At 59.0% G+C, this 57,671-nt stretch carries 50 protein-coding genes and 1 pseudogene; 17 read left to right on the top strand and 34 right to left on the bottom strand.

Translation table 11 applies throughout. The features are described from left to right. Nucleotides 1-112 precede the first annotated feature (112 nt). Both BI364_RS13685 and BI364_RS13695 read right to left on the bottom strand, forming a co-directional pair. On the bottom strand, nucleotides 113-301 hold the full coding sequence (locus tag BI364_RS13685; RefSeq protein WP_156782768.1) for a hypothetical protein: 189 nt from the start codon (nucleotides 299-301) through the stop codon (nucleotides 113-115). A gap of 1,511 nt (nucleotides 302-1,812) precedes the next feature. Next, nucleotides 1,813-2,424, bottom strand: coding sequence for a type II toxin-antitoxin system HicB family antitoxin (locus BI364_RS13695; protein ID WP_070079226.1), 612 nt, complete (start codon nucleotides 2,422-2,424; stop codon nucleotides 1,813-1,815). 39 nt (nucleotides 2,425-2,463) lie between these two features. Here BI364_RS13695 and BI364_RS13700 point away from each other — a divergent pair, with 39 nt between their 5' ends. Both BI364_RS13700 and BI364_RS13705 read left to right on the top strand, forming a co-directional pair. After that, the gene (locus BI364_RS13700; RefSeq protein WP_070079227.1) at nucleotides 2,464-6,342 is read left to right on the top strand and encodes a conjugal transfer protein TraG N-terminal domain-containing protein; all 3,879 of its coding nucleotides are present in this window, start codon (nucleotides 2,464-2,466) and stop codon (nucleotides 6,340-6,342) included. Nucleotides 6,343-6,478: 136 nt separating this feature from the next. Further along, nucleotides 6,479-7,591, top strand: a complete 1,113-nt coding sequence (locus BI364_RS13705; protein WP_070079228.1) for a hypothetical protein — start codon at nucleotides 6,479-6,481, stop codon at nucleotides 7,589-7,591. On the opposite strand, the gene BI364_RS13710 is transcribed toward BI364_RS13705, so the two are convergent. Next, on the bottom strand, nucleotides 7,588-7,866 hold the full coding sequence (locus BI364_RS13710) for a hypothetical protein (RefSeq protein WP_156782769.1): 279 nt from the start codon (nucleotides 7,864-7,866) through the stop codon (nucleotides 7,588-7,590). The genes BI364_RS13705 and BI364_RS13710 overlap by 4 nt on opposite strands. A gap of 405 nt (nucleotides 7,867-8,271) precedes the next feature. On the opposite strand from BI364_RS13710, the gene BI364_RS13715 reads away from it, so the two are divergent. The 3 genes from BI364_RS13715 (at nucleotide 8,272) to mutS (ending at nucleotide 12,072) form a co-directional block, all read left to right on the top strand. Continuing rightward, nucleotides 8,272-8,466, top strand: coding sequence for a DUF4224 domain-containing protein (locus tag BI364_RS13715; RefSeq protein ID WP_070079230.1), 195 nt, complete (start codon nucleotides 8,272-8,274; stop codon nucleotides 8,464-8,466). Continuing rightward, the gene (locus BI364_RS13720; protein WP_233279520.1) at nucleotides 8,463-9,440 is read left to right on the top strand and encodes a tyrosine-type recombinase/integrase; all 978 of its coding nucleotides are present in this window, start codon (nucleotides 8,463-8,465) and stop codon (nucleotides 9,438-9,440) included. Before BI364_RS13715 ends, BI364_RS13720 begins: the two co-directional genes overlap by 4 nt. A gap of 79 nt (nucleotides 9,441-9,519) precedes the next feature. Then, a complete protein-coding gene (mutS, locus tag BI364_RS13725; RefSeq protein ID WP_156782770.1) occupies nucleotides 9,520-12,072 on the top strand; it encodes a DNA mismatch repair protein MutS in 2,553 nt (850 codons plus the stop codon). Nucleotides 12,073-12,121: 49 nt separating this feature from the next. On the opposite strand, the gene BI364_RS13730 is transcribed toward mutS, so the two are convergent. The 4 genes from BI364_RS13730 to BI364_RS13745 are packed head-to-tail and all read right to left on the bottom strand — an operon-like array spanning nucleotide 12,122 to nucleotide 15,373. Further along, nucleotides 12,122-12,466 (bottom strand): STAS domain-containing protein, encoded by a 345-nt coding sequence (locus BI364_RS13730; protein WP_070079232.1) that lies wholly within the window; start codon nucleotides 12,464-12,466, stop codon nucleotides 12,122-12,124. Nucleotides 12,467-12,494: 28 nt separating this feature from the next. Next, on the bottom strand, nucleotides 12,495-13,373 hold the full coding sequence (locus BI364_RS13735) for an STAS domain-containing protein (protein WP_070079233.1): 879 nt from the start codon (nucleotides 13,371-13,373) through the stop codon (nucleotides 12,495-12,497). Between the two features lie 2 nt (nucleotides 13,374-13,375). Then, nucleotides 13,376-14,416: an ATP-binding protein gene (locus BI364_RS13740; RefSeq protein ID WP_070079234.1), complete on the bottom strand. Its 1,041-nt coding sequence runs from the start codon at nucleotides 14,414-14,416 to the stop codon at nucleotides 13,376-13,378. Between the two features lie 12 nt (nucleotides 14,417-14,428). Further along, a complete protein-coding gene (locus BI364_RS13745; RefSeq protein WP_070079235.1) occupies nucleotides 14,429-15,373 on the bottom strand; it encodes a GGDEF domain-containing protein in 945 nt (314 codons plus the stop codon). A gap of 204 nt (nucleotides 15,374-15,577) precedes the next feature. On the opposite strand from BI364_RS13745, the gene fdxA reads away from it, so the two are divergent. After that, on the top strand, nucleotides 15,578-15,901 hold the full coding sequence (gene fdxA, locus BI364_RS13750) for a ferredoxin FdxA (RefSeq protein ID WP_070079236.1): 324 nt from the start codon (nucleotides 15,578-15,580) through the stop codon (nucleotides 15,899-15,901). Nucleotides 15,902-16,018: 117 nt separating this feature from the next. Here fdxA and BI364_RS13755 read toward each other — a convergent pair whose 3' ends face one another. The 14 genes from BI364_RS13755 to BI364_RS13820 all read right to left on the bottom strand — a co-directional run bounded on the left by BI364_RS13755 (nucleotide 16,019) and on the right by BI364_RS13820 (nucleotide 28,376). After that, nucleotides 16,019-17,170, bottom strand: a complete 1,152-nt coding sequence (locus tag BI364_RS13755) for a radical SAM protein (protein WP_070079237.1) — start codon at nucleotides 17,168-17,170, stop codon at nucleotides 16,019-16,021. Nucleotides 17,171-17,269: 99 nt separating this feature from the next. Next, a complete protein-coding gene (locus tag BI364_RS13760) occupies nucleotides 17,270-18,343 on the bottom strand; it encodes a geranylgeranyl reductase family protein (RefSeq protein WP_070079238.1) in 1,074 nt (357 codons plus the stop codon). Then, nucleotides 18,340-19,467 carry a lipoate--protein ligase family protein gene (locus BI364_RS13765; protein WP_233279521.1) on the bottom strand — a complete coding sequence of 376 codons (1,128 nt, stop codon included), beginning with the start codon at nucleotides 19,465-19,467 and terminating at the stop codon, nucleotides 18,340-18,342. Before BI364_RS13765 ends, BI364_RS13760 begins: the two co-directional genes overlap by 4 nt. Further along, nucleotides 19,452-20,639 (bottom strand): radical SAM protein, encoded by a 1,188-nt coding sequence (locus BI364_RS13770; protein ID WP_070079239.1) that lies wholly within the window; start codon nucleotides 20,637-20,639, stop codon nucleotides 19,452-19,454. The genes BI364_RS13765 and BI364_RS13770 overlap by 16 nt, the downstream gene beginning before the upstream one ends. Before the next feature lie 163 nt (nucleotides 20,640-20,802). Beyond that, a complete protein-coding gene (locus BI364_RS13775; RefSeq protein ID WP_083251419.1) occupies nucleotides 20,803-21,240 on the bottom strand; it encodes a glycine cleavage system protein H in 438 nt (145 codons plus the stop codon). Between the two features lie 64 nt (nucleotides 21,241-21,304). Next, nucleotides 21,305-21,709: a DsrE family protein gene (locus tag BI364_RS13780; protein ID WP_070079240.1), complete on the bottom strand. Its 405-nt coding sequence runs from the start codon at nucleotides 21,707-21,709 to the stop codon at nucleotides 21,305-21,307. A 2-nt stretch (nucleotides 21,710-21,711) separates the two neighbouring features. Next, a complete protein-coding gene (locus tag BI364_RS13785) occupies nucleotides 21,712-22,158 on the bottom strand; it encodes a glycine cleavage system protein H (RefSeq protein ID WP_070079241.1) in 447 nt (148 codons plus the stop codon). A 98-nt stretch (nucleotides 22,159-22,256) separates the two neighbouring features. After that, nucleotides 22,257-23,168 carry a CoB--CoM heterodisulfide reductase iron-sulfur subunit B family protein gene (locus BI364_RS13790; protein ID WP_070079242.1) on the bottom strand — a complete coding sequence of 304 codons (912 nt, stop codon included), beginning with the start codon at nucleotides 23,166-23,168 and terminating at the stop codon, nucleotides 22,257-22,259. After that, entirely contained in the window at nucleotides 23,161-23,877 is a 717-nt protein-coding gene (locus BI364_RS13795) for a 4Fe-4S dicluster domain-containing protein (protein ID WP_070080084.1), read from the bottom strand. Before BI364_RS13795 ends, BI364_RS13790 begins: the two co-directional genes overlap by 8 nt. A 33-nt stretch (nucleotides 23,878-23,910) precedes the next feature. Beyond that, nucleotides 23,911-24,768: a hypothetical protein gene (locus BI364_RS13800; protein ID WP_070079243.1), complete on the bottom strand. Its 858-nt coding sequence runs from the start codon at nucleotides 24,766-24,768 to the stop codon at nucleotides 23,911-23,913. Next, on the bottom strand, nucleotides 24,743-25,771 hold the full coding sequence (locus BI364_RS13805) for an FAD-dependent oxidoreductase (RefSeq protein WP_070080085.1): 1,029 nt from the start codon (nucleotides 25,769-25,771) through the stop codon (nucleotides 24,743-24,745). The genes BI364_RS13800 and BI364_RS13805 overlap by 26 nt, the downstream gene beginning before the upstream one ends. A gap of 20 nt (nucleotides 25,772-25,791) precedes the next feature. Continuing rightward, a complete protein-coding gene (locus BI364_RS13810) occupies nucleotides 25,792-27,141 on the bottom strand; it encodes a heterodisulfide reductase-related iron-sulfur binding cluster (RefSeq protein WP_070079244.1) in 1,350 nt (449 codons plus the stop codon). A gap of 68 nt (nucleotides 27,142-27,209) precedes the next feature. After that, complete coding sequence (locus BI364_RS13815; RefSeq protein ID WP_070080086.1) at nucleotides 27,210-27,878, bottom strand: 4Fe-4S dicluster domain-containing protein; 669 nt, start codon at nucleotides 27,876-27,878, stop codon at nucleotides 27,210-27,212. A gap of 153 nt (nucleotides 27,879-28,031) precedes the next feature. Continuing rightward, entirely contained in the window at nucleotides 28,032-28,376 is a 345-nt protein-coding gene (locus BI364_RS13820; protein WP_070079245.1) for a rhodanese-like domain-containing protein, read from the bottom strand. A 202-nt stretch (nucleotides 28,377-28,578) separates the two neighbouring features. On the opposite strand from BI364_RS13820, the gene BI364_RS13825 reads away from it, so the two are divergent. From BI364_RS13825 to soxZ, 5 genes are all read left to right on the top strand, one after another. Beyond that, the gene (locus BI364_RS13825) at nucleotides 28,579-28,884 is read left to right on the top strand and encodes a hypothetical protein (RefSeq protein WP_070080087.1); all 306 of its coding nucleotides are present in this window, start codon (nucleotides 28,579-28,581) and stop codon (nucleotides 28,882-28,884) included. A gap of 57 nt (nucleotides 28,885-28,941) precedes the next feature. Continuing rightward, nucleotides 28,942-30,411, top strand: a complete 1,470-nt coding sequence (locus BI364_RS13830) for a M48 family metalloprotease (protein ID WP_197495725.1) — start codon at nucleotides 28,942-28,944, stop codon at nucleotides 30,409-30,411. 229 nt (nucleotides 30,412-30,640) lie between these two features. Then, nucleotides 30,641-31,021: a sulfur oxidation c-type cytochrome SoxX gene (gene soxX / locus BI364_RS13835; RefSeq protein ID WP_197495726.1), complete on the top strand. Its 381-nt coding sequence runs from the start codon at nucleotides 30,641-30,643 to the stop codon at nucleotides 31,019-31,021. A gap of 21 nt (nucleotides 31,022-31,042) precedes the next feature. After that, complete coding sequence (soxY, locus tag BI364_RS13840) at nucleotides 31,043-31,513, top strand: thiosulfate oxidation carrier protein SoxY (RefSeq protein ID WP_070079247.1); 471 nt, start codon at nucleotides 31,043-31,045, stop codon at nucleotides 31,511-31,513. A gap of 35 nt (nucleotides 31,514-31,548) precedes the next feature. Then, complete coding sequence (gene soxZ, locus BI364_RS13845) at nucleotides 31,549-31,866, top strand: thiosulfate oxidation carrier complex protein SoxZ (protein ID WP_070079248.1); 318 nt, start codon at nucleotides 31,549-31,551, stop codon at nucleotides 31,864-31,866. A 165-nt stretch (nucleotides 31,867-32,031) separates the two neighbouring features. On the opposite strand, the gene BI364_RS13850 is transcribed toward soxZ, so the two are convergent. The 12 genes from BI364_RS13850 to BI364_RS13905 form a co-directional block, all read right to left on the bottom strand. Further along, complete coding sequence (locus BI364_RS13850) at nucleotides 32,032-33,351, bottom strand: tetratricopeptide repeat protein (RefSeq protein ID WP_083251422.1); 1,320 nt, start codon at nucleotides 33,349-33,351, stop codon at nucleotides 32,032-32,034. A 101-nt stretch (nucleotides 33,352-33,452) separates the two neighbouring features. Next, a complete protein-coding gene (locus BI364_RS13855; protein ID WP_070079250.1) occupies nucleotides 33,453-33,887 on the bottom strand; it encodes a hypothetical protein in 435 nt (144 codons plus the stop codon). A gap of 32 nt (nucleotides 33,888-33,919) precedes the next feature. Then, complete coding sequence (locus BI364_RS13860) at nucleotides 33,920-34,561, bottom strand: anti-sigma factor family protein (protein ID WP_070079251.1); 642 nt, start codon at nucleotides 34,559-34,561, stop codon at nucleotides 33,920-33,922. Beyond that, complete coding sequence (locus BI364_RS13865) at nucleotides 34,539-35,180, bottom strand: RNA polymerase sigma factor (RefSeq protein WP_070079252.1); 642 nt, start codon at nucleotides 35,178-35,180, stop codon at nucleotides 34,539-34,541. The genes BI364_RS13860 and BI364_RS13865 overlap by 23 nt, the downstream gene beginning before the upstream one ends. Before the next feature lie 124 nt (nucleotides 35,181-35,304). Next, nucleotides 35,305-36,543, bottom strand: a complete 1,239-nt coding sequence (locus tag BI364_RS13870; RefSeq protein ID WP_070079253.1) for a molybdopterin-dependent oxidoreductase — start codon at nucleotides 36,541-36,543, stop codon at nucleotides 35,305-35,307. An 84-nt stretch (nucleotides 36,544-36,627) separates the two neighbouring features. Beyond that, nucleotides 36,628-38,031, bottom strand: a complete 1,404-nt coding sequence (locus BI364_RS13875) for a DUF697 domain-containing protein (protein ID WP_233279522.1) — start codon at nucleotides 38,029-38,031, stop codon at nucleotides 36,628-36,630. After that, complete coding sequence (locus BI364_RS13880) at nucleotides 37,958-39,445, bottom strand: GTPase (RefSeq protein WP_070079254.1); 1,488 nt, start codon at nucleotides 39,443-39,445, stop codon at nucleotides 37,958-37,960. The genes BI364_RS13875 and BI364_RS13880 overlap by 74 nt, the downstream gene beginning before the upstream one ends. Before the next feature lie 31 nt (nucleotides 39,446-39,476). Then, nucleotides 39,477-40,913: a sensor histidine kinase gene (locus tag BI364_RS13885; protein ID WP_083251424.1), complete on the bottom strand. Its 1,437-nt coding sequence runs from the start codon at nucleotides 40,911-40,913 to the stop codon at nucleotides 39,477-39,479. After that, nucleotides 40,913-42,733: a glucan biosynthesis protein gene (locus BI364_RS13890; protein WP_070079256.1), complete on the bottom strand. Its 1,821-nt coding sequence runs from the start codon at nucleotides 42,731-42,733 to the stop codon at nucleotides 40,913-40,915. The genes BI364_RS13885 and BI364_RS13890 overlap by 1 nt, the downstream gene beginning before the upstream one ends. Continuing rightward, the gene (gene mdoH / locus BI364_RS13895) at nucleotides 42,730-44,823 is read right to left on the bottom strand and encodes a glucans biosynthesis glucosyltransferase MdoH (protein WP_070079257.1); all 2,094 of its coding nucleotides are present in this window, start codon (nucleotides 44,821-44,823) and stop codon (nucleotides 42,730-42,732) included. Before mdoH ends, BI364_RS13890 begins: the two co-directional genes overlap by 4 nt. Nucleotides 44,824-44,827: 4 nt before the next feature. Then, nucleotides 44,828-45,253, bottom strand: coding sequence for a hypothetical protein (locus BI364_RS13900; protein ID WP_070079258.1), 426 nt, complete (start codon nucleotides 45,251-45,253; stop codon nucleotides 44,828-44,830). Between the two features lie 24 nt (nucleotides 45,254-45,277). Next, nucleotides 45,278-45,958, bottom strand: coding sequence for a response regulator transcription factor (locus BI364_RS13905; protein ID WP_070079259.1), 681 nt, complete (start codon nucleotides 45,956-45,958; stop codon nucleotides 45,278-45,280). A gap of 177 nt (nucleotides 45,959-46,135) precedes the next feature. Between BI364_RS13905 and BI364_RS13910 the strand changes: the two genes are divergently transcribed. The 6 genes and pseudogenes from BI364_RS13910 to BI364_RS13935 all read left to right on the top strand — a co-directional run bounded on the left by BI364_RS13910 (nucleotide 46,136) and on the right by BI364_RS13935 (nucleotide 53,497). Next, the gene (locus tag BI364_RS13910) at nucleotides 46,136-46,714 is read left to right on the top strand and encodes a cytochrome b/b6 domain-containing protein (protein ID WP_083251425.1); all 579 of its coding nucleotides are present in this window, start codon (nucleotides 46,136-46,138) and stop codon (nucleotides 46,712-46,714) included. After that, the gene (locus BI364_RS13915; RefSeq protein ID WP_070079261.1) at nucleotides 46,714-48,054 is read left to right on the top strand and encodes a TolC family protein; all 1,341 of its coding nucleotides are present in this window, start codon (nucleotides 46,714-46,716) and stop codon (nucleotides 48,052-48,054) included. Before BI364_RS13910 ends, BI364_RS13915 begins: the two co-directional genes overlap by 1 nt. A 29-nt stretch (nucleotides 48,055-48,083) precedes the next feature. After that, nucleotides 48,084-49,133: an efflux RND transporter periplasmic adaptor subunit gene (locus tag BI364_RS13920; RefSeq protein WP_070079262.1), complete on the top strand. Its 1,050-nt coding sequence runs from the start codon at nucleotides 48,084-48,086 to the stop codon at nucleotides 49,131-49,133. A 104-nt stretch (nucleotides 49,134-49,237) separates the two neighbouring features. Continuing rightward, nucleotides 49,238-52,191: pseudogene (locus tag BI364_RS18785) on the top strand (efflux RND transporter permease subunit). 108 nt (nucleotides 52,192-52,299) lie between these two features. Continuing rightward, the gene (locus BI364_RS13930; RefSeq protein ID WP_070079263.1) at nucleotides 52,300-52,863 is read left to right on the top strand and encodes a class I SAM-dependent methyltransferase; all 564 of its coding nucleotides are present in this window, start codon (nucleotides 52,300-52,302) and stop codon (nucleotides 52,861-52,863) included. A gap of 37 nt (nucleotides 52,864-52,900) precedes the next feature. Next, nucleotides 52,901-53,497 carry a glutathione S-transferase family protein gene (locus BI364_RS13935; RefSeq protein WP_070080090.1) on the top strand — a complete coding sequence of 199 codons (597 nt, stop codon included), beginning with the start codon at nucleotides 52,901-52,903 and terminating at the stop codon, nucleotides 53,495-53,497. A 96-nt stretch (nucleotides 53,498-53,593) separates the two neighbouring features. On the opposite strand, the gene BI364_RS18790 is transcribed toward BI364_RS13935, so the two are convergent. Continuing rightward, nucleotides 53,594-56,740: a beta strand repeat-containing protein gene (locus BI364_RS18790; protein WP_070079264.1), complete on the bottom strand. Its 3,147-nt coding sequence runs from the start codon at nucleotides 56,738-56,740 to the stop codon at nucleotides 53,594-53,596. Between the last annotated feature and the right edge of the window lie 931 nt (nucleotides 56,741-57,671).

Here is a 57,671-nt window from a genome sequence, read left to right on the forward strand (position 1 = left end):
GAAAGCCGTCTCGGTGATCCCGTTCAGCCCGATGCTGAAAATCTCGACTTCGCTTCGCCGAAACTCGGCCGCATCAGCCAAGCCGGCATCGACAGGTGCTGCAGCGAGATGATCAGGCAGCCTTGAGCAAATACAGGGCGTAGCCCTCCAAGATCAAAAACGCCAAACCGGACCACACGATCGTGGGCCAATCTGAATGCGTCATACCCTGGTAGACGAAGTAACAGCCTCCGAGCAGGGCGATCACGCTGACGGTGTTCGCTAGATGCTGGCTTTGTTCCTTGTTCAATCGCACGCTCATCTCCTCCATCCACCGCGAAAATGCGGGGCTCACCGAGGACTAGGTGTCAGGCTAAATTAGAGCGCCCTCCTTTTCGTTCGCCAGAGGCCCTCTTGGCGAATAAAAACCGTGGATCGTCATCGCAGGCAGGCTCAATCGGAGAATTCGCGCTACTGCGTCACAAGCGTCGCCGGACTGGCCGGAGGCCGTACGCAGGCCAACACCAGGGCGCACTCACACGGACCGCGCGGGCGTAGCGGCCAGGAGTACCGATGTCATGCCAGGCTTGCCGGTGGCCTCTGTGCAGGGCAACTTCGCCCGCCAGCATGGGCGGAGGGCGGCTTGGCTATGGATGATGTACAGCGCCGCTGTACAGACTGCATCCGCGGGTCGGTGAGTCTCTTCGTCACCCGGCGATGATGCTGCCACGCCGCGGCCTCACCCACAGGCACAGGCCGCAAGGAAGAGGCTCCCACTCGGCCAGCAGAACAGGTCGCGCAAGCGAGCCCTGGTGGCGTTCAAGCGTAGTAGGCGTATTGAAGCGGGATCCGGCTCAAACGCCGAAATACGCCCCACTATTACCGGCATAAACAGCAAGTTACAAACCATCACTGCAGTAAGGCGTTTAAGCGTTCAATGGATTAAGTCTTTATTTCTTAGATGTTGTGTAATCCTCAATCGCCTCCGGACCAGCTGTCTGCGCGCGTGGTAGGCCTGGCGAAAGGTTGCCTGGGATCAACGCTCAAACGCACAGCGCTCTGATCGTCCATAAGCCATTGGTTAGCATTGTTTTTTTGTCTGCGTTTGATGCTTCGTGCTGGTGCTACGCGAATCAAAAGCGTCAACGCGCCGCCTCGTCTGTCCTGGTCCGGCTCGAATGGCGCGAGCGCTTGCGAAATCATCACGTGGGCCGTCCATCCGGCGCCGGGGCTAAACGCGAGCACGTCAGCTGACCTGTCGGTATCGCATTGCGCCGCCAGCCCCTGGTCGCCACAATGGAAAAGTTGACCACCGGGTATGCAATTTCAGACTACCCGACAATCGCACCCTTCATTAAGCGCAGGTTGCTTCCTCTAATTTTCAGTTCCCCCTAGTACGCATGAGGTCAATCCTCAAGCGCCTACAGCATGAGCGCGTATCCATGCTGAACGAAGAGGAATATGAAGATGGAGTTACACGAAGTGCGAAGCCTGTTGTCCGACCCTGTCATTTTGCGTGCCCACTACCCCCTAGTCTCGTTCAGACGCAAAGCGGAGCCGATTCAGATTTCGCCGACCTGGCCCGTCGAAAGCCTAAATCTCGTGGTCATGGGAGAGGTGCTCGAGGCGTACGTAAAAGATAGTGGAGAACTGATTATCCGTACGATACACGGCTATCTGCGCTTCCATTGGCCCAGAAAAAGCGCTTGTCATTAACACCTTCGCGGCCTGGGACTTAACCCCCAGGCTGTTTTTATTGAACAAACTTATTCGAGGGATGAACCTCGGATTGCGGGCCGAATTGGCCACTTATTTCAAAGTCGACGGCCAAGCCTAGCGCGCTTTCGATTTGGCCCTTGTGGGGGGCTTCTTGACGGGCGGGTCACTCTTGCGTTTCGCCTGTGCCAAATCGGACCCCGCGACGGATTTTTGCGCCTTGGCGGTCTTTGAACGCTTTAGCGCCTTCCCAGCGAGACTTGCGTCTTTCTTGCTTGTGGTCATTGAGGCGCCCTCATTACGAGATCGGCTGTTCGGCGAGGGCGTCAACTCCTTCGCCGCTGCGAACGCCAGGAATGCGGAGCGGCTCAAGTGCCGCGCCTTCGCGGTTGCATCGATGCTGTGCAGTAGCGTCTCGGGCAGACTGATGTTCAGTCGCACGGACCTTGCCGGACGAAGGTGGCTTGGATCGATCTCTACCAGCATCCAATAGCCATCCCGATATCGGTCGTCTTGACCCATATCCTCCGGATCGGAGGGTGGCGGAATCAGAATGTCCTCACCCTCGAAATACAACTCGACTGCCTCCTGCGCCAGACGCGGCAGGTCATTCAGCTCGTCGGCCGCAGTAAAACAGCCAGGAAAGTCAGGGAACGATGCGCTGTATGCGCTTTCGGCATCTTTGTGAACGTACAACGGAAACAGCATTACTTGAACCTCCAGGGCCATCCCGCCCTGCTCTAATTCTCGTTAACACCTAGTCCTATTATGAAACCACATCGCAGCCAATCCTCGATCCTCACGCGTTTGACCTATCTATGCGCCCTGCTCGCCCTGGTGTCGCCGCTCTCGGCCTTCGCCGGAACCGCGAACCCGGCCGGCGCCACGGCCTGGACCGTCTACGCCTTTGCCAACGGCAACACGATCTACAACATCCTGCAGGCGGCCACTGGCCTGGTGAGTTCCAGCGCTTACTGGGCACTCCTCGGCTTCCTGGTGACTGTCGGTATCATTGGACTCTCCATCGCGGCGGCGCACCGCTCCGCGAGCGCTGGCAAGATTGTGGGCACCTTCATCGCCATCGTGGCGCTGACCAACATCGGGCTCAAGACCACGGCCACCGTCTATATCACCGACACCGTGACGGGCTACAGCAATACGCTGAGCAACGTGCCGCTGCTGATCGCGTTGCCGGAGGCCATCGCCTCGACCGCGGGCTACTCGATCACCAAGACACTGGAGCAGTTCTTCACCATCCCGGGCGACTTGACGGTCTCTGGCGGCGGCTTCAACCTCGCCAATTCTCTCGTCCAGGCCTCCACCGAGGTGCAGGTGACCGACCCGAACGTGCGCGCAACGCTTGCGGCCTTTACGCAGAACTGCATCGTGCCCTCGATCGTCTCCGGCCGGATCTCGCCTTACGCGATGATCAAATCATCGGATCTGTGGGGCACGTCGGGTCCGCTGTCTCTGGTCGACGGCTCCCCCTTGACCCCGGTCTACACCGATACGCAGCCCGCCGGCGCGATGGTCCCTTGCGGACCCAGCGGTGTGGGCGGCAACACCCCGACCGCAACCAACACCACGCCTGCGGTCAGCGGGCAGGACGCCTTTGATTACCTGCGCAGCTTCTTCGCTGCCGCCGCTCCGGGCTGGCTGGCCGACTCCGCCTCGACCTACGGCAACACCAGCGCCTACTCGTGGCTCTCTGGATCCATGGCGAGTGCACAGAGCTTCTTGTTTGGCGGCGCACTGACCAGCGGCTCCGGCCAATCGATCGAGCAGGCGGCCGCGATCAACGCCTTGCGGCCGGCCCTGAACGCGGCCGAGATCGCGTCCGGCAACTCCGCCGCCGTGACCGCCATGGCGATTAGCCAGGCCAAGCAGTCGCAGGTCTCCTCCTGGGGCACCGCCGCCGTTATCTTCCGTGACATGTCCGGCTATCTCTATTCCGTGCTGCAGGCCTTCCTGATCGCGATGACACCGCTGATCATCGCCGCTGCCTTCATCCCTGGCGCCGGCAAGCGCCTGCTGATCAGTTACACGCAGGTCATCATCTGGCTGGCGCTGTGGGAGCCGACCCTGGCGCTGGTCAACTTCATCATTGACTCCTACAGCCAGGGGCAGATGGGCGGCGTACTGGGCAGCTCCGGCGGCTACTCCATGGCCAACATGGGCGCCGTCACGCAAATGACCAGCCACCTGGTCCTCGCCGGCGGGTTCCTCGCCAGCATGGTGCCGCTGATCACCTGGGGCCTGGTCAAGGGCGGCATCGCCTTCACCGAGTTCCTTGCGGGCGGCATGGGCGCAGCCCTGGCCTCTCAGGCGGGATCCGCAGCCGCCACCGGCAATCTCTCGCTGGGCAACAAGAGCTTCAACAACACCTCCATCGACCAGGAAATGGAGCTGTACAAGCTCTCAGCGGGTAGTGGCGGCGCGATGGTGGGTCTGCCCGGCCCGGGCTCGAGCGAGACCTATACTGCCTCGGGCATTCAGGCGAACGTGGATGGCTCTGCGATTTCGCAACAGCTCGCGGCCAGCCGGAGCGCGATTGAGGCTCAGACCGCCGCGGTCACGCAGAGCTCAGTCGTAACCGCAAAGAGCGCGGCGAGCGCCGCCGAGTCAGCGCAAACCAGCGCCAGTGAGTCGGCAGCCAACGCGCTTGGCGAAGCGGGTCAGGGCGGACACACGATTACTGCCGGTGAGGCGGCAAGTTATCAGACGCAAGCCAACCACGCCGTGTCCACGCTGGCCTCGAATCTGATCAAGGCGGGGGCGTCCGCAGATCAGGTCAAGAAAAACATAGCGGAGGCAGGCGTTAGCATGACCGGTGCCGGCGTCGCGAAGATGTTGCAGGGGTTGGTTGAGAAGGGTCAGATCACCGAAGATGCGGCGGACGCCGGCGCGATAGACCTGGCGAAACGGGGAGGGAAAGAGGGGGTCAAGGCTGCCGAAGCCGGCGGCGCCGAGGCGATGAGCTTTATCGAAAAGAGCGGGAAATTCGTCAAGGTCAGCGGTAAGGTCGTCGGCGGCGTCCTGGGGGCGGCGCTGAGCGCCATGGACACAAAGACCGGAGGTACACTGCAATCGTCGACGGATGCCAAAGCCAGCACGAGCACGGACCATACGCAGAGTAATAAGGTAGAAAACGGCGAGACTGAGGCTGAGTCCCTTGGGCACAACGCCAAGGTCGAGGCCGCGATGTCGCAGTTCAATTCGTCAATGGCATCGGCCACGAAGGGGTTGGGTCACAACATCTCCGAGACCTACCAGAAGGCAGCGGACCTCTCGAAACTCGCCTCACGTGGCTATAGCGTGGCGCACAGCGCGCAGCTGACCAGTAATGCAACGGCAAGCCTCACGGTGCCGGTGGGCTTTGACAGCAGTGGCGCGGCACTCCGAACCGTAGATGGCGCGCTGACCATGCAAGAGAACAAGACGAAGCATCTCTCATCGATGCTGGGGTCTCTCCAGGAGCAAGTGCAGCATACGATCGCGGGGGATGGCAGCAAGATCGCTGCGCCCACCGCCCCAGGCCTGACGCAAGCCCAGATGCAGAGCGCGCAGCAGGAAAGCCAGCATGCGCGCACGGTGCTCGCGAGCCCGAAGTATCAGCAAGCGCTCAGCAAGGCAGAAGCAGAGTTCTCCGGCAAGCCTGGCTCCACGGAGTTCGATCAGGAGCGCGCGGCCTTCAAGAGTCAGTATCTGGCCAAGACCAAGACCGCGACGGATGCCGCTGGCACGATATCGGCGACAGCGCAGACTAAACTCAATGCCGAAAAGGGCAAGGTGACCACCGAGACGGCGAGCCAGAATAAAGCCATTGCCAAGCAGGAGGCACAGACGGGCGCCGCGCTCAATTCGGCGAACCCCTTCTCCCCGATGACGGTCGGGGAGCAATACGGCAGCACCGCCGCAAAGGAGGCTCATAACCTGATCGCCACGATCGGCGAAGGGGGCGTGGCCTCCCTCGCTACCGTGGCTTCGAACTGGGCGGGAGGCGACCTTAAAGACCTTGCAAAAATCAAGGTGCCCGGCGCTGAGGGCATGACCATTGGCGCGATTGCGGCAAAGATGGGGACCAGTGTCAATGGCTTGCTCAAAACTACGGCGCAAACGGTGGCTAACGCTTCGCGCAATCTCGCCGAGGACACTCGGTCCGGTGTGGCGGAGTTGCTGGATGCGGGCGGCGGCGCTGACCTGCTAGCGGATGGCGGGATGGCCGCCCTGGGGCTCGCCACGGCAGCGCTCGCGGAGGTGGGTGGAGCAGGCTATGTCGGCTATCAGGCGGGCACAGTGCTTGACCGGTGGACAGGGGCTTCCAGCAAGGTCGCGGACTGGGCGGAGGATCTTGCCGGGTCAGGCGCTGCGGATCCTCAAGCCACCGCGCCTACATCACGGGCAGCACCCTCGACCGGGATGGTGAATCGAGGGGTAGCCGCTGATCAGGCAGCCTACGGAGAGCCAGGCGGAACTGACCACGCGCCACTATCGATGCCCACGCTAACCGGTAGCCCTTCCGTGCCCGCGCCGCCGACTCCCTCGATTGGGCCAGCCCCCAATCCTGAAACGGGCGGGCCGACACCTGGGGAACTTGGCGCCGAAGGCACAGACGGTCCAGACATCCCGCGAGACTCCAGCTCGTAGGGGGTGCGCCATAAGCAAAAATCTTGCCCACCACCCTCAACGGCGGTAGGCTCAACTTAGGGAGGCCGTGCGTCGCGCGGTAGAGATGAGGTACGAGAGCACCAACGTAGAGACTTGCATAGCGAGATGCATAGCCATGGCAACACACAAGAACAGCATACCAACCGAACCTGACGTCACGGTTCGTCCGATCTGGCCCACCCCCGCCGTCAAGGCAAAGGCCGCGCCCCTGCGCCTCAAGGCGATGGAAGCCCGCGATCGACTCAACGCCGAATTGTACCGCCGCGCGCCAGGCAGATCTCCGCACGCACACGGTTTTCGTGTACGCCAGGAGCGTCGTCTACGCGATCTGCTGGTGGCGAAGCTGGGCGTCGAGCGAGCCGCGAACCGCGAGGACTACAAGCCCGAGGGCTGGTCGTACTCGCCCTTCCTCCCGCTCGATGTCGGTCCCGAGTTCTCTACGCGCACGCTGGTGGCAATGGCGCGCCCAGCCCTGATTGCGCACGCCGAGCAGATCAGCGATCCACACGATCCGCTGGGCGGCACGATGGTTGAGGATCTCGATTTTCTGGTGGTCTACGGCGAAGACCCCTCCCCGCCACTCGACCGCCTGCCGGAGGCGCTGTCGCGCCTGCGACGCGTGATGTGCGGGCTGCGCAGGGCGCCAGGCGGCGCCAATGCCAAGTCGCTCGATGCCGTGATGCGTGGCAGCAAAACCTGGATCGCGACCGAGACACTGCGGCCGCCGACCCGAAAGCGGGCGATTAGGCGTCCGTTTCTAGTCCTGGCGTGGCTGTTTTTCGTGGCGCCCGAGGCGGGCATTGCCACCATGCTCGTGCGCCGCATGCTGGAGGGCACCCTGCCGGTCAATGCACACGACGTCCTCGGAGCTTTGGCGTGGGGGCTGGGCGCTTCCGCTATTCCGCTGTGGACGCTACTGGCGTCGAGGCAAGCGCGGAAGCGCCGTGCGGCGCTCATCAAGGAGGCGCGAGACCAGCACTTTCAGGTTCACGCGCAGGACGAGCCCATGCGCGCGGATTACGTGCGCATGGCGCCCGTGGTTCAGGCGATCAGGCCTTGGCGCGATCTGGCTCGGGCGGAATACCGCAGCTATCACGCAAGGCTGCAGCGGTACCAAGGGCATCAGGCGAAAGCCCGGGCCGAAGAAAGTCGGCTAGAGGCTGAAAAGGATGCGGCGCGGCATTACAGTCCTGCCGACCTGCTTTGCACGATTAATACCGGCGACTAAGCCGCCTCATCCGCCTCATCCGCCTCATCCGCCTCATCCGCCTCATCCGCCTCATCCGCCTCATCCGCCTCATCCGCCTCATCCGCCTCATCCGCCCCACCCGCCCCACCCGCGCCTACCGCCCTCAACGGCGGCAGGCGCAAATCAGCGCGAACAAAGCCGTGCTTTGCAAGGTAGAGATGAGGTACGAGAGCACCAACGTAAAGACTTGCATAGCGAGAGGCATAGCTATGGGCAACACACAAGGACAACAACCAAGCCGCACCTGACACCACGGCTCGACCCATAATGGAATTTGGCGTGAGGATGGGCCTCCATGAGAAATTGGCTCTGCGCAGCTTTAGTGCCCGCGCTGCTGGTTGTTGGCGCTGCTTTCAGCGCCCTCCGCGGCACTCGCTGAATGCGCTGACATCGCGCGCCTGGAAAAGCAGGCCGGGAGCAGGGGCCCTGTAGCTGAAACGCTCTAGCCAAAGCTTAGGACTTTGCCAGTGCCGTGCGCGTAGATCGCGCAAAGGCTGACTATTGGTACCTCAAGGCGGCCGAGCAGATTAGCAGTACGAGATTGCGGAAAAAACCGGTGCTCAGGACCCTTCGCCGTACTTGCGGAACAGCTGTGCGCAGCGCTTGAAATTTCCGCGACACCTAGTCGATATATCAAGTGCTATCGATAAAGGACAACGATGTTTCTGACGCCCGACGAACTGCTCGAACTCACAGATTTTAAAACGAGCCGCAAACAGCTCGAGTGGCTGCGCGCGAACGGCTACCCCTTCGCGATCGGCGGCCACGGGCGCCCGAAAGTTTTGCGCGACGTTATGCTCGCCCGGTGCGGCTCGCAAGCGGCTACCCAACGCCCGAGAGTAAGGCTACCATGAGCCTCATGCGCCCCCGTAAAACAGACCGCCACCTTCCCGCATGCATGTATCTCAAGCATGGCGCGTACTGGCTCGTTAAACGCGGCAAGTGGACGGCTCTTGGAAAGGCTTATGGATCCGCGCTAACTGAGTACGCCCGACTCACGAAGCCCTCCACGGGCGGCATGCCGAACCTGATTGAGCGCGCCCTCCCGTTCATTCTCAAGGACAAGAGCGCGAGCACGCGCAAGCAATACGAACAGGCTGCTCGGGTGCTGGCCGACGCGTTACAGGAGTTCAACGCCGATCAAGTCACGCAGGCCGACATTGCAGACATCAAGAGAGCATACGCAGACCGACCGAACATGGGAAATCGCATCCTGTCGGTGCTGCGCCTGATCTTTCATCACGCCGTCGAGTGGGGCGAGATTCCCAACAATCCTGCAATCGGCATGAGGCGATACGTCGAGGCGAAGCGCGATCGGTATCTGTCGGACCAAGAATATGCAGCCATCTGGGCTGCGGGAAGCGATTCACTGCGCGCCATCATGGATGTGGCCTACCTGACCGGTCAACGGATTATGGACGTGCTCAGGCTTCGCTTGTCGGATATCACCGATGGGGGCATCGAAATCAGGCAGGGTAAGCCCGGGCAACGCATGCTTGTCGAGATGACGCCGGGGCTGCGCGATGCGATCGAAGCAGCGAAGACGCTCATCCGGCCGGCGCGGGCCATGACGCTATTCTGCACGATGCGCGGGGCACGGCCCTACGCCTACCGGACGGTGCGGGATATGTATGCGTCGGCCTCCGAGAAGGCTGGCGTGGCGAACACGACACTCCATGATTTGAGGGCCAAGGCGCTGACCGACATCGATCGCGAAGGTGGCGATGCACAGGCTCTGGGCGGACATTCTTCGGCTGCAATGACGAAGCGCTACCTTCGGGTTTTGAAGACGGTCAAAGCCACACCGCCGACGGCAATCAAGCGCTAAGTATTAGACAGTCTAATAGACAGCACATAGACGAATGAGCATTTTAGAAGATAAAACAGCAACTTACACTCACACTCCGATGATGCAGCAGTACCTGCGCATCAAGGCAGGGCAGCCTGAACGACTGCTGTTCTACCGCATGGGCGATTTTTACGAGCTGTTTTTCGATGATGCGCGCAAGGCAGCGCGGCTGCTCAATCTGACGCTAACCGCACGCGGGCAGTCTGCAGGCGAACCTATTCCCATGGCCGGCATACCCGTCCACGCCGCTGAGCAATACCTCGCACGCTTGGTACGCCTGGGCGAATCCATTGCCATCTGTGAGCAAGTCGGCAATCCGGCAACCAGCAAGGGACCGGTCGACCGCGAGGTCGTGCGCATCGTCACACCCGGCACCGTGACCGATGACGCCTTGCTCAACGCTCACCAGGACAATCTGCTCGCCGCCGTCACCCGAGGCAAGAGCGGATATGGCCTTGCAGCACTCGACCTCAGCAGCGGGCGTTTCAGTATCTGCACGCCGGAAAACGAAGAGGCCCTACTCGGCGAGCTTGAACGCCTGCATCCCGCCGAGCTACTCGTGCCGGACGGGCTCGCCCCGCCCGGCGGTGAGCGCCAAGGCGTCACTCGCTACCCACCCTGGCACTTCGAACCAGAGACGGCCTTCGAACTACTCACGCGCCAGTTCGGCACTCACGACCTTAGTGGTTTTGGCTGTGACGACCTGCCTGACGCCATCGGCGCCGCAGGGGCCTTGCTCCACTACGCGGGCGAGACGCAACGTACCGCACTCCCGCATATCACCGGCCTCGTACTCGAACGCCGCGATGAGGCTGTCATCCTAGATGCCGCCACCCGTCAAAATCTCGAACTCGAACGCAACCTGTCCGGCGGCCAGGAGCACACGTTGGCAAGTGTGCTCGACCACACCGCAACCCCCATGGGTAGCCGCTGCATGCGTCGCTGGATCAATCGGCCACTGCGCGACACCACGGTATTGCAGGAACGCTATCAAGCCATCGGGATGCTGATTGAAACCGCCACCTACACTGGCCTACGCGAACAACTGCGCGGCATCGGCGACATCGAAAGAATTATCGCGCGCATCGCCCTCAAATCAGCCCGTCCACGTGACCTCACCACATTACGCCGTGCGCTGGACACCCTCCCCACACTGCGCGGCGCGCTCTCACCGCTGGATACGCCGCTACTCGACCGATTGAGCACGAAGCTAGATGGGCAACCCGAAGTAACCGAACTGCTGCACCGCGCGCTTATCGACGAGCCGCCGCTGCTGATCCGCGACGGCGGGGTGATCGCCTCGGCCTATGATAGTGAACTCGATGAGTTACGGGCCTTGTCGGAAAACGCGGACCAATTCCTCGTCGACCTTGAAGCCCGCGAACGCGAACGCAGTGGCATCGCCAATCTCAAGGTCGCCTACAACCGCGTCCATGGCTATTACATCGAAATATCCAGGGGACAGGCCGACAAGGCCCCCATCGACTACACGCGACGTCAAACCCTCAAGGGCGCCGAGCGCTACATCACGCCAGAACTCAAAAACTTCGAGGATAAAGTTTTGTCGGCGCGCGAGCGCTCGCTCGCACGCGAAAAATTGCTTTACGATGATCTGCTCGAACGCCTCGAACCCACATTGGACATCTTGCGTAGCACTGCATCTGCACTCGCCGAACTGGACGTACTATGCGCCCTCGCCGAACGCGCATACAGCCTGGACTACGCCGCACCAGAACTGATCGAATCCCCCGTCCTGTGCATCGAAGGCGGGCGGCACCCCGTAGTCGAGCAAGTACTGAGCGAGCCCTTCGTGCCCAACGACCTCGACCTTACCGACGCGCGGCGCATGCTGGTCATTACGGGCCCCAACATGGGCGGAAAGTCCACCTACATGCGGCAAACTGCATTGATCGTACTGCTCGCCCACATTGGCAGCTACGTGCCCGCTAGCCGCGCGCTCATCGGTCCCATCGATCGCATTTTTACCCGTATAGGCGCAGCCGACGACCTGGCCTCTGGCCGCTCCACGTTCATGGTTGAAATGACGGAAGCCGCGAACATCCTCAACAACGCCACACCGAACAGTCTCGTCCTCATGGATGAAATCGGCCGCGGCACCAGTACCTTTGATGGCCTCTCACTGGCCTGGGCCTGCGCGCAACATCTGGCCGAAACCAATCGCTCGTTCACACTCTTCGCCACACACTATTTCGAACTCACCACCCTACCTGAAGAATGCCTCGGTGTAGCTAATGCGCACACCGAGGCCGTGGAACATGGGGACAACGTCGTTTTTCTTCACCAACTCAGGCCTGGCCCCGCCAGTCAGAGCTACGGCTTGCAGGTCGCACGCCTTGCTGGCGTACCACCAGCCGTGATCCGCCGAGCGAAGCACCGCCTAGCCAAGCTTGAGGAGCAGGCAGTCGCAGCCGCGGATACGCGGCAGCAATACAGCCTATTCCCGCCGAGCGCACCAGAAATCGATCCAACCGGAGAGGCCCTTGTTCAGGCATTGAACAATACCGATCCAGACACCCTCACCCCACGCCAAGCCTTGGACACCTTGTATCGTTTGCGCGCCTTGATGGTGGAAACTCAAAAAGAGACCTAGCCTAGATACTCGCGCCGGCACCGGAAGACGGCGATACCACGGCAACATTTCAACGTCGCTCCACCTCGAGCGCACAACGAAAGGGTGGGGGGACTTCGAGTATCCGTGACAAGGCGTAAGCTGCTGCCGGACGCATATGCACCGCCACCATTTCAATATTGGCGATATTGCAAAGGTCATGTACCGCGACCAACCATTGATAGTAAATCGCGTCGATGAACGGCACGTTCTTGAGATCGTAAATCAGACGTTTAGCCGCACGCTTTTGAATGTGCGCAAGCAACGGTTCCAGATAGGCGTCCGGGTCAGCGGGATCAAGCCCCTCTCCCGGCTCCAACAAAATGTTGCCCTGCCCGATTCGCGTCAGATGCATACCCGACAGAACCGGCACCATGGCCGTCCTCATTGATGCCGCTGGATCATCAGGCCCCACCATTAGAGACCTCTATACCCATCTGGCGGAAGGCCAGTTTCAAACCTTCGGACAACGTCGAGCGCGTTGTGACTGCACCCAGATCGATGTTCAAACTAGTAATTGCACGGGCGATGTCTGGACGAATTCCGGTTAAAATCGCCGTTGCACCCATCAGACCGATCGCCCGGATCATCTGAATCAGGTGATGCGAAACCTGAGAATCAATCGCGATGACACCCGTGACATCGATAACCACCACTTGAGCACGTTCTGTCTCAATACGTGATAATAATTTATCCATAACCATCATCGTGCGCGAAGAATCCAAACTACCAATCACCGGCAGCGTCAACACACCATCCCATATTTCGGTGATCGGCGTCGCGGTTTGTCGAAGCTCTTCCTGCTGAGCCTGTATCGTTTTTTCTTTTTCTTGTAGATAGACGTGAAATACATCCAGCATGATGTCATTGAATACGCTGGCCAACAAAAGTGGGATTTCACGCATCAACTGAACATCAATCCCTTTATCAGTTTCCAAGTTATCCAGGAACACGCGCTGTAAAAACTGTATATATCTTACAAACTCATCTAGAGAACCGCCGCGCATCAGGATTTGTTGAGAGCATGTCCTGAAAAATTGGCGCAATGCCTTAAATTCCATTCCATGACGGTCGATTTCATCTCCCGCCTGAAGAACAACAACAAAAAGCTCCAAAAACTCCAGACTGTAATCGTTTATTTCATCCTTGGATAAAAGATTCCCCTGACCAAAAATGCCATGACCCTGATCTTCAATAATTGAGGATATTTTCCCGACATTGGTCATCAACTGCTCAATAAGGGCGCGATTAACCGCTTTTTGAGTATTTTTCTTTGTAGCCATAATTATTCCTCTTCCGGTAACTGCGGGGAACAAATGACGAAAAGCGACTTATCATCATTGCCTCTGGATACAATTTGCCCCAGGAAAAGAGCGATCATCTGTGGATGTAAACACCACAGCCCCGGGAAAGTCGATATCAACCAATTTCTACGTATGCCATCCGACGCGGTAATAATCATGTCCCATGCAGGAAATGTCATGGTTTGGAGTTCCGCCCGTCGATGAGCATGCCCGAGTATACCCGGGGCGAGGGCGATTTCATGTCGAGCATTTTCATTCACATGGTACGCAAGCATATCGCCGACACCACACAGTGACGCAGTGCCCGCATAGGCATCAACCTCACCAAGCAATCCGACTGCTCCACGACCTCCCCGTAGCCGTTTACTGATCGCGCCCATCAGTTCATCCAAGGAAACATCCATATCCAACATCTGTCGCAAGGGATGCACAACCTCGGCTGCAGCAATGCCATGCCCCAGACCATCCAGGTGCAACCAACGCGTCCGCTGGCCCCTGCTCTGGACAAACAGGCCGTCGCCATTATACCGATCGTCCTGGTAAGCCCTCAGATACATTCCAACACGAGCAGGGGGAGCCGCTTCAGGCTCAACGCTCCGATCTTGATAGAATCTCGCCCAAACAGACATGCCATGCCAACCAGTCGCAGCGGATGTCCGCGCCGACTGGCTGTAGAAAGCACTATTGTCCGCAAGCCGTTTGATTGCACCCAGCCCCTTTCCCATCGTGCCTGCCGTGGTATATCCGTCCCTCGATGCCGCAGGCAAATCAACGATTCCTGGACCGTAGTCGAGCACAAATAGATCAATTGCCGCCGGCCAAGCGGACTCCCATAATTGAACCACACCTGTGCCCGCGGAGAATTTTATCTGATTACTGGTCATTTCATTACAGACCAGCTCCATGCGTTCTCGTGCCGCACTCGAAAAGCCCATTCTACGCGCCACCGCCCGCAGCCTGGAGCGCAGAAGAACCTGGCCGCTCTCATCCCGGATGATCTGCTCCAGCAATAGTTTAGTCATACCGTGTCCGTTTCAAACCACATGAATTGATGTATCGACCACAATTTCATCTGATACAGCAATGCGACCACGTCCGTTACGCTTGGCTTCATATAGTGCAGCATCTGAGCGCCCAACCAGCATCTCAAGGCTGTCATTCGGCAACAAAAAAGCAATACCGATACTGACCTTCCCCGACATATCCACCAAAATCTTTTCGGCAATACGTTTCGCAGTCGCCACACCTGCGAAAACGATAATTACAAATTCATCGCCTCCCATACGACAGGGGATGTCCACATATTCGCGTACCGATTCCTGCATAATCTGCGCCATACGCTTGAGATACTCATCTCCATACTGATGGCCATGCTGGTCATTTATTTGCTTAAAATAATCCAGATCCATCAAAATCAGGCACAACGGTTCGCTTTGTCGAGAACACCGCAAAATCGCCTCCTGCAACCGAGCGTCATAGGCGCCGCGGTTATAGATATTTGTCAGACTATCCACTTCGGCCGCGTGCAGAGATTCACGCAACTCAGCCTTTTTACTTTCAAGTTTTTCTTCAAGTGCGGATAGTTCTATCGCAGCGCGGGCACGAGCACTGGCCAACTCATCTTCAATTTTTCGGTTTCGGCGGATCAATAAATCAGGATCCGTAGACTCGCTGGCAAGACGCAATCGTTGACCAAGCTCCGCTAGGATATGTTCCGAAGTTGCCAGCTCGAAACGCGCGATGGGCATTCGACGACCACTCCATTCACAGTACAGCGTATCCTCCACCACCATCAGCAATACCTCCAATGAGGTACCCTTGTGAAGGTGATCCGTACGCAGCACCGGCATGATGTCGACAAGGGCGGCGGCACATGAAAACACATCGCCATGCAACGCATCGACCGCTTCAAGCACGAAACGTGCGAAGCGGTAACGATCCGGTTCGGCGATAACGACCAACCTCAAAAATACGCTCATCGTACTTATCCGGCCTCGTTGCTTCAGACAGCTTAGTTATAGCCAACGATCACGCCCGCCGCTCAACACAGGGCATTCCCACATTCGCAGCATGGACTCGCGCGATCCAGCGAATAGATTTAGTATTATGCTGTCCGGCGAGCGATCTACTTCACCTGTGCGCGCGTGCTGGAACTTCGTATATTCTGTAATCTGGAGAACATCATGACGTTCGTCGTCACGGAAAACTGCATCAAGTGTAAATACACAGATTGTGTGGAAGTCTGCCCGGTTGACTGCTTCCACGAAGGACCCAATTTCCTCGTGATCGATCCGGATGAGTGTATCGACTGCACACTCTGCGAACCGGAATGCCCTGCTGAGGCTATCTACCCCGAAGATGATCTACCGGAAGGTCAGGAACAATTTCTGGAAATCAACGCGGAACTCGCCCGTGGCTGGCCCGTGCTGACGACACGCAAGGAAGCCCCTGCGGATGCAGAAGACTGGGATGGGAAGCCCGAAAAACTACAGTATCTTGATCGCTGACTACGGAACAAACGCAACCGCTACACAACTTTACGCAACGGCTTTGAAACCGCCCGACAGCAGCGGGGCAGGCGCACCGATCGCCCCCCGCTGCATGTCTGATTGAATGTATCGACCTCAGTCGTACTGGTCGTGGTCTATCGTACCCACACTCTCCCCATTCATCTGCCGTCTCACAAAACCGACATCCTGCGCGTTAAGCGCAAAAGGGAAGGAACGGATGTCCGTCGGGCTGGAGTCGCCATAAGGTCGATTACAGGCAGACACCTCCTCATCGGTTTTACCTGGGCAGCCGGAGGTTTGGAATGGTTTGCCGGACGCGATCAGGGCCTCGACTTCTTCGGCACCCATGCCGAAATCCACGATCTGTCCCTGCTCGTTAAACCGCATATCGTCAATGCGACCACCGGCATAGTCGATAATGAAGCGCCCCAACTGCACGCGCCGCCATTGCTCCTGCGGTACCGCAGGCCATTCCTCCATCAATGAACCCTGCTCAGGGAAGAAGGCAAACATGTGGTTATGCCCTCCCATATCGCGCATCTTCTGACAAACCTGCATCATTTCCTGCTCGGTCTCACCCATACCGGCGATCAGATGCGCACCGAATTTCTCCGGCCCGAATATTTCCGCCGCCCACTCAATCGCCTGCCAGTATTTGGCCCAGCGGTGCGGACTATCCACAGTCTTGCCGCGCGTACGCTCAAAAATCTCAGGTGTTATCGCATCCAGCGCTACCGTAAAAATATCTGCACCTTCGTCACGTAACGCGACTAGATCTTCGTATTTCATTGTGGTCGGATTGGATAGGATAGAAACCGGGATATGTGGCACCGCCTTCATCCATTTGCGCAGCAGTACCAATGTATCGTGATCCGAATTCGGATGTGTGATCATGGATATACACATACGTTCGAACTGGCCCTTGTCGGCATTAGCCTTGACACGCTCAATGACCTCGTCATACCCGACGGTCGGCCAGTCTACTCGGATAAAATTACGGTCAGCATAGTCGCGCGATTCTTCACGGTGGCGCGCCAAACCGCAGTAGCTGCAATTTGCGCGACAACCTTCTGGATACGTTACCAGTAGGTTCAGACAGTGGGTGCACGATGTCCGATGCATGGTCCCAGGCACAAGACCCAGCGTGATGGCGGCAGCGGTCGACAGTTGCACATACTCAGGAGAACGCATCTCCGGCGTCTTCACATGGTAATCCGGGCGATAGAAATTCACCGGGGTCGTCAGGGTTTCGGCGCTCGCACTCATTTACAATCCTCCAAATATTCACAATCCATAGCAGCGGCCCTGAATTGACCGCGCGTTCTGTTTCGGGCGTCCCGTACAAGCCGGGTTTCCAAATATTCGTCAAGCTTCCGCTGGCGAAAAATACTCCGAAAAAGCGATCCAACCCTTACGCATCGTGTCGTCATGTTGTGCCGACTGGGTACGCCAGTGCCGATTGAGATACGCGCGGCGCGAAACCGCACGAGCGATCGTCGCCTCAAACTGATCCCGCACATCCTCTTCGTACTCATCAAATGCATCGGCCTGGCCATCCAGATAGGCCGCTGCACATTCACCGGCTCTTTCTCCAGAAATGACCGCAGCGGATATCCCGCCACCGGTAATCGGATGTGTCAAACCAGCCGCATCACCCACAAATAGGCAGCCGTCTTGCACCAGATGCTCGCGTAGCCCCCCAACTGGAATCGCGCCACCAGTACGGGAGAATATCTCCTCCCCTACCAGCCCTGATTGCACTAATTGGCGGTGCAGTGATTCGAGCGGTGCCTTGAGATCGTCCTCATACCGACGATCCGCTCCCAAGCCCAGATTCGCACGATCCCCCTTGGGAAACAGCCACGCATAACCGCCTGGATATTCATCGGACAGCCAGATATCGGTATCGGCATATTCACTCAGCAGCGTGACCGTGTATTGCCGTGTATTCACCGTTTCCAGCGCCGGCAATCCAAGGAAACGTCCTACCGCCGAATGCGGTCCATCCGCGGCGATCAAAACGTCGTACGACACCTCATCTGACCCTGCGGCCGAACGTAGTATCGCGCGCCTCGCCACGGGATCGAGTCCATCGATTCGTGTCTGCACGCGTAGATACGCTCCCGCCTCAACCGCCTGCTCCGCGATCGCTTGGTCAAACCGTGCGCGATTGATCATGAACCCTGGGAAATCGGACTGATGCACCTCGCCGGAAGGTAAAACGCTCTTCATCCCGCTGATACGCTGATACAGCACTCCGTCCGCGCGCGTATATGCCCCCATTGGGCTCGGCACGAATTCGGCGCATTGCACAGGCTCTCCAATCCGGCGAGTACGCTCGACGGCGAGTACATTGAGACCTGCTTCGGCGGCTCTTCGCGCCGCAGAAGCACCGCCTGGACCAAGGCCCACCACCAACACCTGGACATGAGGAATCATCGCCCCTCCCCTGACGCAGAGTCGGATGTGCATGCCTCGGACACCTCAGTGGTGGCAAGGTGGATCAGATTGATAAAATCCGTCGGGGTCAGACGTAGCATCTGAGCCGGCCTGTCAGCAAAGAAGCGATGGATATTGTGCTCAAGCGCATTGAGCGGAGTGTCCTTCAGGGATGCCTCAAGATCCAAAATCAACCGATTCGGGCTGACGAAAAAATCTCCGGTGATCCAGACCTGTTTGAGATGATTACGCGCACGATCAACTGCTACGCAGGCGCGCATGAGTCCGCCATTTGAACGGTACACGGATTCCAGCATGGGTGCTTCATTGACCGGCCTATTGTGCTGATAGACCCAATCGGGAGAATCAATTTCGATCAGCGCCTCCGCGTAGACTTCCTGCTCGCGTTCGTTCATATCCGCAACAGATTCGAAGCCCACACCAAATGCCTGCGCGAAGGCTTGCGTCATCACTTGCTGCACATGGGACATTCGTGGTGCGGCCCCCAGCAGCTCACGCAGATTGACGACGCGTTCCCGCGCTGACGCAATCGCCTTGTCGGACAATTTTTCCGCCGGGATGCGCAACACCTTCAGCATGCGCTCCACGTCGAATTCGATCAGCAATGTCCCCTGATATAGAATCGAATCACCATCGAAGGCACCGCCAGTCCCGGAAATCTTGCGGCCATCGACCTCGATGTCGTTACGCGGACGAAAGCGCGCGTCGACACCCAAGCTGGATATCCCCTCAGCTGCGGCGGTGCAGATGCGGCTCGCGATCGCCCCCATATCTGCGGTACCGAGTGTGTGCTTGTCCAGATAGAGTTCCCAACCGAGCTGGGTTTCATCGAAATACAACGCACCACCACCGGTAAGGCGGCGTTGTATTTCGATATGCTGCATCTGGCAGTAATCGACCCGCAGTTCTTGCTCCACATTCTGGTGAAACCCCACGAGCGCTGAAGGCGTGAAGCGTAAAAAACGGAGTGTATGAGGCGACGCGCCTTCCTGATGGCAAGTCAACAGCGCCTGATTGATAGCAAAATTTTCTGCGGGCCGACGCAAACCGGTGTCGATCACACGCCAAGCAGAGGATGCTCGGTCGTTCACGTCGAGCAGCACCCGGCTGTCTCAGCACCTGCACTTTGTTCCGTAACAATACGGATACCGTTCAACCCACTGCTCGCCAACTTTGACATACGGCGCCGATCACGTTCCTGCGTGATGATCGCTTCAAGATCGATATCAAGGCCAGAATCGACACCCTCGAGCGCCATCACTTCATCGCCCACCGCGATCGAACAACAAGCCGGCGTGACCTTGACTTGGCGATCCAAGCGAGCTGCAAGCTCAACCGTGCCGTCGGAAGGGTGCGCGATCCCGTTCAAACCGGCCATAACGGCATAAGTGTCGATCTGCAGCTTGGTCATGCCCGGTGGCCGCGCACAACCTAGCAGCAGAGGCGTTTCCGGCAGCGCTTGCCGCGCATCCATGAAGAATCGCCCGACCGCATGTGCGTCTGGCGTGACGAAGGGTCTGCTTTCGGGGGCGTAGAAAGGCATCACCACAACCAGCACGACCGCATCGGGCAGATGGCGGTTAATCATATCGAGCGCGTTCCACTCGCCGAGCAGCCGGCCGTAGTGGAGACCAATCACGATGTGCGGAACCACCTTCATATTGGTCGCCACCAGATGTTCCAGCGTCTGTTCGAAATCATCGACGCTGCGACGCAAGTGGTAAACTTGGGTGATGGTATCCTGCGAGCCGATTACATCCATCATCGCTGCATCGATACCGGCCTGCTCCATGCTCAGAGCGATATCAGCATCGACGAGTGCCGTATGCATCGCGATTTTAAAGTCCGGGAACTCGTCCTTGATGCGGCGGATTGTTCCGTAATAACGGTCATATTCGACCTGATTCTGGTGGTTCGATCCACCAGTGAGCAGCATCCCCTGGGCGCCGTCTTCGATAATTTCGTTGACGACCCGCCACAAATCCTCCGGCGTCCTGGCCGGCAGCATCGGTTCCAGTATCTTGGCCTTGCAATGATCGCATTGCAATTTGCAGTCACCACCGGTGATCGAAATTGCCGGCCAAGCACTCTTACCGCAATCCTTCAGTTCAGATGTCTGAAAAACCTTGAACGTGGGCGTGTAAAAATTGATCCCCTGCGCAGCTCCAGATCCTCTGCGCCCCCAGGATTGCTCCAGCTTGTGGACGAGAGACTCGTCAACAGATACATCCTCTAGGGGTTCAACGTGACGCAAACGATCAAGCCAGTCGGACATGTGCGCACAACCTCTTCATGGGGAGCCGTTAGACGGTTCCAGAATCAGCGCCAACGGTGAGAGTCGACCGGCCGGCCGAGCGGATCACACCGTCGATTGGGTAAAATACCGTGAGCCCCCTCTGACGCATCAGACCATGCGCGAGAGGGGGTTCACTGCCGCATTAGCAGCCGCCGAAACCGTCCCCTTCCATCTTTGCTTCGAAGGCGGCCATGGCATCTGCTCCGGCTTTCAGATCGGCGCTGTCGCCGGCCCAATCAGCCGGCTTAATCTTAACCAGCCAGCCTTCCCCATAGGGATCGTCATTGATCAGTCCAGGCTGAGCAGAAACCGCCTCATTAATCGCGGTGACCTCACCGGCTACCGGCGCCTTGGCTGGCCCCACCCACTTGCCGGATTCAACTGTTGCGCAGGACTTATCCTTCTTGACATCCTTCCCGACCTTCTTAGGGGTATATGAGACTATCTGTCCAGCAAGCGAGCAAGCATAGGAAGTGAGGCCGATGGTCGCCGTACCATCGCTCTCCTGGCGTACCCAGACATTGCTATCGACGTTATACATCAGATCTTCAGGAATATTGCAACCACGCACCGCGCCCATGGAATTCCTCCTAAGTTTCGTATTGGTAAAAGACTCGCCTATCCAGTTGAGTCAAAATCAGTGGTCAGAATGTAATCACATTGTCACAACGCAGTACCAAATCGGCCAGCACGCTAGCTCTGGACACATGATCGACTTCTTCAATCAGATCACTATCCTCGTCGAGTTTATATCCCGGCAAAGCGGGCTGGCAAACGTGTAACACCACACCAGCCCGCTTTGCATCACGGATAAAGTCGATGATTTTCTTGCCGCCTTCCATCGCAGCAAAGGATTCAGCGATACCGCACTGCATTAGGCGGACGCCCTCCATCGTAAAGAAAATATGCACCTCGACATCCATGGAGGCCATGATTGCACCCAGATAGAAGGGCGTTGCGCAACGCTGTGGCGTGGAAGGACCGCTGGTCATCACGATGACGATGGTCTTTTCATCGTTGTCCAGATAATGGTCTTGATCTTCAGCCATCGTCAGCGCACCTTACGTTGGCAGTGTATGTCTTCATCGCGCGCACGACGGCAATAGCCCTCATGCGCCTCATCGCCCGTCAGAAACATCTCCAACGCGGCCTCCGCACCGGCGCTTGCTTCGACTCGCGCAATCCATGCATTGTAGGGGTCACTATTGAGGAGGACTGGATTTTCAAGCACCTCAATATTTCCTTCCAAAATAACGCAATGGATGAAATTGGGTATCGGCCCAGCCCATTTTCCACTCTCGATCGTAGCGACCGGTTTTCCAGGGTCGCGCACAGTGCCTGGGCGCCGAACACGCACATGAAGGATTTTCCCGGCTATGGTCTGGGATATGTCCGTCATACCGACCGTCAACGAGTCATCATGCTCGCGCCGAAGCCAAATCTGATATTCCGAGTCGTAATGAAGCTCAGAGTGAAATTCGCAACCGTTGCACTCCATAAAACGCGCTGCCCGTTTGCTGGACGGATTATGCATAAGCAATCCGCCAAAAGAACGAAACAAGGGCGGAGGAATCCGCCCTTGTCACTCGACGCATGTCAGATCACGCCTTTTTCCTTTAAATATCCAATCGAGTCGCTGATATTCTCATGAATACCCAGCTTGCGCGGCGATAGCCCGAGAGCCAACCCCAGCAACTGCGTGAAATAGAGCACCTTGACGTTAGTCTTGATACCGAATTCAGTCTCTGCACGGATCTGGTGCATTTCAAGACCAGAATGGCAGGTCGGACACTCCGTCGCAATCACTTCCGCACCAGCATCCTCAGCTGCCTGGATGATATTGAGGACCAGCTGCGTCGACGTGTCTGAGTCGGATAGCGTATGCGCACCACCGCAACAGGCGGTCTTCAGCGGAAAATCGACGTTCACGGCACCGGCTGCGCCTAGGAGATCGTCCATGAAATGAGGTTTGTAGCTCGATTCGGAGCCAGCCCCCTGATCCTTTTCCGGAAAAATCTGGCGAGGACGGACATACATACAGCCGTAATAATTCGCGATCTTGATGCCATTCAGGCTCTTGCTGATACGTTGCTTGATGCCTTCCGTACCCAGCTCTTCCATCAACCATTCAAGCAGATGGAGCGTACGAACATCGCCCTTGTAGACCGGATCATCCGACTTGCGCGCAAGATCCTGCACGGTTTGCATCGCCTTCTCGGAAGTTGCAGTTTCGTATTCGGCCTTCTTCAGATTGTGGTAGCAGCCATTGCAAGGCGCCATCACGGCATCAAGCCCCATTTGCTCACTGGCAATCGCCATGTTGCGAGCCGACAAATAGGTCTGCAGCATAGGGTGAATGTTTTTCACCTCCATCGCACCGCAGCAGTTGTAATCCTTGAGATTCTCCATCTCCAAGCCGAGCGCTTTGACCAGCGCACGAGTGGATTTGTCGTAAGGTCCACCGGATCCCTCCAGCGCACAACCGGGGTAATACGCAACCTTACCCATGAGCGGCCTCCTTCTGTTCCTGAACGTACGCCTTCAAGACCTCGCCAGTTCTGCCCCAAGACTTTGTCCGGGGCTTGACGACGAAATTGAGTCCCATTTTGACCATCTGAGCCACCGGCAGGTACTTCATCATCCTCTTGCCGAACACAACCAACCACTCCTGCATCAGCGGCTGATTCATTTTCTTGAAGAAACCCATCATCACGCTCGCATCTTCGATACGTCCCGTATGGTAGATTTCTTCCCAGAAGATCTCGTCAAAATGTGTGGATGGGCTCTTTTCTGTAATGGCCTGCTCTTCCATCCAGTGAGCCAGCGCCTTCATCACCCCTTCAGGGCGAACATCCTTCGGACAAATATTCGTGCACTTATTGCACGAAACACATTGCCAAATAATGTCTTTGTCCTTGAGGATTTCATCCTTCAGACCCAAGCGCGTCAGGTAAATCCAATACCGCGGATTGAACTGAACATTCTGTGCGTACATCGTGCAAGAATTTGTACACGAGCCACACTGCCAGCATCGGTGAACATTTTCACCACCGGCATATTTTTGTATCACCGCTTCAAAATCATCATCGTAATCACGAAGGTATCGCGGGGTGATCATCGTATTCCACGAACCGGAAACGTCGACCCCGTCGACCACGAGTTTTTCTTCGGAAAGAATTCGTTCCGGTTCAATCAGTGATTTTTCATGAATCGCCATTATGCTCTCCGTAATAATCACACTAGCCAGTGACTAATGCAGCGTCGGCTCCCCGGCTTTATCGATACCACGACCCGTGGCCGGATCCACCCCAAGCAACTTCATTAACAGCTCCAAGGGATGATGACTCTCACCAAATTCGACTTGAATCATCCCTAATCCGCTAGACATCGCCTTCACATAATCCGAGTAGGCTTGCGCATGCACCAAATCAATCAACATCGGCACATCACGGTAAAACCCGGCCTCGGCCAACATCTCCGCAAACCATACCCTAGCGCCTTCGAAACTTTCCGCTCGGTTGTCGATTGGAATTTCAGGCAACCCATCATTACCGCGGATAAACTCCCGCAGCGCACCACTTGCCGTCGCTTCGTCCCACACCCAACGGGTCATCAATGGCATGCCCTCTGGGTCGCGGAAATGTAGAATTTCAGCCGCAAGATCACGCATCGCGCGCCGTTCCTTTTTCAGCTCCTCCGGCATCAGGGAGACAAATGCCAGAAAGCGCTCATGCAACGACGCCGTGCCGTAAACCAAATCGACGGTGCCGTCAATCAGGCCTTGCCGACCAACTGCAGCATCAATAGCAGTTAGTTTGCGCCTAACCTGAAAAACAGCCCCGAGTACCGTTTCCAGCGTTTCAGGCAGTAACACCCAACCCACGGGTCTACTCGCCGGAAATGCCGCCTCGAAAAGGAGACATTTCGTCTTCAGAGATCCTATCAAGGCCTCAACACCACCGATGTCCTTCGCTTGATCGAGCAAAGCATTCAGCTTGCTTTCGGCAATTGCCCGATCAAACTTGACAGCAAGCTCGGCGGGGACGACTACATCGTCGCCCTCGCCTTGCCGCATGGCGGCCTCAGCCTGCTTTTTGTACCAGAGCATTGAGGTCTGCTACCGCACGCGAAGCCGCAGCTGCACCCTGCGAAATCGAATCATCGATCGTCTCCGGGCCATAGGCTGCGCCCGCCGCGTAAATCCCACGCCGCGTCGTTCCGCAGGTGTTCGTGTAATGTTCCGCGCGCTCGATAAAGCCATGTTTCTCAAGCGCAATACCGAAAACGGAGGAAAGCTCTGGATTCTCTTCATTCGGATCCATGCCAATGGCATGAACTACGATATCAAAGGGAATGATGATCGGGCGCTTGACCAGTGTGTCTTCGCCCTTAACCAATAAGCGGCCGTCTCCAGACGCCGTGACCTCGGCAATACGAGCCTTGACGTACTTGGTCTTGAACTCTTCCTGCGACTTCCAGTAGAACTTGTCTTCATACAGCCCGAAGGTGCGAATATCCATGTAGTAGATAAACACGTCGGTCTGCGGAGACAACTCCTTGATCTCCATCGCCAGATTCGCGGATACGGTGCAGCAAATCTTAGAGCACCATTCACGACCGATTTGCCGATCACGAGAACCAACGCACAGCAAGATGGCAACCCGCTCTGGCACGCGCCCATCCGACGGGCATGAAATCTTGCCAGCCGATACCATCTGCTCCATCTGGGTCGTGGTCAACACGTCCTCAAACGTGCCAAAACCCCACTCCGGCTTATTGATCGAATCGAAGTGCGTAAAGCCAGTCGCCAGCACAACCGCACCAGTCGAAACCTTTTCGCCGTTGCTCAGCGTTGCCGTGAAGCTGCCAGGCTCGCCCTCGAACTGGGTCACCTTGGCTCCCTTGTGCACGGTCACCGCAGCATCTTCCTCAACGCGACTGACCATGCGGCCAATGGCGTCCTTGGCCCACTCACCAGAAGGTACAAGCTTGGCGTAACCGGAGAGGATAGGCGCACCGCCCAGGATGTCCTCTTTCTCGACCAGAACCGCCTTGTATCCGGCTGCGCTCACCGTTGCCGCGGCGGACAAGCCAGCCGGACCCGCCCCCACTATCAGCACTGAATCCTGCATTACGCCTGCCCTCCGTACGCCAGCTCAGGGTTATAGAGATATTCGATATTGCCCTTTTCAACTTCCTTGAGATATTCCTGGAAATTCTTCTTCGCCTCGGACCAGGAGATACCCATCTTCTCGACCAGGTCCTCGCACGGTGAGGCGTGCCACTGCAACTGAACAATCTTGAACGGATCGGCGCCACAGGCAAGTGCAGCGAATTGCACATCCGCCACGATTGGAATTGAGAAATCCTGGTCGTGCGCCTTGCCGATCCATTGATTCTTGTCCATGGTCGTCACGCAGCCGGTGTCGTTGGCCAGCATCACATCCGCATTCGCCTCTTCGCGCGCCACCCGGATCTTGCGGTCCATCGTGAACGAGCGCGTGAATTCACGCTCAGAAATGATGTGCCTGAAGCCGAAACCACAGCAGTCGTACCAGGTCGAGTAGTCGATCACCTGCGCACCCAGCGCCTGAGCTACCGAGGTGATGATCGCAGTGCGGTTGCCGCCGAGCACCTCGGGATCGTAAACCGCATCCTCGTGGACCATCTTGTAATAATGGCAGGCCACGTGTGCTGTGGCGCGGATATTGGAAACGTCGATTTTTTGCAGCTCGGATGCGATGCGGTTGCGCATCACATGCACCCATTCGGAGTAGTGGATGATCTCCTCGGGGATGACCAGCTTGCCGTCGACCAGGCGGCCCAACTTGCCGAGAATCTTGGTGACCTTCTCGCGCAGTGCGGCGGATTCAATCAGATACTTCCTGACTTCCTTATAGTTCCCGAAGGACGTCCCGCAATGCACTAAGGGGAAAAAATGGCCAAGTTCATGCCCGTGCTGCTTGCCGGAGACGTAGGCCTGATGGAAGTTCCGCAGGAACACCGCAGACAGTGATTCCACATTCCCAATGCCGGAACCATGGTAGTTCCAGGCGGTACATGAGGTCTGATCGGTCTCGTCAAGATAGTCCTTGCCTGGCACGAAGCCAAATTCGTTCATGAACCATAATAACGAGGTCGGATACCCAGGGATATTACCGCACTGACCGCAGGACTTGTGGTGCCAAAGTTGCTTGGTAGGGATTTTTTTCTCCCAACCGAACAGCGTTTTGACCGTCATCGGTTCATGGCCATCCGTGATCCGATGGATGATGATCTCGCCTTCTTTCTCGAGTTCATACATGTGTTCGCGAACATCATCCATGCGCTCGCCGAGATCCACCGTACGGCGGTCAACGTGTTTGCGCACCCAGTCCGTGGCGCGCACGGCCTCCTCGCGAGACAGGTTGGTTTCCTGAAAAAAGGAACCGTGTCCGGCAATACCCGCATCTGGGCTGCCATTCTGATCAGTAGGCTTCATAGCGACTCTCCTTGAATGAGGTCAATCCCCTCCTGCACGCATCTCGGCACGAGCAGGACGAACATGGGTCAATCGTCGTCTTCCTGTTCCTCAAGCCATTCGTCATACTCTTCGCGCTTTTCATCGATGAAATCTTCGATGACGTCGAAGAGATTCTCATCCATCAGCTCGAGCGATTTCAGGACACCGGTCATTTCCCAGATGGTGTACATCTCGACAGAGGTCTTCAGCGAAACCTCCCATGCGGTCTCGACGGTCTGTAGCGTCTTGACCGGGATTGCCTTACGCAACACCGAGAGATCGCCCTCAACCTTCTGGATGTTCGGGCCCCAGTCTGGAAAATGGTCCGGCTGAATCATGTCTGGCGACAACTGGTTGCCCGTGGTGATCAGCTTAAGCATGACGCGACCGAAGGGGCGGAGCACGTCCTTGGCGGACTGCATCTCATGCTTGATAGCGACTTCGCGCATGATCGCGACCAAGCCGCCGGGGGAATTCTTGAAGGGACAACGTGCAGCGCAGGTCATGCATTGGGCGCAAGCCCATATTTTTTCCTGCATGGCGTCGTAGATCTGCTCGACGTTCTCGGTCCAGAGTAGCTGGACGATCTCGCGCGGGCTGTAGTCATAGAAATGGGCCGCGGGGCAGGTTGCGGTGCAAATCCCGCAATTGAGACACCCGTTGAGTTCGTTGTCGTACCGGAAATCTCCACGAATATCATCGTAGATTTGCTGCATCTCAGCATAAGTCGCCATACAAGCACCTCACTTACGAATTATAGGCCAGCATCCTCACTGCATATGACTTGCCCGGTCACGCTCCCGCCCACCAAAGGCGAACTCCCTATTGCAGTGACAACAGGCGTGCACGGACGGTTCCTTAACATCAACTCAACCGGATATCGCTTCCGGAGACGACAAACGGTTACCTGCCGATACCCAACCCATGATGCCAGCTCGGAGATTGTAGACCTCCCCGCCGTGCCGCTGGGCAACAAAAGCGCAAGCCTGCGCGGAACGCGCACCACTCTGGCAGTAGAAAACCAAGCGGGGCACCTCGCCCTGAACCAGATCATCCATCTTGACCGGTATCAAATGAAGTGGCACCAACTGCGCCCCTTCGATGACACCGCGTGACATTTCTGCGGGCGTCCGGACATCCACCAGACAAACGGACTCACCACGCTCCATCCATTGCCTTAAGGTGCCGGCATCGACTTCATGAAATCCATACATGTCGCGGCGCTCCGCTGGGAATTAAGAATATTACCACATTCTGCTTATGTAGCCAGACGTAGGTCAAGCCCCGCCGCCATCGGGATTGTTGCTTATTAGAATCTAGTGTTACTCTAGATCAGTTTAGACATCACAGCAATGATGCGCAGGCGAGGTGCCGCGCGGCCACAATCTACAGTCCCACTTTGCAGGAGTCGAGGCATTGGACAAAAGCAGCTTTCGTGAAAACACTCGCTACGCCATAGCCCTGAAGGACGACAGCGGCAAGCTTCGTCCCGCCAATATCTACGTGTACAAACTCCACGATGATTTCTTGGTCGCTCGATTCACGGACCGATCTGGCACTCTGTGCAAGATCGCCTATACCGACGTGACCAAAATCGTCAAGACTGTTGAAGTCGACGCAAGCGCCCGCTTCGTCGTTCCCGAAATACTACTGTCTGCCAAGACATGGCAGGGACGCACCTCTATGCAAGCGTACGGATCCAGCCCCCGCGTCGGCAAATAAAGTCCGCGTATGCGCGGTCCACCGGGATCGCGCATACCGCATGCCACCAGACACCCTGTGGCCACAAGACGCGACAACAAGCATCCGTTCGCATATGGCTTGCTGCTCCTCTTGGCCGCGCTGTTTTTGCCACCTGCCTCCCAAGCCGACACCACATCGCGCACGCCGCCGCTACCCGCACTCGGTGAATCATCGAGTCGCGCCCTAACCATCGAGCAGGAACGCAGGCTGGGCCGCGACGCGCTGAATGAAATACACCGTAAACTCCCGGTACTCCAAGACCCGCTGTCTAACGCCTATCTCAGCGGGCTTGGCGAACAGCTACTCACCAACACCCAACAACATGTACGCTTCCGCTTCGAGTTTCTGATCATCAATGCCCCTGAGATCAATGCATTCGCAGCGCCCGGTGGCGTCATAGCGGTCAACACAGGGCTCATCAAAGCGGCCAACAACGAAGCAGAACTGGCGGCCGTAATCGCGCATGAAATTGCGCATGTCACGCAACGCCATATCGCCCGCACGCTCGATCACAGCGCTCAACTCGGCGTTCCCTCGCTACTGGTGGCGCTCGGTGCAATCCTCGCTGGCATACACGATCCGGCGCTTGGGCAGGCGGCACTTGCATCCACCATAGCCGGAAATGCGCAGAGCCAATTGAACTTTTCGCGCGCATATGAGCGGGAAGCCGACGAAATCGGCATGCAAACACTCGCCGACACCGGACTCGATCCAACTGCGATGGCGGGTTTTTTTGCCGAACTCTCGAAACGTAGCCACACAGACGAGAACACACTCCCCTCGCTGCTACTCACCCACCCCGTCACCAGCGACCGGATTGCGGAAAGCAGCACCAGAAGCGCTCAGTACCATGGTGATTACCGGCGCAACAGCCTGCGCTTCAGTCTCTTCAAGGCACGAATCATCGCCCTGACAGAACCACCCGAGCAGGTCATCGCGAGGCTCACAAGGTCACCGAACGCTGCAGAAAATCCTGCACAGCGCTATCGCGAAGCCATCGCACTATCACGCGCCGGGCGAAATGATGAAGCCATCACGCTACTGGAGGCGCTTCACCAGGCGCACCCCAAATCCGAGATGCTCACGATCAGCCTCGCTCAAGTGCTCACGTCCGCGCGTCGAGCCGACCTAGCGGTCAAGCTTCTCCGACACCTCGATGCCCTGTACCCGGAACAGACGCTGGTCATTACCAGCCTAGCCAGGGCACTTCTAGCTTCCGGCAATGCCAAGGCAGCGTACGCCCTACTCACGCAGCACATGCGCGGACGTCAAAATCGAGCAGACGTATTACACCTACTCGCCGAGGCTGCGGCCGCATCGGGAAACTCGATAGCGAGCCATGAGGCATTGGCGCAGTATTACGTCGAACTCGGTGAGTACACCCCCGCCGCACAACAAATCGAGATTGCCCTCCAGCAACACCCTATCGACCACACCACGCGCGCACGCCTGATCGCTGAGAAAACCAGGATCGCACAACAGGCCAAGCTGGACGCAATGGAATAAACCCGATCGACCCGACATCTTTAGCTTTGGAGAGAGCATCTATCAGGGTCTGCGAATCTGACCCGTGGAAGGTGGCCTTCCTTGCTTTGCGGGGTGTTCAGGATATAGTTATAACGTGCGGTCACATTAAGCTCGGCAGCCAGATCAGTCATATGTGAATCTGCATGCATCGATATCCGACAACGCCGTTACATTAAGACACAAGGCATAAAACGAAGGAGGCTGACAAATGCGGTATCCCGCGAAACTCATCTCGACTATGGCTTCTACAGCCGTGTTGATAGGAAGCATGTGCGCTCTACTACCCGGTGTCGCAAGCGCCAGCGAACCCACTGCTAGCGACATTGCGCAGGGCAAGGCGCTGGCCTTCAATCGCGCGGAAGGCAACTGCCTCGCCTGCCATATGATCAAAGGCGGCAACATGCCTGGTGATATCGGCCCGCCACTGGTTGCCATGAAAGCCAGGTTCCCAGATCGAGAAAAGCTGTTCGCTCAGATTTGGGATCCACGCCGTAATAATCCACATACGGCAATGCCCCCCTTCGGCGCCAATCACATCTTGACGAAAGAACAGATCAACAAGATCGTCGACTTCCTATACACATTGTAACGAGAGACGGAGCATCTACGCATGAACATGAAACGCCGAGTTTTCCTCAGGGGTACGTTTACCGCAAGCGCGATTGGCGTGGCGGTCGGGGCCGGCCTGCTGACACCACAGACAGTGCTCGCCGCCTGGCCCAAGGACGCATTCCGTACCAAGGACATGAAGGAGGCCATGAAATTGATTGACGGCACCGATGCCGTCGAAAGCGGACACGTCACCGTACGTGCGCCAGACATCGCGGAAAATGGTGCCGTGGTGCCCGTCACGATTTCTTCCGACCTCAAGGGTGCGAAAACCGTGTCCATCTTCACGCCGGACAATCCCTTCCCGCTGAATTCCAGCTATGAGCTAAGCGACGGCGCCATGCCTTATGTGTCTACCCGCATCAAACTGGCCAAGACCATGCAGGTAATGGGCGTCGTACGCGCCGCCGATGGCAAGCTGTACAGCGCCAGCAAGGAAGTGAAGGTCACCATCGGTGGCTGCGGCGGCTAAACCGGCACATATCAAATTCAAGAGGGATCGATCACATGCCTAGCAATACCATCAGAATCCGCGCAAGCATCAGTGGCGGTGTTACCGACGTCAAGAGCCTGATCAATCACCCGATGACGACGGGATTACAGAAAGACAAGAAGACCGGCAAGATAATTCCGGCTCATTTTATCGAACAGGTCACCGCAGAGCTCGACGGCAAGCAGGTTTTTGTCGCCAACTGGAGCATCGGCATTTCGACCAACCCCTTCCTGTCCTTCAAGGTCGAAGGCGGCAAGTCCGGCCAGAGCCTTAAGCTGAGCTGGGTCGACAACAAGGGCGAGTCTGACTCGACCACGACCAAGCTGTCGTAACACGAGCCAGCCGACGCGCGGGGTAGCGGCGCTATCTGCGACCGCCCCCGCGCCATCCCCCACCTTTCACGGCGCGCCGATTGACCTGAGGCCTCTACCCGCCCGGCCATCCGGCCATTGTTACCGTTTTTTCAACAGCACCCTCGGATAGAGATTCGCAGGGACTCAGAAGTAGTGTTCGAGCTGCAAGGAGTAACGATCACTGCGGTATGAATAAATGCCAAAGGTGGAATTTGCATGGGTATGCTGGTATTCGCCAACCAGATACCACCCCGTCGATAACCGATACTGCGCACCGATAGATTCCAGATACCGGTCGTCCACCCTCGTTTTGCTTACCAGCGCCCCACCCGACAGACTAATATCGGGCGAATTGTAACGGCTGTGCTGATAACTCGCGTGCAAGAATATCTTTGTCCGCAATGTCGCCGGCCAATTAGCTCTCACATAGACTTCGTGGCGCGTCGGTGAGGCGCTATAAAACTGGTTACCGACATTCAAGTCCGCCCGATTATTCAACTCGACCTCGTAGCCGAGTCGCAAATCGAGTTGACTTGGCCTCCAGCGGGTTTGTATGCCCAGCTGCTGCTGCCCACCTGTAAGATAGGCGTAAGGCGCAATCCCGGTAATATGGCTATACCGATACCTCAGACGAACCGTCCAGGCATCACCCAGCGGGTGCCACGCGCGCAGATCCAGCGAATTGAATTGCTCAAAGGCTGCGCCGTGCAAATAACTGTAATTCACATAACCGGCCACCTCTGTACTCCAGCCCGTCACCGGACGGCGGTAGGCAAGCCCCAAGCGCAACAAAGTTTGATTGTAAGTATTCAATGATGGGTAGCTGACGTGATAAACCGTGCTGATCAATCTCAGGCCATGGTCGGGTGTCCCTTGTAGCTGACCGATCGCGCCTGCTAAAAATTGCGCGAAATACGAGCCTTGTCCGGCAGCCGCGATTAGGTTTGAACGCGACAATAACGAGACGTTATTGTCATATCCGCCGCCCAGATTGGCAAAACCGACCCAGCGCGCAGCCCCGCGAACCGACTTGGGATTCAATCGAATAAGCTGCTCGTAAGCCAGAGCCTTGATTTTCTCGGAATGGGCCGAAGCTGCCGCCAGCTTGAACTCCGATTCAGCAGTCGCTTTTCGGCGCTCACTCAAGGCAATTAACCCAAGATTGTAATGCGCTAACGCCGCGAGCGCGGGCTCCCGACTTAGCGTCTCGAACTCGCTCTCTGCTTCGCGATAACGCCCCAACTTGAAATAAGTCGACCCCAGATCGTAGCGCAGGTTGGTTGAATCTATGCCAGATTCGCGTGCCTTGAGGAAGGCAGACAGGGCAGCTTCATAGTCACCTAAGCGAAAAGCGGAAACCCCCTTCTCGAAGGCCGCAATCCCCGGAGATGCCTCCGCCGTGCCTATAGACAAGGCTAGGCAAATTGCAATTGCAACTGGTGCGAACTTGAACCCCGGTCGCATCAAACACTCCCTGTGCAAGACGGAGAGGCGCCCGGGTCCGGGTGCCTCTCCTTAGTCGATTCGTTCATCCCTGTTTAGACTAAGCGCAAGCGTTCTTCAACTCAATCTGTATCTACTTCTCTATCTTGCGGTGTCTGGGCGCTTTGTTGCGCCTGATTCATCAATTCCTGGGTCTGATTCTGGTGTTCCACCGACCTTGCCTCTTGGCTGGCGCTGGTAGCCTGCTGAGAAACTTCTGAGGGCTCCGCTGATCCACCTGCCTCCGAATGCCCATCCAGCCCTTGATGCTCATGCTCACCATGTGCCAGAACATCTTGCGTAGCGCCATTGCTCGCGGGCAAGACAATCTCATGCTCAATGACGTCCTTGACATCTTGACTCGGACCTACAACGTTGATGGTGACATCTAGATCGTTGCCGGCGGCCCGCACCGGAAACGACTGGCTCATACCAATACAGAACAAGATCGCCGCCAGAGCGCCGATCCGTCCTTTTCGCCCGCGATGTTTTTTTATGTATGAAATTCCGTTCAGCATTATCCCACGTCCATTCGCCCGGGTGTTGAGATTCAAATATTGGACATCGCATTCGGGCCTCTTACATGCACGCCAACTTGTATTTCACGCGCATATTGCCCGTATTGGACCTCTGCACGCAGCACACCGTGCCCGGTCCGCTCGGCAACCAACGGCAGGCTTAGCAAGTTACGCCCCTGCTTGAGCTTGCCGTGCCAGACAATCTCTCGCTCGCCGGGATGGCCGGCAACCTCGACGCCCACCGGTAACATAACGGTAAAACGAACGCCATCTACCGGCTTGGAAGCATTGAACACGAGTCTGATCGTGTCCTTACCCTGTGCAAGCTGGACCATCGGTGTGGCGTTTTCCTGGGCTTGCCGCTGCACACCGATACCGATACCGATACCCGCCAGCAAGCTTGCCGCAATCGCGAGTCCGACCATACGTTGACGAATGGGCTTACGCGTCGGCGGCTGCCGGACAGCGGTGGCGATGGCCCGTTCGGAAAACCCCTGACGCATGGGTGGCACTGGCAGTTTGCGCAGGTCGTTCCACACGCGGCGCTCCCAGCTCAAATGCTCACGACAGGCCGGGCAGTAGGCCAAATGTCCATCCAGCTCGCGACGATCCTCCGAAGAGATCGTGCCATCCAGATACCGATCAAAACGCCTACGATAGACTGGGCAGTTCATCGGTCATCACCTCGTCCAAAAAATAGAGTTCCTTCTGGCCGACCTTGCGGGCCATCAGGCTGTCCTTAAGCGCGCGGCGCGCGCGGAACAAACGCGACTTCAGGGTGCCGACCGGCACGTCCAGGGTTTCCGCCAACTCCACCAGGCTGTAACCCTCGACGTCGTGCAACATCAGCACCGCTTTCTGCTCTTCGTTGAGTGCCTCCATGGCCTCCATGATATGGCCTTCGAGAAGTCCATGTTCGACGGAGGTCTCAGGGCCGGCCTCAGGGGAGGCCATACGGTCCCACACGCCCATGCAGCCCCCATCTTCGTCCGATTCGCCATGTTTATCGAGATGCCCCTGTGGGCTTCTCGCATGCCGCCGGCGTCCGTCGACGAATAAATTGTACAAGGCACGCATTAACCAAGGCTTCAACACATCGATGCTAGCCAGCTCTGCCGACTTGGGATAAAGCTTGATCAGCAGATCCTGCACGAGATCCTCAGCATCCTCCTGGTGCCCGGTAAAGCGATAGGCTACCCGGTACATTGTCTCGACATGAGGCGCGATCAGCGCCTCGAAGTCATCGGGCGGCAGCGGCCTGCTAAACCATTTGCTGAGTCGTTGACTGTTCATCACCTACTGACACGACGGATACAACGAAAAGGTTCCACGGGCGAACACGCGCGTGATAGGCGATAGATTATCTGGATTCAAGGATAGTTTGAACTGATTGATGTCCAGGCAAATAGTCGCGTGATCAGAAACCCGTGTGCACGCTCCCCAGATAGGCATTTGCGGGATAGCCCTGCCGCTCCCAGGTCCCGGCGACCGGATGCCTCGTGGCGACGATACGATTTACCCATTTGACTGACTTGTAGCCATACATGGCAGGAACGACCAATCGCAGCGGGAATCCCCCTCTCGTGCTCAGCGGGGTTCCGGCGATCCCGTAAGCCAGCAACACGCCATCCGCGCGCGCCTGTTCAAGACTCAGACAATCCACGTAGACGCCATCTGCGGAATAGAAGACCAGATAGCGAGCATTCGGCAACAATCGCGCCTGCGCCAGCAGGTTATCCGTAGTCACCCCATCCCAGGGTACGTCGGGCACGCTCCACCCGGTGACGCAGTGGAAGGTTTTGCGCTCGCGCGTCAGCGTCAAGCGTCGGATTTCGTCTAGACGAAGCGTAGCGGGTTGCGCCACCAAACCCTCGATCGCGAGCCGATACCCTACCGGCTCGATGCTCGGGAAAGCACCCGTATAGCTGTAGCGTTCGGGGAAGGCCCACTGTGCTGCAGCATCGCTACTGTCGATACCATCGCCGCTACCTGGCGCGCCGTCCATTCGACGCCGTCCGCCGACTAAGCCGAGAAAACCGAAACTCGCGGCCACCATCGATGCACCCAGTGTAATGAAGCGGCGCCGCGTGAAATCGATACGCCAGTTCAGTGGGTGATCGGTCCGCTGAAAGGACACCGTGCGCAACAACGCATGTATCGTCAACCAGCCCATGAGGCCGTAGGCGACCCAGCCATGCCAGCCGAAGGCAACGGCATTCCAGCGCACGGGGAAGCTCGCATCGAACCACAGCACATAACCGCTGACGCCCAAAAACAGGCCGCCGGCGGAAACCAACGCCCAGTCGACCAGACGCACCCGCCGCAATAATCGCGGTGACGACAGCAGTGCCGTCATCAGGGCGATCAGAAAGGCTGAACCCAGCCACACGTGCAGTGCGTAGATCCGCTGCAGCCAGGGCAGTAAAACGGCGTGCAAAGCCGGCAAGTAGATCGCTACGCCGCTCAGCATCAGCACGATGAACGACACAAGCAGGAAGACATGAGTCAAACGCAACGTTAACGGCCAGCTACGGCGTCGCAGCCAGTGGCCGAGCGCCGGCCAGTGCGCCGCCAAGGTCTTGTGGGCCAGCAATCCCACACCCAGCAAGGCGAAAGGCAGTAGCCCCCATAGATAAACAGGCGATGGCACGGTCATGTTGCTTCCTCAAGCGTACGGCCAATCAGCCGCTTTCCGCCTTTAGACGCGACGAGCCGGGAAATATTACAGTGTAGCGGCAAGTTACTGCGCCTCTCTGGGATGACGGCCCTTGAGTTTGCTCAGAATCTCCTCGCGCGCCTCGCGCAGGATCGAATCCCGATCAAGCGAATCGAGAATTTCCCGCACCATACGCTTGGGCCCACCCTCGCCCCAAGACTTGCCTGCCGCCAAGTAGCGCTCGGCTGCCTGACCCACGACGTAAGTTGCAAAGTAAGCCACCGCCCCCTGAGCCGTACCCGTGGCCAATGTCGAAAACCCACCGCTGCCGAGCTTGAGTAATCCGGAAACCAGGTTCAGTGCCCAGGCCGTACCCATCAACGCGGCCAGCTGCCCGGAGATCACCGCTACCAGACGTCCAGCCTCGACGCGCGAAAAAGGCATACCGTACACACGGCTCAGATGTACCACCATGCCGATATCGAGCATGACGGCCGCCACCAGATCGGCACCAGGGATCGGATTGAACCCCACGGCCACACCTTTGGACAGGCAATACAAGCGTATCACCCGTTCACCTATCGCATGCTTGGCGGCAAGTATGCGCTCCGCCACGCGGTCGCTCAGGCGGCCTGCGAACAGGCCCGCGTTCAAGGCGGCCAAGGTCTTGCCCTCGGCCTCCAGCACAGACCAGAGACGCAGCTTGAGATCATCGATATCCACTGGGGGACGGAAGCGTTCCTCGGTCTCTTCACCGGCGGCATCCACGCGTACGCGTACGCGGACGCGTTCAGCGGGCGCGGCGGCGGTCAGTACCAGACGCTCGGGCGCCAATTGGTCCTTCACGCGCGACAACAATACCTCACGCAACGTGGTCCGTTCGTCGGCGGTATAACGATCTGCCTTGTTGAGGACCAGGATCACGGCCGCCTGTTCGCGCAATACCCAGCCCAGCGCCTCAAATTCGGAGGCAGTCATGTCGCCGTCGATGACGAACAAGATCAAATCGGATTCCGTTGCGACTTCCCGGGCCAATCGTTCGCGTGCCTCGCCCGCCACCTCGTTGATGCCCGGCGTGTCGATCAAATAGACGCCACCGGCATCGAAGGACTCCCAGCGGGCCTCGGCACTGTGGCGGGTTTCGCCGTGCAGTGGGCTGGTGGCGAAACGCTCGTCACCGAGCAACGCGTTGAGCAATGCTGACTTGCCGACGCTGACGCGGCCGAACACGGCCACATGCACATGACCGTGCTCGATCTTGTCCAGCAAACGCTGCACGCGGGCGTAATCTTCCGCCAGCTCCGCTCGGACGACAGCCGGCACGCGCTCGTCATCGAGCAGTTCGCGCAGACTTTCACGCGCCAGCGACAGGTGCCGTTCGCCGCCGCGATCCTGCACAGCGGTCGGCTCGCCCTCAGTCTCCGCGCTCGCGCTGGGTTTTGACCAACCATTCGGCCAGGCGGCGCGCACGCGCTTCCAGATCTTCACCCAACACCTCCCTGAATGCCTGCTCGACCATGCCCTGGCTCAGCTGTCCTCGACTTTCGAGTGTACGCGCGACGGCACGCCCCAGGGCATCGAAGATCAATCCATAGGCGATTGCCTGCACCACACCGCCCACCACCGTACCCAAACCTGGAAATGCCTTGAGACCGTTGCCGACTACGCTCAGCACCAGCGGCAATACGCGTCCAACGCGACTCTGCACACCCTTGAGAAATTGCTGAATATCGAGAGCCTGCACCGGCACCTCGTACAGCTCGCACAATTCGCGCACCAGTGCGGTGCCCAGATAACCCTGCACCAGTACGTCAGCACCTGGGGCCACCGTGGCCATCGCCGCCAAGGCCGCCTTGCGCGAGCTGCTACGGATCAGACGATCCGCAGCCTGACGCCGCCAGTCACGCTCGGCGATGGCCAGACGCTCGGCGGCCAGGGCAAAGATCGCGCCGTCGCGCAACTGCTCCAGCAGTTGCGGATCGCCGTCGACCGAGCGCTGCAGTGCGTCACGCAAGGCGGCCACTTCCGGGGGTGTCGCACGAAGCTCGCGCACCTCGCCGCCGCCGGCCAACTCGCGAACGACCTCACGCTGCCCGCCGGCGCTCACTGCCACCACCGGTGCCACCACGCCCTCCGTCGCCAGCCGTTCACGCACTCTCGCGGCAATCTCCGTCAACAACTCGGCAGAATGCCGATCACTCTTGTTGATCGCGAGCACCAGCGGCTTGTGTAGGGCCGCTAGCCGCGACAAACCGGACTGCTCGCTGCGAGTGAGATCGCCCTCGACCACGAATACCACCAACTGCGCACGCTGCGCTTCCGCCGTGGCCAATTCGTCCAACCGACCGCCGATCTCGCCGGTACCCGGGACATCGGCCAGCACCAGTTCGTCGCCTGCCGGACTCTGCCAGTGGTAATGCGTCACCGTACGCGTCACACCAGCCCGTACGCCGACTTCCGCCTCCGCGCCCGGCACCAAAGCCCGGATCAGGCTGCTCTTGCCCACGCTGACCTCGCCGAACAGGGCCACGTAAAGCCGCCCGCTCGCTCGGCGCGCACCCAGTTCGGCCAGTTCAGCACGAGCACTGGCCACATCGATGCCTCGCGTTTCGGCCGATTGCAGGCGCGCCTCAAGCCCGATTTCCCCTAGATCACCATTCGTCTGTTGCGAGTGCCGGCCGCGCGGCGCTCGCAACAGACGGAACACAAGCCAGGCTCCAGCACCCAAAAACGCCAGCAACAGAACGAAATAGGTCGCATAAACCCAGGGCGGCAACTCGGATAAGCGCTGCCATACGCGCAGGACAAGATCGGTGATCGCGAGCGAAAGCAACAATGCCAGCAACAGAACGAGCGCGAGGCCCACGCCGAGGAGCTGTCGAAGGGTTGGTTTGAGATTCATGCCGCGATTGTAGCGAGCCCTGCGACGCGCGTCAGAGCGCGGGGAAATCGAGCGTCACGCTCAGCCCCGGTTGCGCATCACCCAGGCTCACCGTGGCACTGTGCAGCTGCGCCACGGCCTTGACCAGTGCGAGGCCCAAACCGTTCCCGGGTGTGCTGCGTGCGGTATCCAGACGGACAAAACGCTGCATCACCCGCGCATGCTCCGCATCCGGTATCCCCGGCCCGCTATCGCTGACGGTCAAGCGCACCCGCCCCGGTTCGCGGCTCAATGCCAAACGCACGTGACCACCGGTCGGTGTGTACTTGATTGCATTGTCCAACAGATTACCGACGGCCTGGGCGATCAGATCCCGATGCCCGCTGACGCAGGCTCCGGCTACCCGGTCGAAATCAAGTTGCAGTCCCGCTTCTTCGGCCAACGCGCCGTAGAGTTCGCCAAGATCGGCAGCCAATGCGTCAAGGTCCACCGGCGAGAAATCCTTACGCCGCATGCCCGCTTCTGCCTGGGCGATACTCAGCAGGGCATTGAAGGTCTGGATGATGCCCTCCAGATCCGCCACCGCACCCTCGATCACCTCACGATATTCGGTCGCCTCCCGCGCCTCCAGCAGCGCCACCTCAAGCCGGTTGCGCAGGCGCGTCAATGGGCTGCGCAGGTCGTGCGCGACGTTGTCGGTGACCTCGCGCATGCCACAAACGAGTTGGTCGATACGACTGAGCATGGCGTTGAGCCGCTCGGCCAACTCGTCGAACTCGTCGCCCCGGCCAGCAACCGGTATACGCTGCGACAGACGCCCCGCCATGATTTCGCCGGCAGCTTCGCTCACGGATTCCAGTCGGCGCAAGACATTCCGCCCCATCAACACACCGCCCAGCAACGACATCAACGCAACCACGCCGACCCCCCAGGCGATCGAGGCGAAGGTATGATCGGCCAGTTGTTCCTCGCTGCTAAGTGCCTGTCCGATCAGTAGTCTCGCGCCCTGTTTGAGTGGCGTCGTCAAGGTCCGAACGTCCACATCGTCGTCGTCGGCGCGCTGATCCTTCGGGATACTCAGGTTGTCGAGATTGATGTAACCGAAGCCGTGTCCCCCGTCGAGCCCTGACGGCCAGAACAGGAAATTGCCGGCCAGCCGTTGATCGCCTGCGCCGAGTATCAACCAGAAATGCCCACCGCTGACGTCGTCGCGAGCGCGTCGGTTTACCGTTGTCGCCAATGCTGACAGCCCGCCTTTATGGTACTCATGAATCAGCCCGTCACGCTCCATGATCAGCGCCGCATCCACCTGAGCGGTGATATAACGCGTGGTCGACCAATAGATCACCCCCAACGTCACCGCGGTCAACAAGCTGTACAGCAGCGCATAGAACAGCGACAGACGGAAGGCCGTGGTCTGAAACAGCGCATAGCGTCTCTGCAACCTTCGCAACGGGGCCACGCCGTCAATGCCACGCGCGCCACGCATCAGTCGCGGGGCAGCTCGGCAACCCAAGTTTCGGTCAGGGGACGCTTATCGTAGACCAGTTGCGCATGCACACGTACCGGGGCATCGCCCTTGGGTTTAAGCGTGAACTCCAGGCGCCAATCGCCGGTCACGGCGTTTTTCGCCACCCAAGCCTTGACCAGCGTGGCAGGCCCATCGATGCTGACGGAAGGCTCCAAATGGACCCACGTGGGCAGATTATTGAGATCGCCACCACGGAAGTTGATCACGTAGGTCTCCTGGCCGCCGTCAATCGAGGCATAACGCGTGCTGGCCACATGGCCCAGCGGCGGCAAAGTCTGTTTATCCCCCTGCCAAGCAATGCGATAGCTCAACTTCATCGCCTGACCGGGTTTCGGTTGCGTCGCAGGCTCCCAGAAAGCGGTAATGTTGTCATTGGTCTGGGTACGCGTGGGCAGCTCCACCAGGACGACGCGGCCCTTGCCCCAGTCACCCCCGGTTGGGGTGACCCAGGCACTCGGGCGCTTCTGGTATTCCATGCCCCAGGCTTGGTAATCGGCATATGCGCGCGCGCGCTGCATCAACCCAAATCCCTTGATGCCATCGAAGGGCATCTCATCAACGACCAGACGCTTTGGATCGCGCAGGGGTATCCACAACCAATGTCCCTCGGCGGTTTCGATGGATAGACCATCAGAGTCGTGCGCCGCCCGCACCAACGGATCGAAACGCGGTCCGCCATCACGCCCCTGCAGATACATGCTGGTCAGCGGCGCAATACCCAAGCGCTTTACCGGCTTGCGCGCGAACAACACCATGTCCACGTCCACGGTGGTCTCCACGCCCGGATGTACCACGAAGTGATACGCGCCGGTGAAGCTCGGGCTGTCGAGCTCCGCGTAGAAACTCAGCGTGCTCGCACCCGGTTTGGGCTGCACAATCCAAAAGGCGCGGAAATACGGGAATTCTTCGGCGTGGTGCGGTACGGCCGTATCCACCGCCAACCCGCGCGCGGACAAGCCCCAGGCTTGCCCCTCACCCAATGCGCGGAAATAGCTGGCACCCAGGAAGGACAGGAACTCGTTCACGCCGGCACCCGGCTTGAACGGGTAATAGAGACTAAAGCCGGCCAGCGGTACCGGCCCGGATAACTGCTTGGCGATGGCCGCGTCGAAATTGAAATCGGTCTTCGGAAAATTCAGTTCCACGGGCTTGCCGTTTTCGAGCAGGTAGACGCTCACCGGGTGGTGAAAGAGATAACCTGCCGGGTAGAAATTCGGCTTTAGCAGCGCGGTATTTGGCCAACCCGGCACACTGCCATTGAAACGCAGGCGCTCATAAGCAGGGAAATCCAGTCCGGTCAATGTCGACGAGACCGTCGGCAAGGGCTTGTAGGGATGCGCCGCGCCCTCGCGTACACGCTTGACCAATACGGCCATGAAATCGTTGGCCGGGCCCGTTGCCGTGGCCTGTGAAACGACGGAGGGCAAGCTGGGCATGGCCTTGATCTGCGCGATTTGGTGCCGGTAACGCGCCTCGTCGGCCGCCAATCGCGCGTCGGTTGACGCCAACCGTCGGCGTAGTTGCGTCTGCCCGTCGCTCAGTGACTTGAGGCGTGCGTCTAGATTCGCCGCCAGTGCCTCGCGTGCCTGCCTTTCTGCGGCAACCTGATGATTGGCCACCTCACTGCGGGACAGGGCCTGATGTGCATCCGCCGAAGCGCGCTCCACCGCCTGCTGGGTCGCACATCCGCCCAACAACAGACTACTGGCAAGCGCCAATGCCCAAGCGCCGACACGCACGGCCGCGTCACCCTTCACCTGATACTCGTCGTGCCTCATCCTGCCTCCTCAGTGATTACCGGGCGCCAGCGTCGTGCCAGCTCTTCGCGCAGGGACCAGACGGCCCAGTGCAATTCTGTCAATGCCTCGCCATCAGCCAGGAGCATCATGCGCTCCCGTCGATCCAATGCCTCTGGGCCTTGCTTGAGCGCATCGAGCATAAGCCTGCGCCGGCTCATGGCGACCTCCTCGCTGATGCTGCCTGCGCGATCGCGCAGGAGTGCGCAGTGCAAGGCATTCACGCCTGGGTCGACGACGGCAGCAATAAATCCGCTACTCGACCCGCGCACCTCGCTCGCCAGATTTCTCTGAATCGTGTGGAACTCGTTCAGTAGCAGCGGTGGAGCAACCTCTTCCGGCGTTAGCAGCAAACCGACTCGGCGCAGTGCCGTTCCGGTCTCGACCCGACTGGTCCATACGGAAACCGGAATCGCGATCACCCAGGCACCCATCACCGGGATGAGCCACCAGAAATATCCGGGATTAAGCAGATAAACCGCCGTTGCCCAACCCACACCCAGCAGTGTTCCGGGGGCATGGTGACGTAACGCGTCGCGCCAGCCGGTACTCGCGTCGCCGCGCGTCTGCATACCCCAGCGCACTTGGCGGCCAAGGAAAATCGCAAGCACAAATAGCGTGTGAAACAGCATTCTGACCGGTGCGAGCACCACCGAGAACAGGCTCTCGACCAACGCGCTCGCGATCAGACGAAAAACACCGCCGAATTCGCCCGCACGTCCACGCACAAGCGCCAGCAACACCGCCAGTACCTTGGGTAGAAACAGGACGGCGAGGGTGAAGCTGGCGAGAGTCATCGCCCAGTGCGGATGCCATACCGGCCAGACGGGAAACAACACATGTTTATCCGGGAAATAGTCCGGTGGAATCAGGGCGTGCAGCATGGCCTCCAGACTTGAAAGCAGCAGGAAGACGAACCATAGCAGGGAGGACATATAAGCCATGATGCCGTTGAGGAATACGGCGCGGTGCGTGGGCTTCAACCCGCTGGCGAACAGCAGCCGCATGTGTTGCAGATTGCCCTGTGCCCAGCGCCGATCCCGCTTGAGTTCGTCCAGCAGGGTCGGCGGCGCCTCCTCGAAGCTGCCGTCAAGATCGTGCGCCAGCCACACGCTCCATCCGGCCCGACGCATTAACGCAGCCTCGACAAAGTCGTGACTGAGAATATCGCCGCCGAGCATACCTTTGCCGGGCAACCGTGGTAGGGCGCAGTGACGCATGAAGGGTTCGATACGGATAATCGCGTTATGCCCCCAGTAATGGCCTTCGCCCAGCTGCCAAAAGTGCATGCCGGCGGAAAAGACCGGCCCATAGAGGCGATTGGCGAATTGCTGCAATCGCCCGAACAGGGTGTTCTGATGCACGGTTGAAGGGACGGTCTGGATCAATCCCACACCGGGATTGGCGTGCATCGCGTCGGCCAGACTCGCCAGCGTATCGCCACTCATCAGGCTGTCGGCATCGAGCACCACCATGAAATCGTAGTGTGCGCCCCAGCGTCGGCAAAAATCGGCAACATTGCCACTCTTGCGCTTGATGTTATTGCGACGTCGACGATAGAAAATACGCGCCGCGCTACCCAGGCGCTGTCGCAGCCGCACCCAAGCAACCTCCTCGTCAACCCAGGCATCGGGGTCGTCACTGTCGCTCAGCAGGAAGAAGTCGAAATCGTCAATCCGGTTGATGGTACGCAGCGAGCGGTACATCGCCTCCAGCCCAGCCACGACCCGCTCGGGTTGCTCACGATAAGCAGGCATGATGATCGCGGTCCGTGCGCCACCGGGCGAGGCTTCCACCTCCGGGGGAGCGAGCACGATCCAGCGCCGCGAACCGAACAGCAACACCAACGTGCCGAAGACCGATGTCCACAAGCCGATCGATACCCATCCGAACAACAGACCAAACACGACCGCCAAGGCATCGTCGATTACGGCGAAACCCGGATGCGGCAGAATCCCCACCATAAATTCGCTGGCTACGACACTGGGAATCAATACCAACAGCGCCAACAACGCGCGCCGCCACAGTGCGGCTCGCGCCCAGGGATACGCGTGTGCGGGCGTCTCGTTCATGACTTCAATCGCTCCATTGCTCCGGGAGCATCGAACGACGCCATATGTCCGGCAGATCGAACAACGCATCGATACGAAGTGGGCAATCCGTCGCCTCTCCGGCAGCTTCCGCCGTCAGCCAGCGGCACAGACGAAACTGAGCAACCGCCGCAGCCTCGCCCCCCCGTGGCGGCACCTCGGCCCGCGATTGCCAATACTCGGCCATCAATGCGCGCAGACGTTCGAAGACCAACCCCGCGTCCGCCTCTCCCTGCCGGGCACGACGGATCCAGTCGGCGATCAGTGCCTCGGGCAAACCCAGAGTCACTAGATAATCTCGCAGACGTCGGTCCAGGCGCTCGCCAGCGGGCTCGTGGAGCGCGACCCTGCGGACGCGGGGTATCGAGTCTAAGGCTTCAATCGGTAAATCCATGGGCTTGATGGGTTCCATCCGGAGCAATCCGGGGAGATTTCGCTATTCGACGGGGCCGAGTCGATAACCGGCTCCCCTCACGGTGTGGAGCAGGGGCGACGTGAAATCACGATCCATTTTGGCTCGAAGGCGGGACACGTGCACGTCGATGACATTGGTCTGCGGATCGAAATGATAGTCCCATACGTGCTCCAGCAACATGGTGCGCGTCACCACATGCCCGGCATGACGCATCAGGTATTCGAGTAATCTGAACTCCCGAGGTTGCAAATGAATTGCCTGACCTGCGCGTGTCACGCGATGTCGGGCACGGTCGAGCACCAGATCGGCCACCTCCAACCGGTCCTCGATGGACTGGTCGGCCCGTCCGCGGCGCTGCAGCGCCTCCAGGCGCGCAAGCAGCTCGGAAAAAGCATAAGGTTTGGCGAGGTAGTCGTCGCCACCCGCCTTGAGACCGGTCACACGATCATCGACCTCGCCCAACGCCGAGAGGATCAGCACCGGCGTGGTACGGCCAGCCGCACGCAGCGCCGAGATCAGGGAAAGCCCGTCAAGTCCGGGCAACATGCGGTCGACCACAAGCACCTCATGCTCGCCGGAAACCGCACGCGTCAGTCCCTCGGCGCCATCGGCAACAAGGTCCACTTCGTAGCCGCTTTCCCGCAATCCTAGCGCGAGATAGGCGGCGGCCTCTCGGTCATCCTCAATTACGAGTACACGCATGGCCGCATTCTACTCAAGCCATCACGGGTGCGCATTGCGATCCGTTAATTATTCGGTAATGACCGTTGTGGTGCGGTCGATGGCAAACTGGAAAGGTATTATCACTGGCCGCCCCAGAGATAACAGGGTGCTCCCGAGCCCTATAAGCATCACACCACCAGACATAAGGATGACCGCATGAGCTTTGCATCGAAATGGAGTCAGCCCATACGCTGGCTACACTTGGGCCTGTTCCTCACGATTACCGCCCAGCTGTTCCTGAGCCTGGTCATGGCCGGCCCCGACGACAAGCATCAGAGCTTCCTCGAACACAGCACCCTGATCACACACGAATACGTCGGTCTGGTCGCAGCGACGATCATTCTCGCGCACTGGCTATATCTGGCACTGGCCGAGCGCATCACCTTCGAGCACCTGTTCCCCTGGTCCGCCGCCGGCATCCGCAGCGTGATCTCCGAGGTCAGCGGTCTGCTGCGCGGACGCTTACCCGACGACAACGAGCAGGCCGGCCTCGCCGGCTTCATCCATGGCCTAGGCCTCTTGCTCGCTACCGCCATGGGCTTCACCGGCACCGTCATGTATTTCCTGTTGCAGGCCGGCCAGATGGAGAGTACCCGCTATGGCATCGCGGTCTATATCCACGGCACGCTCGCCAACGTCATGTGGGCCTACTGGATCGGCCACGGGCTGATGGCCATCATGCATCAGCTCCTCGGCCACGACACCCTGCGCGGCATCTTCCGCCTGGGCCGCTGATGTCGCGGCTCACGTTCATGGGCACGCGCGCACTGCCGGCGATGGTCGCGGCCTTGCTGCTGGGCGGCTGCGCGAGCTACCACCCGGCCCCGCTGCCAACACACCCCGATCTGGCCACCGCCCCGACCGACGCCGCCGGCCGGCCGCTGACCCGTCTCAATCTTGCACAGACCGCACGACACGCAGTCGTCGGCGATCCCACCTTGCGGGCGGCGCGCATGAAGGCCGGCATCAGCGCCGCGGCACTCTACAACGCGGGACTGATTCCTGACCCCAGCCTAGGCTACAGCTTTGATCGGGTGACCTCGACCGGCCCTGGCCTGGTCAACGCCTACAGCGGCGGGCTATCCGAAGACCTCAAATGGTTGGTTACCCGCGGCGCCCACGTGGATGCAGCCCGTGCCGCGCACTTGCAACAAATACTGGAAATCGCCTGGCAATCCTGGCAGGTCAGTCAGCGGGCGCAGCAGCTCTATGTCCGGCTCTGGTCGTTGCAGCAACAGGCAAATCTACTGATGCGTAATCGGATGCTCGACCGCGAACGCCAACATCGCGTGGAGCGAGCGCTCAAGCGTGGCGACGTCACCCTGGATACCGCCGCCGCCGACCTGGTGACGCTGACCAATACCGAATCGCAACTCGCTCAAGTACGCGAATCCGTAATCACCACGCGCAGCGCGCTCAATAGCCTGCTGGGCCTGCGCGCCGGTGCCACCTGGCACCTCCAAGTCCCACACCCCGCACCTGCCCCGTCTCCGCAAGCGGTCAACGCCGCGCTACGCACGCTTCCGCGGCACCGCCCCGACCTACTCGCGCTGCAGGCTGGCTACCGCAGTGCGGACGACCGCTATCGGGCCGCCATTTTGGGCCAGTTTCCCGCGCTCAATGTCGGCATCACCCGCGCCTCCGACACCTCCGGCATCAAGACCGCTGGTATCGGCATCACGCTCAGTCTGCCGTTCTTCAATGGCAACCGTGGACAGATTGCCATCGCCCACGCCACGCGCCGACTACTCCGCGCCCAGTATCAGGCACGCCTCGACATGGCCGCGAGCCAGGCGCGGACCCTGTCCGAACAACTGCGCACCGTCTCCGCCACGCAGCAAACCCTTGCGGATCGTCTGCCCGAGCTGCGGCGGCTAGCGGCGAATGCCAGCCGTGCCTTCGCCGCCGGCAACCTCGGCGGCGCAAGTTATATCGCCATTCAATCCAGTCTGATCGCCCGCGAACTGGAAGCCATCCGACTGGATCAACAGCACCTGGAAGGCGAGATCGCGCTGAACACCTTGCTCGGACACCTCCCCGCCGGCGCGGCACCACTCAAACGTACGCCACAATGACTGCTCGCAAGTCCAGATACGCCACTCTGATGGCCGGTCTCGCGCTGTGTGGGTCGCTGGGCCTTGGCGTCGTCCGCGCAGACACTCCTCCCGATACCCAACCAACGCCGAGCGTGCTGATTGAAACCGGGCAGGTACGCAACCAGTCAGTGGGCGAATACCTCACCGTCTACGGCCAAGTCGTCCCCGACCCCGAGCGTGTGATCGGGGTCAGCGCAGCGCATGGCGGACAAGTCACCCAGCTGCGCGTGGGCCTCGGTCAGCAGGTCACCGCCGGGCAAATCCTGCTCCAGCTGGCCACCGATCCAACCGCGCGTCTGGCCTACGAGCAGGCGCGGGCACAGGTCGCCTATGCACACAAAAATTTGGCCCAGGTCAAGGCGCTGTTCGCCGAACAGCTGGCCACGCGCGCCGAGCTGGCCAAGGCCGAACAACAACTCACCAATGCACGCAACGCCCTGCAGGCCCAACGCAGGCTGGGCGCTAACCATGCTGAACAAATCATCCGCGCCCCGCAGGATGCGATTGTCACCCAACTCAATGTCGCCGCCGGCGACCGCGTCCAGGCCGGCGCCGCCTTGCTCGCGCTGGGCGCGCGTCACCGCCTCTGGATCAAACTCGGCATTGAGCCGGAGGATGTCGCCCGACTGCACCCGGGCATGATGGTTGCCCTGCAGCCCGTCTTCGGCACAAAAGCGCCCTTCCGGGCAACGCTGAGCCAAGTACACGCCGTCATCAATCCGGCCACTCATCTGGTCGACGCCATCGCGCCACTCTCGGGCAACATTACTCACGGGTTGATCCCTGGCATGTGGATGCGCGGGCATATCACGCTCGTACGTCATCCAGCCCTGACCGTACCGCAATCGGCCGTATTGCATGACGCCCACGGCGCCTACCTGTTTGCGGTCACGGCCGAACATCGCGCCCGGCGTATCGACGTTACCACGGGCCTGACCCAGGACGGACGCATCGCCGTGCAAGGGCGCGGACTGCACGCAGGTCAGACGATCGTTACCGTTGGCAATTACGAACTCGATAACGGCATGTCCGTACGCCTCGCGCCCGGCCGGCCATGAGCGCACGTGACCGCAGCTTTGCGGGCTGGCTGCAGGCCCATAGCCGCTCAGTCCTGTTCCTGATGGCGCTGCTGGTCCTCGGCGGCATTTATTCGGCGCTGCGCATGCCGGTGTCGCTGTTCCCGGCCATTGCATTCCCCCGCGTGGAGGTCTACCTGGACGCCGGCGACCGCCCCGCAAGCCAGATGGAGCTTGAAGTCACGCGCGTCGTCGAACAATCCCTTCGGGGCGTACCCAAGGTCACCGGGATCAGCTCGGCTACTAGCCGCGGTTCGGCCAACGTCGATGTACGCTTTAACTGGGGCACCGATATGCCCCGCGCCGTGCTCCAGGTCGAGGCCGCGCTGAATCAGGTATTGCCGCAATTGCCCGCTGGCACCCGCTTCAAGGTCCAGCGCATGGACCCGACCAAATTTCCCGTACTCGCCTACAGCCTGACTTCCAAACACCTGAGTCAGACCCAGCTCCGTGACATCGCGCGCTACCAGCTTGTGCCACTGCTCTCCAGTGTCCAGGGCGTGCGCCGCATCGGCGTGATGGGCGGGCAAACCGCCGAGTACCGCGTCACCGTGGATCCCGCGCGCCTGGCCGCACTGGGGCTGTCGATGACCAACGTCGAGCAGGCGCTCACTGCCGCCAATATCATCCGCGCAGTGGGTCGCCTGCAGGCGCACGACAAGCTGTTCTTGCTGCTCTCCGACACCCGCTTCAAGAATCTGGCCGAAATCCGCCATACCGTGCTGCGCACCGGCAAGGATGGCGTCGTCACGCTGGACGACGTCGCCACCGTACGCCTGGCCACGCGTCCGCAGTGGATCACCGTCACAGCCGACGGCCACCGTGCCGTGCTGGTCACGGTCTACCAGCAACTCGGCGGCAATACCGTGGCCATTGACCGCGCCATCCAGGCCAGCCTCAAAACCATCGAAGGGCGCCTGCCTGCCTCGCTGCACATCCACCAGTGGTACAACCAGAGTGGGTTGATCCTCGACTCTGCCGGCTCCGTGCGCGATGCCATCATCCTCGGCGTGCTGTTCGCGACCCTGGTGCTGTTCATTTTTCTGCGCAACTGGAAGCTGACGCTGATCGCCCTGCTCGTCGTCCCCGGCGTACTCGCCGCCGCCAGCGCCATGCTCTACGCCCTCGGCATGAGCTTCAACATCATGACCCTCGGCGGCATGGCCGCGGCGGTCGGACTGATCATCGACGACGTGATCGTGATGCTCGAACACCTCGTCCGTCGCCTGATCCAGCAGGGACACGGCCCGCGCACGGTGCTCGACGCGGCACGTGAGTTCACCCAGCCGCTGGCCGGCTCCAGCACCGCGACGGTAATCATTTTCGTACCACTGGCCTTCCTCTCCGGGGTCACCGGCGCCTTCTTCAAGGCCCTAGCGCTGACCATGGCGACCTCGTTGATCATCTCCTTCCTATTCGCCTGGCTGGCCCTGCCGCTGATTGCCGCACGCATGCTGGGCCCCAAGGACGCGCAACACGAGGCGGGTGGGCGCATCACCCACGCCACACAACAGGTCTATCGTCGCCTGATGCAGCACCTGATGCGTCGCCCCATCTGGCTGCTCGCCGGGCTGATCCCCCTACTGGTCGCGGGCGCGCTCGCCTTCGAACAGGTGCCGTCGGGCTTCATGCCACAGATGAACGAGGGCGGTTTCGTGCTCGATTATCAGACACCCCCAGCACCTCGCTCGCGGAGACCGACCGGCTGCTCGATCAGGTTGCGCACATCCTACGCACCACGCCCCAAGTCGATACCTGGTCGCGGCGCACCGGGACCCAGCTCGGCGGCGGTCTCACCGAGGCCAATCAGGGCGATTTCTTCGTGCGCCTCAAGAGCCCACGCGGCCAACAAGCGGTCATGGATCGTATCGCACAACGGATTCACGACAACGTACCCGGCCTGACCGTGCAGGACATGAACCAGCCGATGCAGGATCTGATCGGCGATCTCACCGGCTCGCCGCGCCCGGTGGTCATCCGTCTATTCGGGGATGACTGGAACCAACTCGTCAAGCTCTCACCGGAGGTTGCGGCGCGGATCAAGCAAATTCGCGGACTCAAGGAAGTGCAGGACGGGCTGGTGATCGCCGGCGACGCATTGAACATCCGCGTCGACCGCATCAAGGCTGCGCTGGAAGGTCTGACGCCGGCCGCCGTCACCGCCCAGCTCAATGCCTACCTGAGCGGCGTCGTGACCACGCACATCCAGCAAGGCCAACAGATCATCGGTGTACGCGTGTGGACCGCCAAGAGCCTGCGCCAAAGCCGACACCGTATCGAACGTCTGCTGCTGCGCGCCCCCGACGGCCATCTGGTGCCACTCTCGCGCATCGCCACCATCCAGCGCGTCACGGGTGTGCCCGAGATCACGCGCTACAACCTCAAACCCATGGTCGCGGTCTCCGCCCGCATTGAGGGGCGCGGCTACGGCGGCGCGATCGCCCAGGTGCGCCAGGCATTGGCAACGCCGGGACTGTTGCCCAAAAATGTCTACTACACGCTCGGCGGTCTGTATAAGCAGCAACAAATCGCCTTCCACGCCCTCGGCCTCGTATTCATTGCCGCTGCGGCCTTGCTATTCCTGGCCTTACTGTTCCTGTACGAACGCTTTCGGGTCGCACTGGCCATCATCTGCGCGCCCCTACTTGCCGTCTCGGGTGTCTTCATCGGTCTTTGGATCGGGGGGCAGACCCTGAACATCACGGCACTCATGGGCATGACCATGATCCTCGGCATTGTCACCGAGGTTGCCATTTTCTATTTCTCGGAACTGGTGCTGCTCAGCGCCAGCCTGCCACCCGGCGAAGCGCTGATCGAGGCAGGCGTCAACCGGCTGCGCCCCATCGCAATGACCACACTCGCCGCGATCCTAGCGCTCCTCCCGCTGGGCCTGGGCATCGGCCAAGGCTCGGCCATGCAACAACCGCTCGCGGTGGCCATCATCGCCGGACTGGTCGTGCAAATGCCGCTGGTCCTGATCGCCGTACCCGTGATTTTCAGCCGTGTCTTGCGCGCCAAGCCGGAGGAGCTGCTATCCTAATGCCCCAAATTTGCTGGGCTTATCCACGCCGGCCGTACACGAATCCCGCGAATCGGGTATCGTCACGCGAGCAACCACCACGCACATAACAATGAGGCAAGCGAGCGTATGATCCAAAGCCGAGGGTTCTGGCATTTCGCACGCGAATTCATCTCTCATCCAAGACAGATGGGCGCGCTGTTCCCCAGCTCACGTGCGCTGGCCAAACGTATGGCGGGTCAAGTACCCGAAGGCGAAGGCATCGTGGTCGAACTCGGGCCGGGACTGGGCTCCGTGACCGCAGCGCTCCTGGCCCGCGGTATTCCCGCGGAGAATATCTGGGCGATTGAATATTCCCCTCGCCTCGCCCTGCAACTGCGGCAGCGGTTTCCCGGCGTGCATGTGATCGAGGGCGATGCCAGCCACCTCTCGCAATTGATCGGGCCGCATCCAGAGCGCATCCGCGCCATCGTCTCCAGTCTGCCATTGCGCAGCCTGCCCAAACCGACGGTACAGGCCATCTTCGCCGAGTTGCGCAAGGTCGCCGAACCCAGCACCGTATTCGTTCAGTTCACCTATCACTTCCGCAGCGCCTGCTCCCATCTGCCGCTGGCCTTCGTCCCCTGCCACCGCAGCTTCGTTCCGCTTAATATCCCGCCGGCGCGCGTGGATGCATACTGCTACCACGAATGATGCGCGATACGCCGGCGGCCGCCAGGAGGAACCCGACATGCGACTTTACGACCTAGAAGTATCCGGCAACTGTCACAAGATCCGTCTGATGCTCGGGCTGCTGTCCCTCGACTACACCTTGCAATCGCTGCAGCGCGAAGACACCACCACCGAGGCCTTCCTCGCCCTCAGCCCGCGCGGGCAAGTCCCCGTGCTGGAAGACGAAGGCGAAGCCGTATGGGATTCGATGGCCATACTCGTCTATCTGGCCCGCCGCTACGGCGCCGCCGAATGGCTGCCGACCGAACCATTGCCCATGGCCCGAGTGATGCAGTGGCTGGCCGTCTCGGAAAACGAAATTCTCTACGGCATCGCACGCGCGCGCGCCGTGCTCAAGCTCGGTCGTCCATTTGACTTGTCCGCCTGCCAGCACATGGGGCGACAGGCGCTGGATATCATGGAAACGCACCTCACCGACCGCGAATGGCTCGCCTCCGAGGGACATCCCACCATTGCCGACGTCGCCTGCTATCCCTATGTTGCGCTCGCGCCCGAAGCTGGCCTACCGCTAGCCTCCTACCCTTCGATCCGGGCTTGGCTCGGACGTCTCCAGGCGCTGCCAGGTTACGTCGGCATGGCCGGTATCGAAGCGTAATCGAGTTCGCTGCGTCCTCCAGCATTACGCTACGGTACAGCCGCCCAGTAAACACGCAGTCTTTCAACTATCACCGCAGTAGCTCAGCATGACCCATTATTCGGTGACGCATACAATCTGCGAGGCAGATGCGCTACGTTTACATGTTACGGCCGTGTCGCGCTGGTTCTTTACACCCGTAAGCAAAGTCGAGATAAAGCGATCTACCGGCTGCGGCGACGGCCATTTGACCCGCGTCGTAATCGCATTAGGCTGAAAATATCCAAGCGACTCGCTATATGCCGCGTTACTCGCGCCCCCTCCTAAAATAGTCGTTAGGCGCACACCTTCTGGATAGATGAAGTAGTTACCAGACGGTATTTCGTTGGGATTATCTGCCCAAGCATAACCAAACAATTCGTTTTTACCCAGCCCATTTTCCTTCAGCGGGAGATTTTGGCTCCCAAGATAGACTAACCAGCGGCCGTTCGGCGTCACCAATGCGCTACTACCTGCATTGTTTTCAAACCCACCCTCAGTTACGACAATCAGCGCGTTACCATTATCCGTAGCTCCCAGTGTGCCGTTCAGAGTCACGACACCGGACGCCTTCGCAACTAATGATTTTGAGTGAATATTACCCAATGATAACGTACCCCCCTGAATCCTCACCGAATTGGCATTAATCCCAGGGTTATTTGCGCTGCCAACCGTCTGCGTCACCGCGCCAGTCGTATCTATCTGTAAGTTCTTACCCGCCCCCAGCGTCAGTGCCCCATTCAGCGCCACTCCACCAGATCCCGTACCGCCGCTCAGCAGGCTCAAATCCGTCATCGCCGGTACGGTCAAACCCGCTGAGCCCAACGTGATCTGACCTGTCCCCGTCGTACTACCTATCTCGATCACACCAAAATTACTGATGTTCGACAGATCGCTCGTCGTCAGCGTGTACGTACCCGAACCTCCCGCCAAGCCAATGCTGGCCGACGTGTTCAGCGGGCTCAGTCGTAGCGTTGCGCCAGCGTTGCCATTCAGCGCGTTTGTCAAACTCAGACTTGGCGCATTCAGTCCAACGTCTCCGGTCGCCGTCAGACCTACCACTCCGCCCACCGTGCCTACCGTCAGACCATTCGTGTCTACCAACTCCAGGGCACCCGTCGTCCCCGCCACCGTGCCAACCGCGTTGCCCGCATTCGTCAACGTGACCGGACCGCCTCCCTGAAGTAATAGGTTCCCAGCCGTCAAACCCGCCGTCTGCGTCACCGCGCCAGTCGTATCGAGCTTCAGTAGGTTGCTGCCTACGTTTACGTCGGCGTTCAACGCCAAACCACCACTACCCGTCTGCAACCCAACGTCTCCGGTCGCCGTCAGGCCTGCAACTCCGCCCACCGTGCCTACCGTCAGACCATTCGTGTCTACCAAGTCCAGGGCACCCGTCGTCCCCGCCACCGTGCCAACCGCGTTGCCCGCATTCGTCAACGTGACCGGACCGCCTCCCTGAAGTAATAGGTTCCCAGCCGTCAAACCCGCCGTCTGCGTCACCGCGCCAGTCGTATCGAGCTTCAGTAGGTTGCTGCCTACGTTTACGTCGGCGTTCAACGCCAAACCACCACTACCCGTCTGCAACCCAACGTCTCCGGTCGCCGTCAGGCCTGCCACTCCGCCCACCGTGCCTACCGTCAGACCATTCGTGTCTACCAAGTCCAGGGCACCCGTCGTCCCCGCCATCGTGCCAACCGCGTTGCCCGCATTCGTCAACGTGACCGGACCGCCTCCCTGAAGTAATAGGTTCCCAGCCGTCAAACCCGCCGTCTGCGTCACCGCGCCAGTCGTATCGAGCTTCAGTAGGTTGCTGCCTACGTTTACGTCGGCGTTCAACGCCAAACCACCACTACCCGTCTGCAACCCAACGTCTCCGGTCGCCGTCAGGCCTGCCACTCCGCCCACCGTGCCTACCGTCAGACCATTCGTGTCTACCAAGTCCAGGGCACCCGTCGTCCCCGCCACCGTGCCAACCGCGTTGCCCGCATTCGTCAACGTGACCGGACCGCCTCCCTGAAGTAATAGGTTCCCAGCCGTCAAACCCGCCGTCTGCGTCACCGCGCCAGTCGTATCGAGCTTCAGTAGGTTGCTGCCTACGTTTACGTCGGCGTTCAACGCCAAACCACCACTACCCGTCTGCAACCCAACGTCTCCGGTCGCCGTCAGGCCTACCACTCCGCCCACCGTGCCTACCGTCAGACCATTCGTGTCTACCAAGTCCAGGGCACCCGTCGTCCCCGCCACCGTGCCAACCGCGTTGCCCGCATTCGTCAACGTGACCGGACCGCCTCCCTGAAGTAATAGGTTCCCAGCCGTCAAACCCGCCGTCTGCGTCACCGCGCCAGTCGTATCGAGCTTCAGTAGGTTGCTGCCTACGTTTACGTCGGCGTTCAACGCCAAACCACCACTACCCGTCTGCAACCCAACGTCTCCGGTCGCCGTCAGGCCTACCACTCCGCCCACCGTGCCTACCGTCAGACCATTCGTGTCTACCAAGTCCAGGGCACCCGTCGTCCCCGCCACCGTGCCAACCGCGTTGCCCGCATTCGTCAACGTGACCGGACCGCCTCCCTGAAGTAATAGGTTCCCAGCCGTCAAACCCGCCGTCTGCGTCACCGCGCCAGTCGTATCTATCTGTAAGTTCTTACCCGCCCCCAGCGTCAGTGCCCCATTCAGCGCCACTCCACCAGATCCCGTACCGCCGCTCAGCAGGCTCAAATCCGTCATCGCCGGTACGGTCAAACCCGTTGAGCCCAACGTGATCTGACCTGTCCCCGTCGTACTACCTATCTCGATCACACCAAAATTACTGATGTTCGACAGATCGCTCGTCGTCAGCGTGTACGTACCCGAACCTCCCGCCAAGCCAATGCTGGCCGACGTGTTCAGCGGGCTCAGTCGTAGCGTTGCTCCAGCCTTGCCATTCAGCGCGTTCGTCAAACTCAGACTTGGCGCATTCAGTCCAACGTCTCCAGTCGCCGTCAGACCTACCACTCCGCCCACCGTGCCTACCGTCAGACCATTCGTGTCTACCAACTCCAGGGCACCCGTCGTCCCCGCCACCGTGCCAACCGCGTTGCCCGCATTCGTCAACGTGACCGGACCGCCTCCCTGAAGTAATAGGTTCCCAGCCGTCAAGCCCGCCGTCTGCGTCACCGCGCCAGTCGTATCGAGCGTCAGATTTCGACCCGCCGCCACGTTTAACGGGCCATCCAGCGCCACTCCAGCCGAGCCTATTCCGCCATTTTTTAATTCAATATTAGAATTTGCCGGAGCCGACCAACCAGCTGAGCCCAATTTGATCGCGCCGGTACCCAGAGGAGAACCGATACTAATCGTGGCGAAATTTCCACCGGAATTAAGGAGACTGGTGCTAATCTGCAAGGTACCTGAACCGCCGGCAATGCCAATACTCGTGCCCAATGTGAGAGGTTGAAAACTCAGAGTTCCAGTCCCACCATTCAACGTATTACTAGCACCCAAACTGACGTTATCAGTTTTCAAGATTAAATTTCCGGACCCGGTCGTGAATGCGGTATAGGTGCCGTGTATTCCATGATAAATATTACTATTCTTAGAAGACTCGCCATTCAGAGTTATCGCCCCTCCAGCTGAGTCGATAGTGATACCACTTACACTTGTACCATTAAAATTAATTCCGTCAGCGGTAGCATCGAGCCCCCCCACAGATCCACCATAACCTTGCGCGCTCGATGTTGGAAGGCCAGCACCATCAAGTCCACCCCCACCCATGTAAATAAATCCACCATTGGTCTTTATCGAAGCACCGCCAGCTACCTGGATGCTACCGCCAGAAGATGAGCCTGATGCATTGGCATCAAGAATGATATTTAATTTCCCCTGACCCGGCAACAATGCATCTTCTATTTTTGCGTTCCCGGTAAGGATGACATTCTGGTCTGCCATCAACGTTAGCGTGGCGTTCAAACCTTGGGTCTTGATAATCGACGCATCCAAAGTAAGATTGCCAGGGTCGGCACCATTGACCGCAGCATATTGCGTTACCGATGTTCCTAGATTAAGCGCCGTTGAAATCGCAAGCGCGGTTGATGAATTTATCGTAAAACTACCTGGATCCAAAATCCATAATCCACCACGTCCTGACGGAGCCCCTGCATCAATAATTGCAGAA

Source organism: Acidihalobacter yilgarnensis, from assembly GCF_001753245.1.
GTDB lineage: Bacteria > Pseudomonadota > Gammaproteobacteria > DSM-5130 > Acidihalobacteraceae > Acidihalobacter > Acidihalobacter yilgarnensis.

Bases quoted from the DNA above. Each gene is read 5' to 3' on its own strand.
- BI364_RS13685 (WP_156782768.1), bottom strand. From the start codon at position 301: ATGAGCGTGCGATTGAACAAGGAACAAAGCCAGCATCTAGCGAACACC.
- BI364_RS13695 (WP_070079226.1), bottom strand. From the start codon at position 2,424: ATGGCCCTGGAGGTTCAAGTAATGCTGTTTCCGTTGTACGTTCACAAA.
- BI364_RS13700 (WP_070079227.1), top strand. From the start codon at position 2,464: ATGAAACCACATCGCAGCCAATCCTCGATCCTCACGCGTTTGACCTAT.
- BI364_RS13705 (WP_070079228.1), top strand. From the start codon at position 6,479: ATGGCAACACACAAGAACAGCATACCAACCGAACCTGACGTCACGGTT.
- BI364_RS13715 (WP_070079230.1), top strand. From the start codon at position 8,272: ATGTTTCTGACGCCCGACGAACTGCTCGAACTCACAGATTTTAAAACG.
- BI364_RS13720 (WP_233279520.1), top strand. From the start codon at position 8,463: ATGAGCCTCATGCGCCCCCGTAAAACAGACCGCCACCTTCCCGCATGC.
- mutS (WP_156782770.1), top strand. From the start codon at position 9,520: ATGATGCAGCAGTACCTGCGCATCAAGGCAGGGCAGCCTGAACGACTG.
- BI364_RS13730 (WP_070079232.1), bottom strand. From the start codon at position 12,466: ATGGTGCCGGTTCTGTCGGGTATGCATCTGACGCGAATCGGGCAGGGC.
- BI364_RS13735 (WP_070079233.1), bottom strand. From the start codon at position 13,373: ATGGCTACAAAGAAAAATACTCAAAAAGCGGTTAATCGCGCCCTTATT.
- BI364_RS13740 (WP_070079234.1), bottom strand. From the start codon at position 14,416: ATGACTAAACTATTGCTGGAGCAGATCATCCGGGATGAGAGCGGCCAG.
- BI364_RS13745 (WP_070079235.1), bottom strand. From the start codon at position 15,373: ATGAGCGTATTTTTGAGGTTGGTCGTTATCGCCGAACCGGATCGTTAC.
- fdxA (WP_070079236.1), top strand. From the start codon at position 15,578: ATGACGTTCGTCGTCACGGAAAACTGCATCAAGTGTAAATACACAGAT.
- BI364_RS13755 (WP_070079237.1), bottom strand. From the start codon at position 17,170: ATGAGTGCGAGCGCCGAAACCCTGACGACCCCGGTGAATTTCTATCGC.
- BI364_RS13760 (WP_070079238.1), bottom strand. From the start codon at position 18,343: ATGATTCCTCATGTCCAGGTGTTGGTGGTGGGCCTTGGTCCAGGCGGT.
- BI364_RS13770 (WP_070079239.1), bottom strand. From the start codon at position 20,639: ATGTCCGACTGGCTTGATCGTTTGCGTCACGTTGAACCCCTAGAGGAT.
- BI364_RS13775 (WP_083251419.1), bottom strand. From the start codon at position 21,240: ATGGGCGCGGTGCGTGGTTGCAATATTCCTGAAGATCTGATGTATAAC.
- BI364_RS13780 (WP_070079240.1), bottom strand. From the start codon at position 21,709: ATGGCTGAAGATCAAGACCATTATCTGGACAACGATGAAAAGACCATC.
- BI364_RS13785 (WP_070079241.1), bottom strand. From the start codon at position 22,158: ATGGAGTGCAACGGTTGCGAATTTCACTCTGAGCTTCATTACGACTCG.
- BI364_RS13790 (WP_070079242.1), bottom strand. From the start codon at position 23,168: ATGGGTAAGGTTGCGTATTACCCCGGTTGTGCGCTGGAGGGATCCGGT.
- BI364_RS13795 (WP_070080084.1), bottom strand. From the start codon at position 23,877: ATGGCGATTCATGAAAAATCACTGATTGAACCGGAACGAATTCTTTCC.
- BI364_RS13800 (WP_070079243.1), bottom strand. From the start codon at position 24,768: ATGCTCTGGTACAAAAAGCAGGCTGAGGCCGCCATGCGGCAAGGCGAG.
- BI364_RS13810 (WP_070079244.1), bottom strand. From the start codon at position 27,141: ATGAAGCCTACTGATCAGAATGGCAGCCCAGATGCGGGTATTGCCGGA.
- BI364_RS13815 (WP_070080086.1), bottom strand. From the start codon at position 27,878: ATGCAGCAAATCTACGATGATATTCGTGGAGATTTCCGGTACGACAAC.
- BI364_RS13820 (WP_070079245.1), bottom strand. From the start codon at position 28,376: ATGTATGGATTTCATGAAGTCGATGCCGGCACCTTAAGGCAATGGATG.
- soxX (WP_197495726.1), top strand. From the start codon at position 30,641: ATGCGGTATCCCGCGAAACTCATCTCGACTATGGCTTCTACAGCCGTG.
- soxY (WP_070079247.1), top strand. From the start codon at position 31,043: ATGAACATGAAACGCCGAGTTTTCCTCAGGGGTACGTTTACCGCAAGC.
- soxZ (WP_070079248.1), top strand. From the start codon at position 31,549: ATGCCTAGCAATACCATCAGAATCCGCGCAAGCATCAGTGGCGGTGTT.
- BI364_RS13850 (WP_083251422.1), bottom strand. From the start codon at position 33,351: ATGCGACCGGGGTTCAAGTTCGCACCAGTTGCAATTGCAATTTGCCTA.
- BI364_RS13855 (WP_070079250.1), bottom strand. From the start codon at position 33,887: ATGCTGAACGGAATTTCATACATAAAAAAACATCGCGGGCGAAAAGGA.
- BI364_RS13860 (WP_070079251.1), bottom strand. From the start codon at position 34,561: ATGAACTGCCCAGTCTATCGTAGGCGTTTTGATCGGTATCTGGATGGC.
- BI364_RS13865 (WP_070079252.1), bottom strand. From the start codon at position 35,180: ATGAACAGTCAACGACTCAGCAAATGGTTTAGCAGGCCGCTGCCGCCC.
- BI364_RS13870 (WP_070079253.1), bottom strand. From the start codon at position 36,543: ATGACCGTGCCATCGCCTGTTTATCTATGGGGGCTACTGCCTTTCGCC.
- BI364_RS13880 (WP_070079254.1), bottom strand. From the start codon at position 39,445: ATGAATCTCAAACCAACCCTTCGACAGCTCCTCGGCGTGGGCCTCGCG.
- BI364_RS13885 (WP_083251424.1), bottom strand. From the start codon at position 40,913: ATGCGTGGCGCGCGTGGCATTGACGGCGTGGCCCCGTTGCGAAGGTTG.
- BI364_RS13890 (WP_070079256.1), bottom strand. From the start codon at position 42,733: ATGAGGCACGACGAGTATCAGGTGAAGGGTGACGCGGCCGTGCGTGTC.
- mdoH (WP_070079257.1), bottom strand. From the start codon at position 44,823: ATGAACGAGACGCCCGCACACGCGTATCCCTGGGCGCGAGCCGCACTG.
- BI364_RS13900 (WP_070079258.1), bottom strand. From the start codon at position 45,253: ATGGAACCCATCAAGCCCATGGATTTACCGATTGAAGCCTTAGACTCG.
- BI364_RS13905 (WP_070079259.1), bottom strand. From the start codon at position 45,958: ATGCGTGTACTCGTAATTGAGGATGACCGAGAGGCCGCCGCCTATCTC.
- BI364_RS13910 (WP_083251425.1), top strand. From the start codon at position 46,136: ATGAGCTTTGCATCGAAATGGAGTCAGCCCATACGCTGGCTACACTTG.
- BI364_RS13915 (WP_070079261.1), top strand. From the start codon at position 46,714: ATGTCGCGGCTCACGTTCATGGGCACGCGCGCACTGCCGGCGATGGTC.
- BI364_RS13920 (WP_070079262.1), top strand. From the start codon at position 48,084: ATGGCCGGTCTCGCGCTGTGTGGGTCGCTGGGCCTTGGCGTCGTCCGC.
- BI364_RS13930 (WP_070079263.1), top strand. From the start codon at position 52,300: ATGATCCAAAGCCGAGGGTTCTGGCATTTCGCACGCGAATTCATCTCT.
- BI364_RS13935 (WP_070080090.1), top strand. From the start codon at position 52,901: ATGCGACTTTACGACCTAGAAGTATCCGGCAACTGTCACAAGATCCGT.